General features: G+C 64.5%; 55 protein-coding genes. 9 read left to right on the forward strand and 46 right to left on the reverse strand.

The features are described from left to right. The first annotated feature begins 113 nt into the window (after positions 1-113). The gene (locus tag EO99_RS0122150) at positions 114-491 is read left to right on the forward strand and encodes a hypothetical protein (RefSeq protein WP_029620753.1); all 378 of its coding nucleotides are present in this window, start codon (positions 114-116) and stop codon (positions 489-491) included. 137 nt (positions 492-628) lie between these two features. Here EO99_RS0122150 and EO99_RS0122155 read toward each other — a convergent pair whose 3' ends face one another. The 5 genes from EO99_RS0122155 to cysG all read right to left on the reverse strand — a co-directional run bounded on the left by EO99_RS0122155 (position 629) and on the right by cysG (position 5,568). Continuing rightward, the gene (locus EO99_RS0122155) at positions 629-1,465 is read right to left on the reverse strand and encodes a ferredoxin--NADP reductase (RefSeq protein ID WP_029620754.1); all 837 of its coding nucleotides are present in this window, start codon (positions 1,463-1,465) and stop codon (positions 629-631) included. A 135-nt stretch (positions 1,466-1,600) separates the two neighbouring features. After that, complete coding sequence (locus EO99_RS0122160) at positions 1,601-2,128, reverse strand: DUF934 domain-containing protein (RefSeq protein ID WP_029620755.1); 528 nt, start codon at positions 2,126-2,128, stop codon at positions 1,601-1,603. A 14-nt stretch (positions 2,129-2,142) separates the two neighbouring features. Further along, positions 2,143-3,813 (reverse strand): nitrite/sulfite reductase, encoded by a 1,671-nt coding sequence (locus EO99_RS0122165; protein WP_029620756.1) that lies wholly within the window; start codon positions 3,811-3,813, stop codon positions 2,143-2,145. A 7-nt stretch (positions 3,814-3,820) separates the two neighbouring features. Next, entirely contained in the window at positions 3,821-4,135 is a 315-nt protein-coding gene (locus EO99_RS0122170; protein ID WP_029620757.1) for a DUF2849 domain-containing protein, read from the reverse strand. Further along, positions 4,132-5,568, reverse strand: coding sequence for a siroheme synthase CysG (gene cysG / locus EO99_RS0122175; protein ID WP_029620758.1), 1,437 nt, complete (start codon positions 5,566-5,568; stop codon positions 4,132-4,134). The genes EO99_RS0122170 and cysG overlap by 4 nt, the downstream gene beginning before the upstream one ends. 196 nt (positions 5,569-5,764) lie before the next feature. Between cysG and EO99_RS0122180 the strand changes: the two genes are divergently transcribed. Next, positions 5,765-6,346, forward strand: a complete 582-nt coding sequence (locus EO99_RS0122180) for a deaminase (protein WP_029620759.1) — start codon at positions 5,765-5,767, stop codon at positions 6,344-6,346. A 24-nt stretch (positions 6,347-6,370) separates the two neighbouring features. Further along, on the forward strand, positions 6,371-7,195 hold the full coding sequence (gene mazG, locus EO99_RS0122185; RefSeq protein ID WP_029620760.1) for a nucleoside triphosphate pyrophosphohydrolase: 825 nt from the start codon (positions 6,371-6,373) through the stop codon (positions 7,193-7,195). Between the two features lie 5 nt (positions 7,196-7,200). On the opposite strand, the gene EO99_RS0122190 is transcribed toward mazG, so the two are convergent. Continuing rightward, the gene (locus EO99_RS0122190) at positions 7,201-8,127 is read right to left on the reverse strand and encodes an AraC family transcriptional regulator (protein ID WP_029620761.1); all 927 of its coding nucleotides are present in this window, start codon (positions 8,125-8,127) and stop codon (positions 7,201-7,203) included. Between the two features lie 95 nt (positions 8,128-8,222). On the opposite strand from EO99_RS0122190, the gene EO99_RS0122195 reads away from it, so the two are divergent. After that, positions 8,223-8,972 carry an SDR family oxidoreductase gene (locus EO99_RS0122195; protein WP_029620762.1) on the forward strand — a complete coding sequence of 250 codons (750 nt, stop codon included), beginning with the start codon at positions 8,223-8,225 and terminating at the stop codon, positions 8,970-8,972. 30 nt (positions 8,973-9,002) lie between these two features. On the opposite strand, the gene EO99_RS0122200 is transcribed toward EO99_RS0122195, so the two are convergent. The 9 genes from EO99_RS0122200 to dusB all read right to left on the reverse strand — a co-directional run bounded on the left by EO99_RS0122200 (position 9,003) and on the right by dusB (position 20,308). Continuing rightward, positions 9,003-9,587, reverse strand: a complete 585-nt coding sequence (locus EO99_RS0122200) for a YdeI/OmpD-associated family protein (RefSeq protein WP_029620763.1) — start codon at positions 9,585-9,587, stop codon at positions 9,003-9,005. 91 nt (positions 9,588-9,678) lie between these two features. Further along, on the reverse strand, positions 9,679-11,052 hold the full coding sequence (gene hflX / locus EO99_RS0122205) for a GTPase HflX (protein ID WP_173425158.1): 1,374 nt from the start codon (positions 11,050-11,052) through the stop codon (positions 9,679-9,681). A gap of 44 nt (positions 11,053-11,096) precedes the next feature. Then, a complete protein-coding gene (hfq, locus tag EO99_RS0122210; RefSeq protein ID WP_029620765.1) occupies positions 11,097-11,339 on the reverse strand; it encodes an RNA chaperone Hfq in 243 nt (80 codons plus the stop codon). A 172-nt stretch (positions 11,340-11,511) separates the two neighbouring features. Next, on the reverse strand, positions 11,512-12,888 hold the full coding sequence (trkA, locus tag EO99_RS0122215) for a Trk system potassium transporter TrkA (RefSeq protein ID WP_029620766.1): 1,377 nt from the start codon (positions 12,886-12,888) through the stop codon (positions 11,512-11,514). A 48-nt stretch (positions 12,889-12,936) separates the two neighbouring features. Further along, positions 12,937-14,301: a nitrogen assimilation response regulator NtrX gene (gene ntrX, locus EO99_RS0122220; RefSeq protein WP_029620767.1), complete on the reverse strand. Its 1,365-nt coding sequence runs from the start codon at positions 14,299-14,301 to the stop codon at positions 12,937-12,939. Further along, on the reverse strand, positions 14,291-16,564 hold the full coding sequence (locus EO99_RS0122225) for a sensor histidine kinase NtrY-like (RefSeq protein WP_029620768.1): 2,274 nt from the start codon (positions 16,562-16,564) through the stop codon (positions 14,291-14,293). Before EO99_RS0122225 ends, ntrX begins: the two co-directional genes overlap by 11 nt. Before the next feature lie 155 nt (positions 16,565-16,719). Then, the gene (gene ntrC / locus EO99_RS0122230) at positions 16,720-18,171 is read right to left on the reverse strand and encodes a nitrogen regulation protein NR(I) (RefSeq protein WP_029620769.1); all 1,452 of its coding nucleotides are present in this window, start codon (positions 18,169-18,171) and stop codon (positions 16,720-16,722) included. Next, the gene (locus EO99_RS0122235) at positions 18,168-19,316 is read right to left on the reverse strand and encodes a two-component system sensor histidine kinase NtrB (protein ID WP_029620770.1); all 1,149 of its coding nucleotides are present in this window, start codon (positions 19,314-19,316) and stop codon (positions 18,168-18,170) included. The genes ntrC and EO99_RS0122235 overlap by 4 nt, the downstream gene beginning before the upstream one ends. Continuing rightward, positions 19,313-20,308 (reverse strand): tRNA dihydrouridine synthase DusB, encoded by a 996-nt coding sequence (gene dusB / locus EO99_RS0122240; RefSeq protein WP_029620771.1) that lies wholly within the window; start codon positions 20,306-20,308, stop codon positions 19,313-19,315. Before dusB ends, EO99_RS0122235 begins: the two co-directional genes overlap by 4 nt. 179 nt (positions 20,309-20,487) lie before the next feature. On the opposite strand from dusB, the gene EO99_RS0122245 reads away from it, so the two are divergent. After that, entirely contained in the window at positions 20,488-21,675 is a 1,188-nt protein-coding gene (locus EO99_RS0122245; RefSeq protein WP_029620772.1) for a bifunctional 2-C-methyl-D-erythritol 4-phosphate cytidylyltransferase/2-C-methyl-D-erythritol 2,4-cyclodiphosphate synthase, read from the forward strand. Further along, the gene (locus EO99_RS0122250) at positions 21,672-22,178 is read left to right on the forward strand and encodes a CinA family protein (RefSeq protein ID WP_029620773.1); all 507 of its coding nucleotides are present in this window, start codon (positions 21,672-21,674) and stop codon (positions 22,176-22,178) included. The genes EO99_RS0122245 and EO99_RS0122250 overlap by 4 nt, the downstream gene beginning before the upstream one ends. Here EO99_RS0122250 and EO99_RS0122255 read toward each other — a convergent pair. From EO99_RS0122255 to EO99_RS0122335, 16 genes are all read right to left on the reverse strand, one after another. Continuing rightward, positions 22,163-22,612 (reverse strand): type II toxin-antitoxin system RatA family toxin, encoded by a 450-nt coding sequence (locus tag EO99_RS0122255; RefSeq protein ID WP_029620774.1) that lies wholly within the window; start codon positions 22,610-22,612, stop codon positions 22,163-22,165. The genes EO99_RS0122250 and EO99_RS0122255 overlap by 16 nt on opposite strands. 9 nt (positions 22,613-22,621) lie before the next feature. Further along, on the reverse strand, positions 22,622-23,188 hold the full coding sequence (locus tag EO99_RS0122260) for a P-loop NTPase family protein (RefSeq protein ID WP_029620775.1): 567 nt from the start codon (positions 23,186-23,188) through the stop codon (positions 22,622-22,624). Between the two features lie 64 nt (positions 23,189-23,252). Further along, positions 23,253-24,227, reverse strand: a complete 975-nt coding sequence (lipA, locus tag EO99_RS0122265) for a lipoyl synthase (protein WP_029620776.1) — start codon at positions 24,225-24,227, stop codon at positions 23,253-23,255. A gap of 34 nt (positions 24,228-24,261) precedes the next feature. Further along, a complete protein-coding gene (locus EO99_RS0122270) occupies positions 24,262-24,510 on the reverse strand; it encodes a GlsB/YeaQ/YmgE family stress response membrane protein (protein ID WP_029620777.1) in 249 nt (82 codons plus the stop codon). Positions 24,511-24,585: 75 nt separating this feature from the next. Then, entirely contained in the window at positions 24,586-26,031 is a 1,446-nt protein-coding gene (gene lpdA, locus EO99_RS0122275; RefSeq protein WP_029620778.1) for a dihydrolipoyl dehydrogenase, read from the reverse strand. 79 nt (positions 26,032-26,110) lie between these two features. Beyond that, the gene (locus tag EO99_RS0122280) at positions 26,111-26,350 is read right to left on the reverse strand and encodes a YdcH family protein (protein ID WP_029620779.1); all 240 of its coding nucleotides are present in this window, start codon (positions 26,348-26,350) and stop codon (positions 26,111-26,113) included. A 90-nt stretch (positions 26,351-26,440) separates the two neighbouring features. Then, complete coding sequence (locus EO99_RS0122285; RefSeq protein WP_029620780.1) at positions 26,441-27,079, reverse strand: SGNH/GDSL hydrolase family protein; 639 nt, start codon at positions 27,077-27,079, stop codon at positions 26,441-26,443. A 73-nt stretch (positions 27,080-27,152) separates the two neighbouring features. Beyond that, a complete protein-coding gene (locus EO99_RS0122290) occupies positions 27,153-27,395 on the reverse strand; it encodes a hypothetical protein (RefSeq protein ID WP_029620781.1) in 243 nt (80 codons plus the stop codon). A 129-nt stretch (positions 27,396-27,524) separates the two neighbouring features. Then, positions 27,525-28,880, reverse strand: coding sequence for a pyruvate dehydrogenase complex dihydrolipoamide acetyltransferase (locus tag EO99_RS0122295; RefSeq protein WP_029620782.1), 1,356 nt, complete (start codon positions 28,878-28,880; stop codon positions 27,525-27,527). Position 28,881: 1 nt separating this feature from the next. Continuing rightward, a complete protein-coding gene (locus EO99_RS0122300; protein WP_029620783.1) occupies positions 28,882-29,175 on the reverse strand; it encodes a hypothetical protein in 294 nt (97 codons plus the stop codon). A 12-nt stretch (positions 29,176-29,187) separates the two neighbouring features. Further along, positions 29,188-30,618: a pyruvate dehydrogenase complex E1 component subunit beta gene (locus EO99_RS0122305; protein WP_029620784.1), complete on the reverse strand. Its 1,431-nt coding sequence runs from the start codon at positions 30,616-30,618 to the stop codon at positions 29,188-29,190. Between the two features lie 18 nt (positions 30,619-30,636). Then, positions 30,637-31,683, reverse strand: a complete 1,047-nt coding sequence (gene pdhA / locus EO99_RS0122310) for a pyruvate dehydrogenase (acetyl-transferring) E1 component subunit alpha (protein ID WP_029620785.1) — start codon at positions 31,681-31,683, stop codon at positions 30,637-30,639. 150 nt (positions 31,684-31,833) lie between these two features. After that, on the reverse strand, positions 31,834-32,151 hold the full coding sequence (locus EO99_RS0122315; protein WP_029620786.1) for an FtsB family cell division protein: 318 nt from the start codon (positions 32,149-32,151) through the stop codon (positions 31,834-31,836). Positions 32,152-32,291: 140 nt separating this feature from the next. Next, positions 32,292-33,566, reverse strand: a complete 1,275-nt coding sequence (gene eno, locus EO99_RS0122325; RefSeq protein WP_029620787.1) for a phosphopyruvate hydratase — start codon at positions 33,564-33,566, stop codon at positions 32,292-32,294. Positions 33,567-33,660: 94 nt separating this feature from the next. Next, the gene (gene kdsA, locus EO99_RS0122330) at positions 33,661-34,509 is read right to left on the reverse strand and encodes a 3-deoxy-8-phosphooctulonate synthase (protein ID WP_029620788.1); all 849 of its coding nucleotides are present in this window, start codon (positions 34,507-34,509) and stop codon (positions 33,661-33,663) included. Positions 34,510-34,513: 4 nt separating this feature from the next. Then, positions 34,514-35,383, reverse strand: a complete 870-nt coding sequence (locus tag EO99_RS0122335; RefSeq protein WP_328286612.1) for a VOC family protein — start codon at positions 35,381-35,383, stop codon at positions 34,514-34,516. Positions 35,384-35,538: 155 nt separating this feature from the next. Here EO99_RS0122335 and lexA point away from each other — a divergent pair, with 155 nt between their 5' ends. Next, on the forward strand, positions 35,539-36,255 hold the full coding sequence (gene lexA, locus EO99_RS0122340) for a transcriptional repressor LexA (RefSeq protein ID WP_029620790.1): 717 nt from the start codon (positions 35,539-35,541) through the stop codon (positions 36,253-36,255). Here lexA and EO99_RS0122345 read toward each other — a convergent pair. Next, positions 36,236-38,737, reverse strand: coding sequence for a ComEC/Rec2 family competence protein (locus tag EO99_RS0122345; RefSeq protein ID WP_081852166.1), 2,502 nt, complete (start codon positions 38,735-38,737; stop codon positions 36,236-36,238). The genes lexA and EO99_RS0122345 overlap by 20 nt on opposite strands. A gap of 272 nt (positions 38,738-39,009) precedes the next feature. On the opposite strand from EO99_RS0122345, the gene gltA reads away from it, so the two are divergent. Continuing rightward, positions 39,010-40,299, forward strand: a complete 1,290-nt coding sequence (gltA, locus tag EO99_RS0122350; RefSeq protein WP_029620792.1) for a citrate synthase — start codon at positions 39,010-39,012, stop codon at positions 40,297-40,299. 36 nt (positions 40,300-40,335) lie between these two features. On the opposite strand, the gene lpxB is transcribed toward gltA, so the two are convergent. The 14 genes from lpxB to EO99_RS0122420 all read right to left on the reverse strand — a co-directional run bounded on the left by lpxB (position 40,336) and on the right by EO99_RS0122420 (position 54,155). Continuing rightward, positions 40,336-41,511 (reverse strand): lipid-A-disaccharide synthase, encoded by a 1,176-nt coding sequence (gene lpxB / locus EO99_RS0122355; RefSeq protein WP_029620793.1) that lies wholly within the window; start codon positions 41,509-41,511, stop codon positions 40,336-40,338. Beyond that, a complete protein-coding gene (locus tag EO99_RS0122360) occupies positions 41,508-42,392 on the reverse strand; it encodes an LpxI family protein (protein WP_029620794.1) in 885 nt (294 codons plus the stop codon). The genes lpxB and EO99_RS0122360 overlap by 4 nt, the downstream gene beginning before the upstream one ends. Before the next feature lie 3 nt (positions 42,393-42,395). Then, a complete protein-coding gene (lpxA, locus tag EO99_RS0122365; protein ID WP_029620795.1) occupies positions 42,396-43,211 on the reverse strand; it encodes an acyl-ACP--UDP-N-acetylglucosamine O-acyltransferase in 816 nt (271 codons plus the stop codon). Beyond that, complete coding sequence (gene fabZ / locus EO99_RS0122370) at positions 43,208-43,675, reverse strand: 3-hydroxyacyl-ACP dehydratase FabZ (protein WP_029620796.1); 468 nt, start codon at positions 43,673-43,675, stop codon at positions 43,208-43,210. The genes lpxA and fabZ overlap by 4 nt, the downstream gene beginning before the upstream one ends. Next, positions 43,668-44,732: a UDP-3-O-(3-hydroxymyristoyl)glucosamine N-acyltransferase gene (gene lpxD / locus EO99_RS0122375; protein ID WP_029620797.1), complete on the reverse strand. Its 1,065-nt coding sequence runs from the start codon at positions 44,730-44,732 to the stop codon at positions 43,668-43,670. Before lpxD ends, fabZ begins: the two co-directional genes overlap by 8 nt. Positions 44,733-44,784: 52 nt before the next feature. Beyond that, complete coding sequence (gene bamA / locus EO99_RS0122380; protein ID WP_029620798.1) at positions 44,785-47,121, reverse strand: outer membrane protein assembly factor BamA; 2,337 nt, start codon at positions 47,119-47,121, stop codon at positions 44,785-44,787. Between the two features lie 188 nt (positions 47,122-47,309). Then, positions 47,310-48,434: an RIP metalloprotease RseP gene (rseP, locus tag EO99_RS0122385; protein WP_029620799.1), complete on the reverse strand. Its 1,125-nt coding sequence runs from the start codon at positions 48,432-48,434 to the stop codon at positions 47,310-47,312. A 46-nt stretch (positions 48,435-48,480) separates the two neighbouring features. After that, positions 48,481-49,314: a phosphatidate cytidylyltransferase gene (locus EO99_RS0122390; protein WP_029620800.1), complete on the reverse strand. Its 834-nt coding sequence runs from the start codon at positions 49,312-49,314 to the stop codon at positions 48,481-48,483. Beyond that, positions 49,314-50,057 carry an isoprenyl transferase gene (locus EO99_RS0122395; protein WP_029620801.1) on the reverse strand — a complete coding sequence of 248 codons (744 nt, stop codon included), beginning with the start codon at positions 50,055-50,057 and terminating at the stop codon, positions 49,314-49,316. Before EO99_RS0122395 ends, EO99_RS0122390 begins: the two co-directional genes overlap by 1 nt. Before the next feature lie 46 nt (positions 50,058-50,103). Then, the gene (gene frr / locus EO99_RS0122400) at positions 50,104-50,664 is read right to left on the reverse strand and encodes a ribosome recycling factor (protein WP_029620802.1); all 561 of its coding nucleotides are present in this window, start codon (positions 50,662-50,664) and stop codon (positions 50,104-50,106) included. A 39-nt stretch (positions 50,665-50,703) separates the two neighbouring features. Further along, positions 50,704-51,426, reverse strand: a complete 723-nt coding sequence (gene pyrH / locus EO99_RS0122405; protein WP_029620803.1) for a UMP kinase — start codon at positions 51,424-51,426, stop codon at positions 50,704-50,706. A gap of 95 nt (positions 51,427-51,521) precedes the next feature. Then, complete coding sequence (gene tsf / locus EO99_RS0122410; protein WP_029620804.1) at positions 51,522-52,448, reverse strand: translation elongation factor Ts; 927 nt, start codon at positions 52,446-52,448, stop codon at positions 51,522-51,524. A 167-nt stretch (positions 52,449-52,615) separates the two neighbouring features. Continuing rightward, a complete protein-coding gene (gene rpsB, locus EO99_RS0122415) occupies positions 52,616-53,419 on the reverse strand; it encodes a 30S ribosomal protein S2 (RefSeq protein WP_029620805.1) in 804 nt (267 codons plus the stop codon). Between the two features lie 199 nt (positions 53,420-53,618). Then, positions 53,619-54,155, reverse strand: coding sequence for a hypothetical protein (locus EO99_RS0122420; protein ID WP_029620806.1), 537 nt, complete (start codon positions 54,153-54,155; stop codon positions 53,619-53,621). A gap of 218 nt (positions 54,156-54,373) precedes the next feature. Between EO99_RS0122420 and EO99_RS0122425 the strand changes: the two genes are divergently transcribed. Continuing rightward, a partial coding sequence (locus EO99_RS0122425; protein ID WP_029620807.1) for an isocitrate/isopropylmalate family dehydrogenase occupies positions 54,374-54,707 on the forward strand: 334 nt, incomplete at its 3' end.

A 54,707-nucleotide genomic window follows, 5' to 3' on the forward strand; every position in this document is an offset into this window, starting at 1 on the left:
CAGCTTTCAGCGCCCCGTCCGAATTTTGAAATTTCTGGCCGTCACCAAGGGAGGACTCTGTCCGGTCGGCAGCACCGCCGACCCGCGCCTCCGCCAACCACAGGAGACCCCGCATGCCCGACAGGATCAACACCAGGCTCGCCACCCGCACGGCGGAAATGCTCGCCCTGCCCCACCAGGTCTGCCGGCGGCGCGACTGCCGGCGCAACAATGCCTGCAGCTGGCACCGCAATGCCAATGGCGAGCCCTGCTGCCTGATCAATCTGACCGCCGAACAACGGGCGATCTTCGACGACGTCTATCGCGCGGCGCGGTTCGCGCAGGGTTTTCTCGGCACCAACCCCGAATATTTCCAGGCGCAGGCGGGAGAGCAAAGGGAACTGGACGACCTGGCGATCGCGATTGCCCGCAAGTCACGCGACCGGTTCAACAGGGCGAAATGGGATGAGGCCTGGCGGGCGCGGGAACGACAGGCAGGGACGCGCGGGTGAAGGGGGTCGAGGATGAGGCGGGAAGAGGGTCGAGGATGACGCACCGCCCCCCGGCCCTTCGCTTGGGCTTCGGGCGTTCGTCACTGCCATCGATCCACTGGATCGATGGCTCGGGCGCTCAGGCGCCCGACCGTTCCTCACCCCACAAACGCCCTTTCGATGACGAATTCGGCGGGCTTGTTGTTGGCGCCCTCGGTGAGGCCGGCCTTTTCGAGGAGCGCCTTGGTGTCCTTCAGCATGGCGGTCGAGCCGCAGATCATGCCGCGGTCGACCGCCGGGTCGAGCGGCGGAAGGCCGAGGTCGGTGTAGAGCTTGCCGCTCTCCATCAGGTCGGTGATGCGGCCCTGGAAGGGATATTCCTCGCGCGTCACGGTCGGGTAATGCTTCAGCTTGTCGCCGACCATCTCGCCCAGGAACTCGTGCTCGCGGATCTCCTCCATCAGGTCGAAGCCGTATTTCAGCTCGGCGACCTCGCGGCAGGTGTGGGTGAGGATGACCTCCTCGAACTTCTCGTAGGTCTCCGGGTCCCGGATGAGGCTCGCAAAGGGCGCAATGCCGGTGCCGGTGGAGAACATGTAGAGGCGCTTGCCCGGCGTCAGCGCGTCGAGCACCAGCGTGCCGGTCGGCTTCTTGCGCATCAGCACCGTGTCGCCCGGCTTGATCTTCTGCAGGTGGGAGGTGAGCGGCCCGTCCGGCACCTTGATGGAGAAGAACTCCAGCTCCTCGTCCCAGGCGGGGCTGGCGATCGAATAGGCGCGGTAGATCGGCTTGTCGCCGACCATCAGGCCGATCATCGCAAATTCCCCGGAGCGGAAGCGGAAGCCGGGCGGCCGCGTCATGCGGAAGCGGAACAGATGGTCGGTGTAATGCTCCACCGCCAGCACCGTCTCGGCATAGACGCCGTCCGGAATCGCCGGCTTGCTGGCTGCTGCCTCGGGGGCAACGAATTCGTCCGTCTTGGCTGGAGCGTTCATGCGGCTTCCGTCTCGCTTAAGCTTGTGGTCCTGCCGGAGCGAAATATACCATCCGCCCCGGCTTTTGAAGGCATGCGCGAACATATGCCGCGGGCTGCCCGGAAAATATGTGCGGAGGGCTCCGCTTTAAACCCCTCAGGAGGCGGCGGAGCGGCGGCGCCAGGCGTAGGCGGCACCCTCGCCTTCCCCTTGAGGGCGCTCGGCGGGCCGGGCGGCCGGCTGGTAGTGCTCGGCAATCCCCGGCAGGCGGCGTTCGGCAAGCCGCTTCAGCGCGGTGGCATTGGTCACGGCAAAGCTGTCGATGCCGGTGCGCAGCATCAGCGGCACCTGGTCGATCAGCACATCGCCGACGGCGCGCAGCTCGTTCTTGTAGTTCAGCCGCTCGCGCAGCAGCGTCGCATGGGAGAAGGCGCGGCCGTCGCTGAAGGCGGGGAATTCCACCGCGACGATCTCCAGGCGGTAGAGATAGGGCTCCAGCCGCCGCACGTCGTCACCGGGCTTGACCAGCACGCCGAGCCCGACGTCATTGCTGGCGTCGGCCTTCTCGATCAGCGCGTCGAGCGTCAGGAGCGGCTTCTCGTCGCCCTCCGCCTTGCGCTCCTCGGTCTCGACCACCCAGGGGTCGCCCTCGACGAAGCCCGTCTCTCTCCAGATCTTTGTCACTGCACCCGCCTCCGTCATGCCGCTTCCACCGTCGAGCCGTAGAGCGCATCCTTGAACGGCTGCGGCCCGACGCGGCGATAGGCGGCGAGGAAGGTCTCTTCCTTGCCGAGCCGCAGGCCGAGGTAGGTGTCGACGATCTTCTCCACCGCGTCGGTCACCCGCTCCGGCTCGAAGCCGCGGCCGATGATCTCGCCGATCGAGGTGTGCTCGTCGCCGGAGCCGCCAAGCGTGATCTGATAGAGCTCGGCACCCTTCTTCTCGACGCCGAGCAGGCCGATGTGGCCGACGTGGTGGTGGCCGCAGGCGTTGATGCAGCCGGAGATCTTGATCTTCAGCTCGCCGATCTCCGCCTGCCGGTCGGGATCGCCGAAGCGGGTGGAGATCTCCTGCGCCACCGGGATTGAACGAGCGTTGGCGAGCGCGCAGTAGTCGAGCCCCGGACAGGCGATGATGTCGGTGATCAGCCCGGCGTTCGCCGTCGCCAGCCCCTGGGCGACCAGCGCCCGGTAGACCGGCTCGAGGTCGGCGAGCGCCACATGCGGCAGGATGACGTTCTGCTCGTGGCTGATGCGGATCTCGTCGAAGGCGTATTCCTCGGCGATCTCGGCAATGGCGTCCATCTGGCTGTCGCTGGCGTCGCCCGGAATGCCGCCGATGGGCTTCAGCGATACCGTCACCATGCCGTAGTCGGGATGCTTGTGCGGCTGGACGTTCTGATCCACCCAGCGGGCGAAATTCTCGTCCTGCTTCTTCCAGCCGGCAAGCCCGGCCCAGCCTTCCGGCCGCTGCGGCAGGTCCGGCGGCGCGAAGTAGCGGGTGATCGCCTCGATGTCGGCCGCAGGCAGCGTCAGCTCGGTGCCCTGCAGGTGGGAGAATTCCTCCTCGACCTGGCGGGTCAGCTCCTCGACGCCGGTCTCGTGGACGAGGATCTTGATGCGCGCCTTGTACTTGTTGTCGCGCCGTCCGTGCAGGTTGTAGACCCGCATGATCGCGGTCGTATAGGTCAGCAGGTCCTCTTCCGGCAGGAAGTCGCGGATCTTCTTGGCGACCAGCGGCGTGCGCCCCTGCCCGCCGCCAACGTAGACGGCAAAGCCGATGCGGCCGTCGGCATCCTTCTTCAGGTGCAGGCCGATGTCATGGACCTGGATCGCTGCGCGGTCGCGCTCGGCGCCGGTCACGGCGATCTTGAACTTGCGCGGCAGGAAGGAGAATTCCGGGTGGACCGAGGACCACTGCCGCAGGATTTCCGCATAGGGCCGCGGATCGGCGACCTCGTCGGCGGCGGCACCGGCGAAATGGTCGGCGGTGACATTGCGGATGCAGTTGCCCGAGGTCTGCAGCGCATGCATCTCGACGCTGGCGAGTTCCGAGAGGATCGCCGGCGTGTCCGAGAGCCTCGGCCAGTTGTACTGGATGTTCTGGCGCGTCGTGAAATGCCCGTAGCCGCGGTCGTACTTCCGGGCGATGTGGGCGAGCATGCGCATCTGCCGGCCGTTCAGCGTGCCGTAGGGAATGGCGACGCGCAGCATGTAGGCGTGCAGCTGCAGGTAGACGCCGTTCATCAGCCGCAGCGGCTTGAAGGCATCCTCGGCAAGCTCGCCGGACAGGCGGCGCGCCACCTGGTCGCGGAACTGCTCGACGCGGCTGGAGACAAAGGCGTGGTCGAATTCGTCGTAGCGGTACATGATGTCCTCAGACTGCGATGAAGGCTGCGTCGGCCGGGCTGTAGCCGGCGGCGTATTCCATGGTGGGGCCGGCGGCGCGGATGCGCTCGCGCAGGCGTGTCGGCCAGAGCTTGCCGTCCAGTTCGGCCACGTCGATGACATTGACGTCGACGACCAGGTTTCCGGCAAAGTCGCGCTTGCCGATGGCCGCCAGCGCGGCTTCGGCCTCGGCGTGGCGGGCCACCAGCGCGTCCTGCAGGTTCTCCGTCCACTGGCCGTTGGCATCGAGCCAGACGGCAATGCCGTCGCTCAGCCGGTTGGCGGTCAGCACCTTGTCGGTCATCGTGTCACTCCCACGTCCTGGCGCGCCACGGCGGTCCAACCGGACAGGGGCGCTGACTTTTCAAAATTGGCACCGGCGACGGCCTCGCCGATAATCACCATGACCGGACCGGCGAGATCGTCGCGCGCCTCAAGGTCCGGCAACTGCCGCAGCACGCCATGAAACAGGCGGCGGTCGGCGCGGCTCGCATTTTCCACCACGGCGACCGTGGTGTCGGGCGAAAGCCCCGCGTCCATCAGCCGTCCGGCGACGGAGGCGGCAACCGTGCGGCCCATGTAGACGGCAACGGTCGCGCCGGAGATGGCAAGGCTTGCCCAGTCGGGCAGCACGTCGCCGGTGAGATCGTGGCCGGTGGTGAAGATCAGCGAGGAGGCGACACCGCGCAGCGTCAGCGGCAGATCGAAATCGGCGGCGGCGGCGAAGGCGGAGGTGATGCCGGGGACGATCTCATAGGTGATGCCCGCCTCGCGCAGCGCCGCCATCTCCTCGGCGGCGCGGCCGTAGACGAGCGGATCGCCGGATTTGAGGCGCACCACCCGCTTGCCCTCGCTGCCCAGCCGCACCAGCAGCCGGTTGATCTCGTCCTGGGATTTCGAATGACAGTTCTTGCGCTTGCCGACCGACAGGCGCTCGGCATCGCGGCGCCCCATGTCGACGATCGCCTGCGGCACGAGTGCATCGAAGACGATGACGTCGGCCTCCATCAGCACGCGCTGGGCGCGCAGCGTCAAGAGGTCCTCGGCCCCGGGACCGGCCCCGACCAACCAGACATGGCCCTCGACGCGGCGGGAGCCAGAGAGAAGGTCGTCGGCGGAGTGGCGTGCTGCGGCGAGATCGCCGGCATCGACGCTGTCGGCGACGGTGCCGGTGAAGAAGCGGCGCCAGAAAACGCGGCGCGAGACGCCCTTGGGAATGTGGCGCTCGACGGCATCGCGGTAGTCGACGGCAAGCGACGCCAGCCGGCCGAGCGAGGGCGACAGCATCTGGTCAACGCGGGCGCGGATCATCTGACCCAGCACCGGGCCTGCCCCTTCTGTGCCGATGGCGACGGCGACGGGCGCGCGGTTGACGAGCGCCGGCGTCAGGAAGTCGCAATAGTCCGGCTGGTCGACGGCATTGGCCGGGATTTTGGCCGCACGGGCGGCTCTGACGATCGCCTGATCCTGAAGTTCGTCACCGGTGGCGGCAAAGACAAGCGTTACGCCGGCCAGCTGGCCGAGGCAAAAGCCTGCCCTCACGGTTTCGACACCATGGGCTGTGAGATAGGCATGGTAGTCGGCCTCCGGATCGGCCGCATAGGCGACGATCCGCGCGTCGGTATTGCGCAGCAGCCGGACCTTGGCATAGGCCTCGTCGCCATCGCCGAAAACGGCCACGGTCTTGCCGCTGACGCGGAAGAATGCTGGAAATGTCGTCAAAAGGTTGCTGGACATACGGGCTTCCCAATCTGAGCTGCCACTATCATCCATTGCGCAACAGGACATAAGAAACCGTTGTTCGAGTTGGCGCGGCAGTGAACATTTCTGTTCCCGCTCTCCCCCTTTCTTGAGTAAAAGCCACCGCAGCCCTGTTTCCACAGGGCTGTCATTCCTCCGCCGAAGCCGGCCCGCTGCAACAGGAACCCGCCGCATGACCAGACTTGCCCCTCGCCTGCTCGACGTCATCGAGCACGACATCCTGCCGCTGACGCAGGCCGGGGTGGCGGCGGGCAACAAGGTGTTCGGGGCTGCCATCCTGAAGAAATCCGACCTGTCGCTTGTGATTGCCGAGACCAACAACGAGCTGGAGAACCCGCTCTGGCACGGCGAGGTGCATGCGCTGAAGCGCTTCCACGAGCTTGGCGACAAGCCGGACACGAAGGAGCTGATCTTCCTCTCCACCCACGAACCCTGCACCATGTGCATGTCGGCGATTACCTGGGCCGGTTTTGACAATTTCTATTATTTCTTCAGCCACGAGGACAGCCGCGACGCCTTCGCCATTCCGCACGATCTGAAGATCCTGAAGGAGGTGTTCGGCCTGGAGCCGGGCGGCTATCGCCGGCAGAACGCCTTCTGGCGCTCCTTTGCGCTGAGCGAGCTGGTGGACACGGAGGAAGAGCCGCAGCGGGCGGCGCTGCAGGCGCAGTCGGTCCGCATCCGCGCCGCCTACGACCGGCTGTCCGACGCCTACCAGTCCGGCAAGGCCGACAACGCCATCCCGCTCCGCTGAACTTAAAAACCAGGACGACATCCCATGGACGCTTCCAAAGACATTTCCCGCCTGATCGAGATCATGGTGGCGCTGCGCGATCCCGAGACCGGCTGCCCCTGGGACATCGTCCAGACCTTCGAGACGATCAAGCCCTATACGATCGAGGAGGCCTACGAGGTGGCCGACGCGATCGAGCGCAAGGACCCCGACGATCTCTGCGACGAGCTGGGCGACCTGCTGCTGCAGGTGGTCTACCACGCGCGCATCGCCGAAGAGGCCGGACAGTTCTCTTTCGGCGACGTCGTCGAGGCCGTGACCCGCAAGATGATCCGCCGCCACCCGCATGTCTTTGCCCGCTCCGACGAGCTGACGCCCGAGGCCGTCAAGCTGCAGTGGGACGAGATCAAGGCGGAGGAGAAGCGCGAGCGGGCCGAGCGCCGGGCACGGCGCGGCATCACCGAGGACTTCAAGGCCGGCTTCCTCGGCAGCGTGCAGCGCAGCCAGCCGGCGCTGACGGAGGCGCTGAAGCTGCAGCAGAAGGCCGCCCATGTCGGTTTCGACTGGTCGGAGGCCGAGCCAATCCTCGACAAGATCGAGGAAGAGATCGGCGAGTTGCGCGAGGCGCTGCGCGGCGGGCGCAAGGACAAGGTGGCGGACGAACTCGGCGACCTGATCTTCGCGCTCGCCAATATCGGCCGCCATGTGGATGCCGATCCGGAGGATGCACTGCGCGGCACCAATACGAAGTTCAGGCGCCGGTTCAATCACATCGAGACAGAACTTCAGAAATCAGGTGAAACACTGTACGGCGCAACGCTGGAGCGGATGGAAGCGCTCTGGCAGGCGGCGAAGCTCGGGGAACGATAAGGACCTCAGGCAGCGGCTGGGGTTTGGCTCGCGGCACCCGCCTGCTCTGCGTATCGGGAGGGTGGCAGTCCGACCAGCCTTGTGAAGGCGGTGCTGAAGGCGCTGGCAGAGCCGTAGCCGACGCGTTCGGCAATCTCCTGCAGCCCTGCCTGTCCCGAGCGCAGCAGGTTTCTGGCCAGCGCCATGCGCCAGGATGTCAGATATTCCATCGGCGCCACGCCCGCCTTCTGCCGAAACCGATTGAAGAAGGCAGAGCGTGAGAGGGACGCCACTTCCGCCATCTGCTCCACCGTCCACGGCCTCGCCGGGTCCTGGTGCAGGTGACGAATTGCGAGCGCCAACCGCGGATCGGCAAGTGCCCGCACGATCCCGGTGGGCGCCGCCTCCGCGGCTGTCGAGCGCAGCGCCTCCAGAAGCAGGACCTCCAGCAGCCGGGCGAGGATCATCTCCCGCGCCGGCCGCCGTGCGCGGGCCTCGTCCGTGATCAGCCGAACGATCATCGACAGGCGCGGTTCGCCCCGGATGTGCAGGAGCTGCGGCAGGAGGGAGACGAGCAGGTCGCTGTCGGGCGAACCAAAGACAAAATGGCCGATCAGCAACCGGACGTCGGCGGGACCGAGCGGATCGCCGTGCCGCGTCTCTCCCTCAAGCGTGGTGACGGCCCACTGGCTATCATCTCCGGGGTCGGCCTCGGCCATGCTCGCCATGGTGAAGGCGGAGGCGGCTGGGATCAGAACGAAATCCCCCTCCTGCAAGGCGATGGGCGGGTGCCCCTGCACAGACAGGCGCGCACTCCCTTCCAGGACCACGCAATAGAAGGGCTCGCCGCGTTCAAGGCGATCGACGCGCCAGGCGCCTGCGCCGCTGACCACCTTCGACAGAGGCGCGGCGGGCGCGAGGACGCCGACGATGTCGGCAAGAGGATCCGTCAAAACGATACTCCTGATAACGAATATTCGATTTTCTATTATAGATGATCTCGACACGCTAGTCCATGATCTCCTCATGAACAATGAAGGAGACAGACATGAAAACCATACTCATCACCGGCTGCTCGTCCGGCTTCGGACTGGAAATCGCGAGGTTCTTCCTCGACAAGGGATGGCGGGTGGTGGCGACGATGCGCACGCCGCGCAACGACATCCTCCCCGCCTCCGACAATCTGAAGGTTCTGGCGCTGGACGTGCGCGATGCCGAGAGCATCCGCGCCGCCGTCGAAGCGGCCGGTCCGATCGACGTCCTGGTGAACAATGCCGGCATCGGCTGGATGAACGCTGTGGAAGGGACGCCGATGGAGACCGTGCGGGACCTCTTCGAGACGAACACCTTTGGCACGCTCGCCGTGACGCAGGCGGTGCTGCCGCAGTTCCGCGAGCGCCGGGCGGGCGTCGTCGTCAACGTCACCTCCAGCGTGACGCTGAAGCCGCTGCCGCTTCTGTCCGCCTATACCGCCAGCAAGGCGGCCGTGAACGCCTTCACGGAATCCATGGCGCTGGAACTCGAGCCGTTCAACGTCAGGGTCCGGGTGGTATTGCCGGGACGGGCGCCGCAGACCAGCTTCGGCGACACGGCGCGGGCCCGTCTCCAGGGGCAAGGCGGATTTCCGGCGCCCTATTCCGACTTCGCTGCCGGGATCTTGGCGCCCCGCGCGCAGCCATCGGATGCACCGGTCACCCATTCGGCCGACGTGGTGGAGGCCGTCTGGCAGGCGGCCACCGATGCCGCTTCGCCGATGCGGATCCCTGCAGGCGCGGATGCTGTGGCACTTGCCGGATAAGGCCGGCGTCGGCCAAGGGAGCCGCCGGCCCTAGCGGTCGTGCATCCCCTTCCCCGCCAGGATACGGTCGCGGCTCTTTGCAATGCGCGACTGGCGGGTGGCGGGCTGCTTCGGCTGGGAGAAATGGAGCACATAGCCGCGTCGGCGGCCGGGCGTCAGGGCGTCGAAGGCGGTCTGCAGATCAGGATCGTCCTCGAGCGCCGCGACCAGCTCCTCGGGGTAGGCCAAATCGTCCTTCGGCAGATCGACCCGGGCTCCGGCCGCCTCCAGTTCCATCGCTTTGCGGAGATAGTCGCGGATGGATGCTTCCGTTTCGATGATCTGCGAGAGCGCCGTGAAGCGCAAAACGCGCGACGAGCGCGAGTTCTCGCCGGGCGCCACGAGAAGCCCGGCGGGATCCTTGAGGAGGACGCCCTTGAAGAAGCCGAGTGTGGCGCTGTCCTTGAAGCCCCAGAGGAGCGCGACATTGCCGCCATCGACCGTGTAGCAGGGAGAGCTCCACTTGAACTCTTCCGTCAGGCCACAGTCGAGGAGGATGGACCGAAGCGCGCCGAGCTCAGCCTGCCATCGGTCCTGTTGCGCAAAGAAGGCATCGATTTTCGCGGCGTCGTCCATCGCATCCCCCCTACCGTCCTGCCGCCATTAATACAGCGAAAACAGCCTGTTCTTCAACGGCGGCCGGCGACGGAGGCGGGACCAGGAGCGGTTACCGCTCCCAGTCTTCCTTTTGCGGGGCCTGGCCGATGCCGAGCTTGCGCTCCAGCTCGACGGCCTGGCCGTCCGACAGGCGGACGTCGAGTTCGACCGCGCCGTCCTCGAGGTCTTCGCGGCCGTCGACGATGGCGTTCTCATAGACCCAGGAGACCAGCGCCAGCTTGTCGGCCGGAATGGTGATCGTCGCCTCGGTGAGGACGCCCGAGAGGCGCCTGGAGATCTCTTCCATCAGCGGCTCGACACCCTCGCCGCTGACGGCGGAGACGGCCATGATGTCGTCGCGACCATGGGCGCGCTCGATGAGTGCGTCATGGGCTTCCGGGTCGAGCCGGTCGATCTTGTTCCAGACCTCGATGATGCGCTTCTCGCGCTCCTTCTCGTCGATGCCGAGATCGGTGAGGATGCGCAGCACGTCGCCGGACTGGGCGGCATTGTCGGGGTCCGACATGTCGCGCACATGCAGGATCAGGTCCGCCTCCAGAACCTCTTCCAGCGTGGCGCGGAAGGCGGCCACGAGGTGGGTCGGCAGGTTGGAGATGAAGCCGACGGTATCGGACAGGATGACGGTGCGGCCATGCGGCAGCTTCATGCGCCGCAGGGTCGGATCGAGCGTTGCAAACAGCATGTCCTCGGCCAGCACGCCCGCACCGGTGATGCGGTTGAAGAGCGTCGACTTGCCTGCGTTGGTATAGCCGACCAGCGCGACGATCGGATGCGGTACCTTGCGGCGCTTGGCGCGGTGCAGCTGGCGGGTGCGCACCACCTGCTCGAGCTCGCGCTCCAGCTTGACGATGCGGTCCTGCAGCAGCCGGCGGTCGGCCTCGATCTGGGTTTCACCGGGGCCGCCCATGAAGCCTGCACCGCCGCGCTGGCGTTCCAGGTGGGTCCAGCTGCGCACGAGTCGGCCCTTCTGGTAGTTCAGATGCGCCAGATCGACCTGCAGCGTGCCCTCCTTGGTGGAGGCACGGCGGCCGAAGATCTCGAGGATCAGGCCCGTCCGGTCGATGACCTTGGCGTTCCATTCCTTCTCGAGATTGCGCTGCTGCACGGGGGTCAGCGGGTGGTCGATGATGACGAGGCCGGCGTCGTGCTCGTCGAGCAGCGCCTTGATCTCCTCGATCTTGCCGCTGCCCATCAGGGTTGCCGGCTTCGGCTGGGCGACCGGCACGATCAGGCCCTGCACGATCGTCAGGTCGATCGCCCGGGCAAGGCCGATCGCCTCCTCGAGGCGGGCCTCGTCGGACCGTTGCGGCGAAGGCGTGGAGGAATCGGCCTGTGCCGAGCGGGCGGTCCGGCCCTGCTTCAGCACCGGCACGATGACGATGGCACGCATGTCGTCCCGGTGACGCTCGGTCTCCGGGATCATCGATTCATTGGAAGTATCGCGATTTGAAATCTGTGGTTGTCCTGTTATGCGGCGGTTTCTTCGCTCTCGAACATCTGCATCGGCTGGCCGGGCATGATGGTGGAGATCGCGTGCTTATACACGAGTTGCGAATGGCCGTCACGGCGAAGAAGGACACAGAAGTTGTCGAAGGAGGTTACGACACCTGTGAGCTTCACCCCGTTGATCAGGAAAATAGTCAGGGAAATCTTCTGTTTGCGGACTGTATTGAGAAATAAGTCCTGCAAGTTCTGAGAACGTTCCGCCATAGCGCCGCTTCTTTCTATTTTGCCGGCCGTTGGCCGGATCATGATCTAGCTGTCAAGAGATGACCGGGAAGCGCCCTCGTGCTTCCCTCCCCTAAAACTTCGTTATCAAATCGCCGTGTTTTCCGCAACGTGCAAAAAGGCACTCCTGACGTTCGGCTCCGCCCGGCCTCTCCTAGAAATACTGGATGGAGACGCGGAACATCTGCTCGACGTTCTTGACCGCCTCGGCGGTGGAAAACAGCACAACCCGGTCCTTGGCCTTGATCTTGGTGTCGCCGCTCGGGCGGATCACGGTGCCCTCCCGATAGATGGCGCCGATGCGGATACCGTCGGGCAGCTCGAGGTCGCGGAACGGGCGTCCGACCAGCGGCGAGGTTTCCAGCGCTTCGGCCTCGATCACTTCCGCCGATCCCTGCTGGACCGCGTAGACGGAACGAATGCGGCCCTTGCGGACGTGCTGCAGGACGCGTGAAATGGTGACGGCGCGCGGGTTGATCTGGGCGTCGATACCGAGTGACTTGGTGACATTGTTGAGCGAGGAGCTGTTGATCAGCACGAGGTTCGACTTGCAGCCCAGCGATTTCGCCATGACCGCGCCGAGGATGTTGATCTGGTCGCTGTTGGTCAGCGTCACCATCAGGTCGGCATCCTGGACGTCGGCCTGCAGGAGAATGTTCTGGTCGAGCGCCGAACCGTGCAGGACGACGGTGTTGCGCAGCTGTTCGGAGACGGAAACGGCCTTTTCGCGATCGGTCTCGATGATCTTCAGCCGCGTCTTCGGCTGATGCTCCTCGATGGTGCGGGCGACGAAATGGCCGATATTGCCACCGCCGGCGATGATGATGCGGCGGGCCTCCTGCTCCTCGTGGCCGAAGAGCCCGAGGGTGCGGCGCACGTGTTCGCGCTGGCAGATGACATAGGCGAGATCGCCCGCATGCAGCTGGTCGCCGGAATGGGCGACCGTGAGGTGGCCGTCGCGGAAGATGCCGACGACGGTCGCCATCAGGTCCGGGAAGAGCTGGCTGAGCTGATGCAGCGGCGTGTTGAGGACCGGGCAATCCTCCATGCATTCGATCGCCACCATGGCAATCGAATCCTCGGCGAAGCGGACGATGTCGGTGGCGCCGGGGAAGGAAATGCGGCGCAACACCATCTTGCCCACCTCGATTTCCGGCGAGATCGTCACGTCGATCGACATGTTCTGGCGGCTGAAGAGATCGGCATATTCCGGCTGCAGATAGGCCTGGGCGCGGATGCGGGCGATCTTGGTGGGAACATTGAAGAGGGCGTGGGCAACCTCGCAGGCGACGATGTTGACCTCGTCATAGAGGGTCACGGCGATGATCATGTCCGCCTGCTCGGCGCCGGCCTTGGCCAGCACGTCCGGATGGGCACCGTGGCCGACGTAGCCGCGGACGTCGAGCGTCTCGGTGATCGCGTTGATCAGCGAGGCAGACGTGTCGATGACGGAGACGTCGTTATCCTCCTGCGACAGGCGCTCGGCGATGCCGTAGCCGACCTGGCCTGCTCCGCAAATGATGACTTTCATGCTTGCTCTTTCGTCGACGGCGTGAAGCGGCCATGCCCTGCCGCTGGGCTATACGCCCAGGGACTTCAGTTTGCGGTGCAGCGCCGAGCGCTCCATACCAACGAATTCGGCGGTGCGCGAAATATTGCCACCGAATCGATTGATCTGCGCAATCAGATAATCGCGCTCGAACATTTCGCGAGCCTCGCGCAGCGGCAGCGTCATGATGTGATAGTCGCCCTTGGTGGAGATCTTCGGCAGCATGTCACCGAGATCGGGCGGCAGCATGTCCGCCGAGATCGACGTGTCGGGGCCGTCGGTGCGGGCGAGAATCATCAGCCGCTCGATGTTGTTGCGCAGCTGGCGGATGTTGCCCGGCCAGTCGTGGGCCTGCAGCACGGCCATGGCGTCCTCGCCGATCTTGCGCGGCCGGATGCCGGCCTGCTCGGAGATCTGGCGCATGAACATGTCGACGAGGAAGGGGATGTCCTCACGGCGTTCCGCCAGCGCCGGAACCTTGATCGGCACGACGGCCAGCCGGTGATAGAGGTCTTCCCGGAAGATGCCTTCGGAGATCAGGTTCTCGAGGTTGTAGGCGGTCGAGGAGATGATCCGGACGTCGACCTTGACGCGCTTGGAGCCGCCGACGCGCTCGAACTGCTGGTCGACCAGCACGCGCAGGATCTTGTTCTGCGTCTCGCGCGGCATCTCGCCGACTTCGTCCAGATAGAGAATGCCGCGGTGCGCCTCTTCCAGGGCGCCGATCTTGCGCGCCTGGCCGGGTCCGCCTTCCGTTCCGAAGAGGGCGATCTCCATCCGGTCCGGCGTGATGGTGGCGGCATTCAGCGCCACGAAGGGACCGTTGGCCCGCGACGACTTCTTGTGGACCATGCGGGCCACGAGTTCCTTGCCGCTGCCGGACGGTCCGAGGATCATGATGCGGCTGTTGGTCGGCGCCACCTTGTCGATGGTCTGGCGCAGCTGCGATACCGAGACGGAGGTGCCGACAAGCTCGACCGCGTCGCCGGTCCGCTTCTTCAGCTCGGTGACCTCGCGCTTCAGGTTGGAGTTTTCCAGCGCGCGCTCGGCAATCAGGATCAGCCGGTCCGCCTTGAACGGCTTCTCGATGAAGTCGAAGGCGCCGCGCTTGATGGCGGAGACGGCGGTCTCGACGTTGCCGTGCCCGGAGATCATCACCACGGGGAGATCCGGGTGGCGGCTCTTGAGCTCGTCGAGCAGCGCCAGTCCGTCCAGCTTCGACCCCTGCATCCAGATGTCGAGAAAGACGAGGCGCGGCACGCGATCGGAAATGGCGGCCAGCGCGCTGTCGCTGTCGTGCGCCATCCGGGTTTCGTGTCCCTCGTCGGAGAGGATGCCGGAGACGATCTCGCGGATGTCGGTCTCGTCGTCGACGACCAGAATGTCAGACGCCATATGCGAATTCCTTGTCTGTTTCCGTTCCGGCACCGCCCGTCCGCATCACCTGCGGCAGCAGCACCCTGATCATGGCCCCGCGGCCCTGATCGAATTCGGCAGGCGCATCATGGAGCTCAAGCTGCCCGCCGTGGTCTTCAATGATTTTCTTGACGATAGCGAGACCGAGGCCGGTGCCCTTCTCGCGCATGGTCATGTAGGGCTCGAGGATCCGGTGACGATTCTCGGCCGGCAGACCGCTGCCGTTATCGATGATCTCGACCACGAACAGATCGCGGCTGTGGTCGAAGCGGGCGCGAACCCAGACCTTGCGGTCGTCGCGTTCCTGGTCGCTCGGCACCGATTCGATGGCCTCGACGGCATTCTTGACGAGATTGCCGAAGGCCTGGCCGAGCATGCGCGCATCGAACTGGCCGATCAATGGCTCGTCGCCCAGATCGCGGATGAACTCCACGTGGCTGGTGCCCATCTCTCGCAGGAAGACGGCATCGCGGACGATGTCGCGGAGGTCGGTCTCTTCCTTGGCGGGCTTCGGCATGCGGGCGAAGGAGGAGAACTCGTCGACCATGCGGCCGATATCGCCGACCTGGCGCACGATCGTATCGGTGCACTGGTCGAAGACAGCGCGGTCGTCCTCGGCGATCTGCTTGCCATAGCGGCGCTTCAGCCGTTCGGCCGACAGCTGGATCGGCGTCAGCGGGTTCTTGATCTCGTGGGCGATGCGGCGGGCGACGTCGGCCCAGGCCGTCGAACGCTGGGCGATCACCAGATCGGTGATGTCGTCGAGGGTGATGACATAGGAATCACGCGAGGAGCCCTGTTCCTCGCGCGTCACCTGGACGCTCAGCGTGCGCTCCTTGCCGCCGCGCATCAGGTTCACATGCTTGCGGAAGTCGTTGCGGGCGCGGGCGGCCGCTTCCGACAGCACCGCGTCGATTTCCGGCACGACCTCCGACAGCTTGCGGCCGATCAGCTTGTCCGCCGGCAGCCCGAGGAAGAGTTCTGCCGAGGAGTTGACGATGGTGACGTGCCGGTCGTCCTCGACGCCGATGACGGCCGCCGTGACGCCGGAGAGCACCGCCTCGATGAAGCGGCGACGATCATCCACCTCGTCCTTGGCTTCCAGGATCTCGTCACGCTGGCTGCGGATCTCCGAGATCATCTTGTTGAACGTGCGCGACAGGTTGCCGACGTCGCCATCGGCGGTCCGGACCGGCACCACCACGTTGAGATCACCGGTGGCAACGCTGTCGGCGGCGCTGATCAGCAGCCGGATCGGCCGGACGATACGGTCGGCCACGGCGATTGCCGTCCAGATGGCGGCCAGAAGAACGATGAGCGCAAATCCGAGATAGAGAATGGCGAAAGCCACCTGCAGCGACATGCGACCGGCTTCCATCGCCTGGTATTCGGCGGTGTTGTCCTCCATCAGCCGCATGGCGGCCATGACCTTCGGATCGACGGCCCGAATGGTATAAAGGAAGGAGCCTGGAATGCCCTCGAGCTTGATGATGGCACCGACGAGGTTCGTGACCCCGGGCGGTATGAGGGTGGGCTGGCCGGCTGCCGCCTTCTGCAGCGCATCCTGCGGAATGGCCGGCAGCGGCCGTTCCGTGGTGATGTCGGCCTGCGCGACGGCGGACCCATCCTCCCGAACGAGAAAGGCGCCCAGCAAGCCGCGGCCCCGCGCCTGACGGGTCATCATGTCGACGAAGCCGGTTCGGTCGAGATAAAACATCGCCCGGTTGCGCTCCAGGTCGTTGGCCATCGAGACGGTCTGCCCCTGCACGTAGCTGGCATTCTCGATCATGTAGGCCTGCGCCACATCCGTGGAGGAGCGAACGATCGACTGGGTGCGGATGGAGAACCAGCGGTCGAGGCCGGCGCTGAGCGTGATGCTGGCGAAGATGGCAACCAGGACCGCGGGCGTGATCGCGACGATCGAGAACAGCACCACGACCCGGATATGGAGCCGGGCGGCCGCACGGCCACGGTTGCGGGCCTTGAACAGCCGCGTCACCTCGCGGCCGATCAGATACATCAGCCCGACGACGAAGATCGAATTGAGAACCGCCGACGCAATGACGACGCGGGTCGTCGGCGCGATCGGTGTCAGGCCGACCAGGACGAAGAGCGTGAGGATGGCGCAGACGAGCGCGCCGCCGGCCAGCAGCAGGCCCGGCAGGGCGAAAGACGCACGCCGGTCCTGCACCATGCCATCGGGCTCGGCTTCAGCCGTGGGCGAGACTACGCCCTCGATCATCACATTACTCCTTGCCCGACATTCGCGGTTGTCCGCCTGTCCGTGCCACCTCAGAACGTCTCTGCGAAGCAGGACTCACGACGGGCCTATGCGTTGCCACCAAGCAACGCTTTGTGGCGAAAATGCAACGATGCCGTCGGGAATGTCAAGGACCGTCAGGCGCTCCGCGAGCTGCGATACACAGAGACGCCAAGCTCTCGGATCTTCTTGCGCAGGGTGTTGCGATTCAAGCCGAGGAGATCGGCCGCCTTGATCTGATTGCCGCGGGTGGCGGTCAAAGCCGCGAGGATCAGCGGGTATTCCATCTCGCGCAGCACGCGATCGTAAAGCCCGGAGGGTGGCAGGGCATCACCGAAGCCTGCGAAGTAGCTGCGCATGTTTTCCTCCACCGCCTGGGCGATGGTCAGCGAACCGTTGCGGGCCGTCATCTTGTCGATGGGGCTGTCGGTGGTATCCGAGCGCAGTTCCGCCTCGATGATCTCGCGGGTGATCACCTCCTGCGGGTAAAGCGCCATGAGACGGCGCATCAGGTTCTCGAGCTCGCGCACGTTGCCCGGCCAGGCATAGCCCTTCATCACCTCGAGCGCCTCGCCATCGAAACGCTTGACGTCGAGCCCCTCCTTCTCGCCCATCTGCATGAAGTGGCGGACGAGATCGGGGATATCCTCGGCGCGGTCGCGCAGCGGCGGCAGGCGCAGGGGCACGACGTTGAGGCGGTAGTAGAGGTCTTCGCGGAAGAGGCCCTGGTTGATGGCCTGCTTCAGGTCCTTGTTGGTGGCCGCAACGATGCGCACGTCGGTACGGATCGGCGTGCGACCGCCCACCGTCGTGTACTCGCCCTGCTGGAGCACGCGCAGGAGGCGTGTCTGGGCGTCCATCGGCATATCGCCGATCTCGTCGAGGAAGAGCGTGCCGCCCTCGGCCTGCTCGAAGCGGCCGGTCGAGCGGTTCTGGGCGCCGGTGAAGGCGCCCTTCTCGTGGCCGAAGAGTTCCGACTCGATCAGATCGCGCGGGATGGCGGCCATGTTGATGGCAACGAACGGGCCGTTGCGGCGCTTGCCGTAGTCGTGGAGCGCGCGGGCCACCAGTTCCTTGCCGGTGCCCGACTCGCCGGTGATCATCAGCGTCAGGTCCGTCTGCATCAGCCGGGCGAGGACGCGGTAGATCTCCTGCATCGCCGCGGACCGGCCGACCAGCGGCATGCCGTCCTGGGTGTCGTCATCGAGCCGCGCCGGCTTCTTCTTCGGCTCGGAAAGCGCCCGGCCGATGATGGCGATCAGCTCGGTGAGATCGAAGGGCTTCGGCAGATAGTCGTAGGCGCCCTTTTCCGAGGCCTTGATGGCGGTCATGAAGGTGTTCTGCGCGCTCATCACCAGCACCGGCAGGTCGGGACGGGCCTTCTTGATGCGCGGCAGCAGATCGAAGGCGTTCTCGTCGGGCATGACCACGTCGGTGACCACGAGATCGCCCTCGCCGGCCGAGACCCAGCGCCACAGGGTGGCGGCGTTGGAGGTGATCCGGACATCGTAGCCTGCCCGCGTCAGCGCCTGGTTCAGCACCGTGCGGATGGCCGCGTCGTCGTCGGCGACAAGGATCGTGGCAGTCATTTGGCTTTCCCTGTGATGATGTGGGCCACACCCGGTTCCTCGATGCTGGCTTCCTTGTGCATCGGCATCAGCACCCGGAAGATCGTGCGCCGGTTCTGGCTGTCGCATTCGACGATGCCGCCATGGGCGCCGATGATCTTGGCCACCAGCGCAAGACCGAGGCCGGAGCCGTTCGTCTTGGTGGTGATGAAGGGGTCGAAGAGGTTGGGCACGAGATCGGCCGGCACGCCGGGTCCGTTGTCGATGACGCAGAATTCGAGCGGCAGCGAGATCTTCTCCCGCGAGCCGGCAACCGAGAGGCGGATGCCCGGACGATAGGCGGTGGTCAGCATGATCTCGCCGTCCGGCTGGCCGCCGATCGCCTCGGCGGCGTTCTTGACGAGGTTCAGGAAGACCTGCACCAGCTGGTCGCGGTTGGCGTAGACGGAGGGCAGCGACGGGTCGTAGTTCTCGGTGATCCTGATGTCGCGGCCGAAGCCCGCCTTGGCGATCGCCTTGACGTGGTCGAGCACCGAATGGATGTTGATCGGCAGCCGGTCGATGGGGCGTTCGTCGGAAAAGACCTCCATGCGGTCGACCAGCGACACAATGCGGTCCGTCTCGTCGCAGATCAGGCGGGTCAGCGCCCGGTCCTCGTCCGGAACGGAGGTCTCCAGCAGCTGTGCGGCGCCGCGGATGCCCGACAGCGGGTTCTTGATCTCGTGGGCGAGCATCGAGGCAAGGCCGGTCACGGACCGCGCAGCGGCGCGATGCGTCAGCTGCCGGTCGATCTTGTCGGCCATCGACCGCTCCTGGAAGACGACGACGACGGAGCCCGGTTCGCTGACGACGGGTGCCACATAGAGATCCACGAGCTTGTCCTGGCCGAGCCGCGGCGACGAGAGATCGACCCGGTACTCGTTGACCGGAGCGCGGCGTTCGCGGACCTGGTCGATCAGCGCCAGCAGCGGACTGCCGAAGGGAATGAGCGCTGAAATCTCGTGGCGCGCCAGCTGGGCGGCGCTGACCCCGAAGAAGGATTCCGCTTCCCAGTTGGCGAACATGACATGGCCGGAGGGGTCGACCAGGATGACCGGGTTCTGCACCGAATTGAGGACGGCCAGGGCGAGCGCATTGTCGCCGACCGGAGACGGAGCCTTGGTCATGCTGCCTCCCTTGCGGCCGCTGGGCCGGCGGTCAGCGCCTCCATCATCCGGCGCATCACGTCGTCAGGATCGGTGGACCGGAAGATTGCCGCCTTCGCGTCGCTCTCCACGTCGGGCGCCAACCGGTCGAGGTACCAGCCGAGATGCTTGCGGGCATGCCGCAGGCCGGCCTCGCGGCCGTAGAACTGCAGCATCGCCTCGTAGTGTCCGGCGATGATCTCGCGCTGCGCCCTTTCGGAGGGTGGCGCATGCCCGGCCAGCGTGCCGGCATGCCAGGGCCTGCCCTGGGCGCCGCGGCCGACCATCACGGCATCGGCGCCGGAGCGGGCCAGGATCTCGCGGGCATCGCCAGGCGTGCAGACGTCGCCATTGGCGATCAGCGGCACCGAGACGGCGTCGCGAACGCTGCGGATCGCATCCCAATCCGCCCTGCCCTCGTAGAACTGCATGCGGGTGCGGCCGTGGATGGTGATCAGCTGGACGCCGGCCTCCTGGGCCTGACGGGCGATCTCCGGCGCATTGATGGAATTCTCGTCCCAGCCGAGGCGCATCTTCAAGGTCACCGGCACGTCGACGGCCTGCACCGTCGCCTCGATCAGCGACAGCGCCAGCTCCGGATCGCGCATCAGCGCCGAACCGGAATAGCCGCCCGTCACCTTCTTGGCCGGACAGCCCATGTTGATGTCGATGATATCGGCGCCGTTGTCGGCGGCGATCCGGGCGGCCTGCGCCATCCATTGAGGCTCCCGCCCCGCCAGCTGCACCATGTGCGGCCCGAGCCCCGTGCGCTTCAGGCGGGCCCAGGATTCGCCGCGGCTCATCACGAGCTCGCGGCTGGCGATCATCTCGGTCACCACCAGGCCCGCGCCCCAACTCCAGGCGATTTCCCGGAAAGGGAGATCGGTGACGCCCGACATCGGCGCCAGCACTACTCTGTTACGAATGGCAACCGGCCCGATGCTAAACGGCGTGGCTAGGTGCGGAAGGGACAACTGATGATCTTTCGGGCACGTGGAATTAATGCATTATTTTTAGCCATACTTTCGGCGGACCACAAGAGCAATTGCATAGAAAGAAGATCGCCGGGCGCGGCTGGCAAAACGCCTTGTGATTCTATAGTGCTCCACTGTCAACTCTTTGTGTCAAAACAGCTTTGGATCACAACCTCTTCATGCAGATTGCCATCGTCATCGTTGCGGCCGGCCGCGGAGAGCGGGCAGGATCCGCGGAAGGACCCAAGCAATACCGCAGGATCGGCGGCCGGCCAGTCATTGCGCACACGCTGGAGGCCTTTCTGACCTGGCCGCAGAGCGGGCCGATCGTGACCGTCATCCATCCCGACGACGCGGCTTTGTTCGCCGATGCGACAGCCGGCCTTGCGGGCGCGGAACGGGTGAAGACGACCTTCGGTGGCGCCACGCGCCAGCAGTCGGTGCTTGCGGGGCTGGAGGCGCTGTCCGGCAGTGGCGCGACCCATGTGATGATCCACGACGGCGCGCGGCCGTTCGTCGATCCCGCGATGCTCGACCGGATCGCCGACCGGCTAGCTGCCGGCGACGATGCGGTGCTGCCGGCGCTGGCCGTTACGGACACGCTGAAGCGCGGTGCAGAGGGGCTGGTTGCGGAGACGGTGTCGCGCGACGGGCTGTTTGCCGCGCAGACGCCGCAGAGCTTTCGGCTCTCACGCCTCCTCGACGCGCACCGGCGCGCCGCTGCAGAGGGCCGCGATGGATTTACCGACGACTGTTCGATCGCCGAATGGGCCGGAATGCCGGTGCGGCTGGTCGAGGGGTCGCCTGACAATGTGAAACTGACAGTGAGACGGGACATCACCATGGCTGACGAGCGACTTTCCGGCACCGCCCTCCCCGACGTGCGCACCGGCAACGGCTATGACGTGCACCAGCTGGAGCCGGGCGACGGGGTGACGCTCTGCGGCGTGTTCATCCCGCACGACCAGAAGCTCAAGGGGCATTCGGATGCGGATGTGGCGCTGCACGCGCTGACGGACGCGCTGCTGGCAACCTGCGGCGCCGGCGACATCGGCGACCATTTCCCGCCGTCCGATCCGCAGTGGAAGGGTGCCGCCTCTCGCATCTTCCTGGCACGGGCCGCCGAAATCGTCCGTGACCACGGCGGCACGATCATGAACGCCGACGTCTCGCTGATCGCGGAGGCCCCCAAGGTGGGGCCGCATCGCCTGGAGATGCGCGAGACGATGGCGGAGATCCTGCAGATTGCGCTGGAGCGCTGCTCGGTGAAGGCCACCACGAACGAGACCATCGGCTTCGTCGGCCGCCGCGAGGGCATTGCCGCCATCGCCACCGCGACGGTCGTCTACCAGGGCCGCCCGTCATGAACCTCTTTCCGGCCGAGATCGAGGCACAGGCCGCCGGGCTGATCGCGCATTTCAGAGAGCGGCAGCTGATGCTGGCGACGGCCGAATCCTGCACCGGCGGGCTGATTGCCGGCGCCCTGACGGAGATCTCCGGATCATCCGCCGTCGTCGACCGCGGCTTCGTCACCTACACGAACCAGGCAAAGATGGACCTGCTTGGCGTTTTACCGGCGACGCTCGACCAGTTCGGTGCGGTGTCCCGGGAGACGGCGCTGCAGATGGTGCGCGGCGCGCTCTACCGGTCGAAGGCGGATGTCGCCGTCGCCGTGACGGGGATTGCGGGGCCGACGGGCGGATCGGTGGAGAAGCCGGTCGGGCTCGTGCACCTCGCGGCGGCGTCGCGGTCGGGACGGATGATCCACCGCGAGATGCGCTATGGCGCAATCGGCCGCGGTGCGGTGCGGCATGCGACCGTCGCGACGGCGCTCGAGATGCTGATGGAGGCGGCTCAGGCGTCGGCGTAGATCTTGTCGGCGCGCTTCTCGAAGGCTTCCGCGAAGGTTCGGAAGGCGCGGTCGAACATCGAGCCCATCAGGGCACCGAGGATCCGGCTCTTGAACTCGTAGTCGATGAAGAAATCGACCACCGAGCCATCCGGCGCCGGCTGGAACCGCCAGCGGTTGTCGAGGTATTTGAACGGCCCTTCGACGTATTTAACGTCGATTGCCAGCTCCGCTGGATTGAGCAGCACCTGCGTCGTGAAGGTCTCGCGGATCGCCTTGTAGCCGACGGTCATGTCGGCGACCAGCAGCGTCTTGCCGTCGCGCTCGGTGCGCGAACGAATGTTGAGCGCCTCGCAGAGCGGCAGGAACTGCGGATATTTCTCGATGTCGGCCACCAGATCATACATCTGCTCGGGAGAATGCTTGACGGGGCGGTGAGTCTCAAACTTTGGCATAGGCGAGAGCTAATGGTCCTGTCCGATGATGGCAAGTAGCCGGTTTGTCTCAGCCCGCGATTTCAGCAGCAGAACGGGGACACCGGGTCCGTATGCGGTGAGGTTCTCCTCGATCTCGGGGCTCTCGGTCCTCTCGAAGTTCCAGATGTAGGCCAGAAACTGCCGGTCGATCTTCTCCGGGCACCCTTCTGCCATCTCCGGTCGCGACCGGCCATAATAGCGCAACCATCGGGAGAGGACGCCGAAGAGGGAGACGAGGCGCGCCGGGCGCATCCAGATGACCAGCTGGCTGCGCGGCAAGCGAAGCGGCAGCGTTCCCGGGCTGGTGCCGTCCATGATCCAGCGGGGTTGCGCGACATAACCCTGCAGCCGCTCGACGATCTCCGGGCGCGGACGCAGCTTCCAACCGGGAAGCCAGAAGACATCGCGGTCCATGGAGATGTAGAGGAGGTCCAGGGTCGACGCGAGCCGTTGGGAGAGCCGGCTCTTGCCGCTGCCCGAACAGCCGATGACCAGCACGCGATCGCACTGATGAAGGCGGCTTGCCGCATCCTCCAGCGCGATCAACGTCGTCATGTCTATCCCTCGAACGAAGCCCGCGAGCCATCCGTGAGATCGGGGCCCGGGGACTGAGTGGAGTCTATTCCGCCGCCAGCAGGACCTTGCGTTCGCGGGCTGCCCTCAGGCGGGCGAAATCGTCGCCCGCGTGGTGCGACGAGCGCGTCAGGGGGCTCGAGGAGACCATCAGGAAGCCCTTGGTATAGGCGATCGTCTCGTAGGACTTGAATTCCTCGGGCGTGACGAAGCTCATGACGGCGTGGTGCTTGCGGGTCGGCTGCAGGTACTGGCCGATGGTCAGGAAGTCGACGTCGGCGGTGCGCAGGTCGTCCATCAGCTGCAGGACCTCGTTACGCTCCTCGCCGAGGCCGACCATGATGCCGGACTTGGTGAACATCGTCGGATCGAGTTCCTTGACCCGCTGAAGCAGGCGGATCGAGTGGAAATAGCGAGCGCCCGGGCGGACCGTCAGATAGTTTCCCGGCACCGTTTCCATGTTGTGGTTGAAGACGTCCGGCTTGGCGGCGACGACGCGCTCCAGGGCGCCCGGCTTCTTCAGGAAGTCGGGGGTGAGGATCTCGATCGTCGTCAGAGGCGACGCGGCGCGGATTGCCCAGATGACCTTCTCGAAGTGTTCGGCGCCGCCGTCGTCGAGATCGTCACGGTCGACCGAGGTGATCACGACGTGGGAAAGCCCCATCTGCTTGACGGCCTTGGCGACGTTTTCCGGTTCGTCCATGTCGAGCGCATTGGGACGACCGGTCGTGACGTTGCAGAAGGCGCAGGCGCGGGTGCAGATCTCGCCCATGATCATGAAGGTGGCGTGCTTCTTGTCCCAGCACTCGCCGATGTTGGGGCAGCCGGCCTCCTCGCAGACCGTGACGAGCTTGTGCGAACGCACGAGGTCGCGGGTCTCCATGTATCCCTTGGACACGGGCGCGCGGACGCGGATCCACTCCGGCTTGCGCAGCACCTCGGTATCGGGGCGGTGCGCCTTTTCCGGATGGCGGACGCGCTTTGCATCATCCACTACGGTTCTGTCGAGAATGGTGACCATCAATTACCTGCCTTCGCCGCCAGAGCGGCTGCCGTCAACGACGGGCGAGTTTTGCGAGGAATAACAGAACGCAGGAGCCGATGAAACCTGTTATCAGGAAACCCAGCCATCCGTCCGTCACATGGATGTCGGCGCTCTCGAAGACGGCATTGGCGACGATGGCGCCAACGATGCCGACGAAGATGTTCATGAACAGCCCGTAGCGCATGTCCAGGAACTTGCCGGCCAGCCAGCCGGCGAGGCCGCCGATCACGATCGCTCCAAACCAACCTACGCCTTCCATCCGTCACCTCTTTTCGTCGATTTCACATGTGGGCGATGCCGGGACCTGGAACAAGCCCCGGCATCTCTCGTCAGCTCAGGCGTTCAGCGCGCGCCCGTAGGCGTCGAGGACGCTTTCCTTCATCGTTTCCGAGATGGTCGGATGCGGGAAGATCGTGTGCATCAGGTCTTCCTCGGTCGTCTCCAGGTTCATGGCGACGACGAAGCCCTGGATCAGCTCGGTCACTTCCGCGCCGACCATATGGGCGCCGAGCAGTTCGCCGGTCTTCTTGTCGAAAATGGTCTTGACCAGACCCTGGTCCTCGCCGAGCGCAATCGCCTTGCCGTTGGCGACGAAGGGGAAGCGTCCGACGCGGACCTCCCTGCCCTCGGCCTTCGCCTTGGCTTCGGTGATGCCGACGGAGGCGACCTGCGGATGGCAGTAGGTGCAGCCCGGGATCTTCAGCTTGTCCATCGGATGGACATTCGGCAGGCCGGCGATCTTCTCGATGCAGATGACCGCCTCGTGCTCGGCCTTGTGGGCGAGCAGCGGCGGACCGGCGACGTCGCCGATGGCATAGATGCCGGGGACATTGGTCTTGCCGTAGCCGTCGATGACGATGAAGCCGCGGTCGGTCTTCACGCCGACGGCTTCCAGGCCGATGTTCTCGATGTTGGCCTGCACGCCGACGGCGGAAATCATCCGGTCAGCGGTGATTTCCTGCGTCTTGCCGTCCTTCAGCTCGATGGTGGCGGTGACGGAATTGGCGCCCTTGACCACCTTGGCGACCTTGGCTTCGAGCAGGATCTTCATGCCCTGACGTTCGAACTGCTTCCTGGCAATCGCAGAGATTTCCTCGTCCTCGACCGGCATGACCTGCTTCATGATCTCGACGACTGTAACCTCGACGCCCATGGTGCGGTAGAAGCTGGCAAACTCGATGCCGATGGCGCCCGAGCCCATGACGAGCAGGGATTTCGGCATTTCCTCCGGCTTCATCGCCTCGAAATAGGTCCAGATCAGCTTTCCGTCGGGCTCGATGCCGGGCAGTGCGCGCGGACGGGCGCCGGTGGCGACGATGATGTGCTTGGCGGTATAGGTGCCCTCGCCGAGCGTGTTCTTCGGCACCGGACCCTGGGGCTGGACGATCGGCTTGGAGATCTTGCCGACTACGACTTCGCCGGGCTTGGTGATCTTCGCCTCGCCCCAGATGATGTCGACCTTGTTCTTCTTGAACAGGAAGCCGACGCCGCTGTTCATGCGGTTGGCGATGCCGCGCGAGCGGGCGACGATCGCCTTGACGTCGGGCTTGATGGTGCCTTCGAGCGTCAGGCCGTAATCCTTGGCGTGGCTGGCGGTGTGCATCACGTCGGCGGTGCGCAGGAGCGCCTTCGTCGGGATGCAGCCCCAGTTGGAGCAGATGCCGGCGAGATGCTCGCGCTCGACGACGGCAACCTTCATGCCGAGCTGGGCTGCACGGATGGCGGCGATATAGCCGCCGGGGCCGGAGCCGATGATGATGACGTCATAAGCGTTGGACACGGGCCTTCATCTCCTCTTCTGACGAGGCAGGCCCGGCCGGCGGCCGGGCCCTCACCCCGCGGGATGAAGCACGATGGCCTCAGGCCCGTGTCAGCATCCCGTAAATTTCGTCCTTCAGAACCATCCGCCGCTTGCGCATATCTTCCATATGCGTGTCGGCAACCGGCTCCACTTCAGTCTCTGCCCGATGGATGGCGCGGTTGACGTCGCGGTAATCCTCAAGCAGTTGGGCGAAATGCTCGTCGCTGACCTTCAGCTCGTGCATCTTGCCCACGTATTCCGGAAACTCATCCTGAATTTCGTGGGGTGTGTTCGACATGGTCCGTCTCCTCTTGTCTGTTCGAGGATCAGCCATAGAGGACACGCCCGCCTATTCTTTGATCGTGGTCAACTCCTTGCCAGATTGGCGTTAAATTCCAAGCATCATGCGAACGATGGGCTCAAGCCCCCTGCCGAGCGCGCGCGTGTTCTCGGCATCCAGGTGCACGCCGTCGAGCGGCGTGGTCCGGGCCACCGAGGCCGCGTCGTAGAAACCGCAGCCCATTTCGTCGGCGAGATCACGGTAGAGCGAGGCCAGCATCTGCGACTGCTCGACCCCACCGGCGAAGATCGCGGCAAACACCGGGTTGGCGGTCTCGCAGAGCGGCGGCGGCGAGACGATCAGGATGTCCGGCGTCTCGTAGTCGAAGGACCATTCGTGGTGGCGCACCAGACCGACCAGCCGCTGGATGCCCTGGCGGGCTGCAAACGCCGGACCGGCCACCGCCGGCTTCATGTCGTTGGAGCCGAGCATGATGACCACCAGATCGATGGGCATGTGGCTGTGCAGCACCGTCGGGAGAGACTTGGCGCCATTGCGCTCGCAATCGGCCAGATGATCGTCATAGCCCGTGGTGCGGCCGTTCAGCCCCTCGGGGATGACGTTCACCTCCGGGCCGAGCGCGGCCGACAGAACGCTTGGCCAGCGATCCTCGAACCGGTGACGCCCGAGCGTCTCGGCGTCGTAACCCCAGGTGAGCGAGTCGCCGAAGCAGAGGACGGTCTTCATAGTCTCCATACGCCAGTCATTCCCCGCCGTCCTGCGGCTGGCGACAGTCGGGAACACCCGATTGCCGCGGCTCCTACTTGCCCTTGGTGAGCGCTTCCACCTTGCGCTCCAGTTCGAAGATCCGCTCCTCGAAATCGCCGGTCACGAACTTCGACATCATGGTGTCGGCGGTCAGCGCCTGACGAATGGTCTTCTGGCCGCTCTCCAGCTTATCAAGCTGCTGCTTCATGCCCTGCATTTCACCGCGCATCTCGCGCATCTCGCCGCGCATTTCCCGCAGCATCGGCATGATGATGTCAACAGGTTCATCGGTCATCTGACGCTCCTTGAGGACCTCTGTCTTCACCTCACCCAAGATATGGAGATCATCGCACCAAAAGTCACGATCCGGCACGTCCAATGCCGGAGCGGGACACCCTCCCCCCAAAGGGGAAGGGTCAGTTCATTATACCAGCATGCCCATCGGGTTCTCGACGTGGCGCTTGAAGGCGGCGGCGAGTTCAGCGCCGAGCGCTCCGTCGATGACGCGGTGGTCGAAGGCAAAGGTCGCCGTCATCACCGTGGCGATCGCGATCTCGCCGTTCTTCACCACCGGCTTCTCGACGCCAGCGCCGATCGATACGATCGAGGCATGCGGCGGGTTGATGATGGAGGTGAAGTTCGCAACGCCGAACATCCCGAGGTTGGAGACGGCCGTGGTGCCGCCCTGGTATTCGTCGGGCTTCAGCTTCTTGTCACGGGCACGCCGGGCCAGATCCTTCATCTCGTTGGAGATGATCGACAGCGTCTTCTGCTCCGCCTTCTTGATGATCGGCGTGATCAGGCCATCCGGGATGGAGACGGCGACGCCGACATCCGAATGCTTGTGCATGAGCCGCGCCGTCGAGGTCCAGGAGGCGTTTGCCGCCGGAACGTCGCGCAGCGCCAGCGCCATGGCCTTGATGACGAAGTCGTTGACCGACAGCTTGAAGACCGGGACGTCGCCCTTGTCCGTCTTGCGCATCGGCGCCGACTTGTTGATCTCGGCGCGAAGCTTCAGAAGCGCGTCGATCTCGCAGTCCATCGAGACGAAGTAGGCCGGCACCGTCTGGTGCGATTCCAGCAGGCGCGAGGCAATCGTCTTGCGCATGCCGTCATGTGGCAGAAGTTCGTAGGAGCCTTCCTCGAAGAGCTTCAGGACGGCGTCGTCCGAAGCGCCCTTGGCGGGTGCCGGAGCGGCGGCGGCCTGCGGAGCTGCCGCGGCTGCCTTGCCGGTTCCGGAGGAGACGGCCTTCTCGATATCGGCCTTGACGACGCGACCATGCGGACCGGAGCCGGACACGGCCGATAGGTCGAGACCGGCGTCCTTGGCGAGACGGCGGGCCAGCGGCGAGGCGAAGATGCGTTCGCCGGATGCAGCCTTCGGTGCAGGCGTCGAGGGTGCCGGCGGCGTGTCGGCGACAGGTTGCTCGGCCTGCGGCTTTGCCGGCTCGGATTTCGGTGCGTCCGCCTTGGCTTCGGCCTGCTTCGGCGCTTCCGCCGAGGCACCACCGGAGGCGGCGGCGTCCTTCACGTCCTCGCCTTCGTCGGCGAGGATGGCGATCAGGGCGTTGACCTTGACCCCTTCGGTGCCGGCCGGGACGACGATCTTCGCCACGGTGCCTTCATCCACGGCTTCCACTTCCATGGTCGCCTTGTCTGTCTCGATCTCGGCGATCACGTCGCCGGGGCCAACCTTGTCGCCCTCCTTGACCAGCCATTTGGAGAGGTTGCCCTCTTCCATGGTCGGCGACAGGGCGGGCATGGTGATGTTGATCGGCATATTATTCCTCCGCCCACACGAGTTCGAACTGCGCCAGCTCTTCCGGATGCTGGATCAACCGATCGACATCCTCGGCAGGCACTTCGATATAGCCGGCAACGTCCTCGAGCCAACCGTCAACGGCACCGATCACGCCCAATTCCTGGCGCGGAACGCCGACGATCACGTCCGTCTTTTCAGTGTTCACCAGGGCCCAGAAGACAATCTTTTCCAGAACCGGATTGTCCTTCGTTCCCAGCACCCGGAACCACGAACCCGAAACCGGCAGGATCTGCTTTACGGTCGATTTAGGCATCAGCCAGACCCCTTACTTGTAGCAGACGGTCTTCACCGCCTGCACGACCTCGCCGACGGTCGGCAGAGCCAGCTTCTCGAGGTTGGCGGCATAGGGCATCGGAACGTCCTTGCCGGCAATCGTCAGGATCGGCGCGTCGAGATAGTCGAAGGCCTGCTGCATGACACGGGTGGCGATTTCGGTGCCGACCGAGTTCTGCGGGTAGCCTTCCTCGACGGTGACGAGGCGACCGGTCTTCTTCACCGATTCGATCACCGTCGGCAGATCCATCGGGCGCAGCGTGCGCAGATCGATCAGTTCGACGTCGATGCCGTCCTTCTCCAGTTCGGCCATCGCCTTGGTGGCATAGGTCATGCCGATGCCGAAGGAGACGATGGTGACGTCCTTGCCGGTCTTGTGGATGCGCGCCTTGCCGATCGGCAGGACGAAGTCATCCATCTTCGGCACGTCGAAGGACTGGCCGTAGAGGATTTCGTTTTCCAGGAAGATGACCGGGTTCGGATCGCGGATCGCCGCCTTCAGCAGGCCCTTGGCGTCGGCTGCCGTGTACGGCATGACGACCTTGAGGCCCGGAATGCTGGAGTACCAGGCGGCATAGTCCTGACTGTGCTGGGCGCCGACGCGGGCGGCGGCACCGTTGGGACCGCGGAACACCATGGGGGCGCCCATCTGGCCACCGGACATATAAAGCGTCTTGGCGGCCGAGTTGATGATCTGGTCGATCGCCTGCATGGCGAAGTTGAAGGTCATGAACTCGACGATCGGGCGCAGGCCGGACATGGCCGCACCGACGCCGACGCCGGCAAAGCCGTGCTCGGTGATCGGCGTGTCGACGACGCGGCGGGCGCCGAATTCCTGCAGCAGCCCCTGGGTGACCTTGTAGGCACCCTGATATTCGGCGACTTCCTCGCCCATGACGAAGACGCTCTCGTCGCGGCGCATTTCTTCGGCCATGGCATCGCGCAGTGCTTCGCGCACCGTGGTGGACACCATCTCGGTGCCTTCCGGGATGTCCGGATCGGCAGCGACATCGACCTTGGGCGCGGCAGGCACCTTGCTGTCGGCGGAAGAGGCGGGCTCGTCCTTGGCTTCGCGGGCCTTGCCGCCGGCGGCATCCGAGGTCGCGGCCGGGGTGTCGGCATCGGCCTTCGGCGCTTCCGGCTGGGCCGGCTTTTCCGCAGACATGGCGTCGGCGCTTTCGCCTTCCTGCAGCAGGACGGCGATCGGCGTGTTGACCTTGACGTTCTCGGTGCCGGCCGAGATCAGCAGCTTGCCGATCACGCCTTCATCGACGGCTTCGACTTCCATCGTCGCCTTGTCGGTTTCGATCTCGGCAATGACGTCGCCGGAGGTGACGGTGTCGCCCTCCTTCTTCAGCCATTTGCTGAGGGTGCCTTCTTCCATGGTCGGGGAAAGGGCGGGCATGAGGATATCGATTGGCATTGGGTGTCCCTCCCCTGATCAGAGCAGAATGTCGGTGTAGAGCTCGGAGGTATCCGGCTCCGGATCGGACTGCGCGAAGTCGGCCGAGTCGGAGACGATGTCGCGGACATCCTTGTCCATCGCCTTCAACTGCTCTTCCGTCGCCCAGCCCTTGTCCATCAGGCGGATCTTCACCTGCTCGATCGGGTCGTGTTCCGAACGCATCTTCTGCACTTCGTCCTTGGAGCGGTACTTCGCCGGGTCGGACATGGAATGGCCGCGGTAGCGGTAGGTCAGCATCTCGAGGATGACCGGACCCTTGCCGGACCGGCAGTGCTCGACCGCCTCGTCACCGGCCGCCTTGACGGCGCGGACATCCATGCCGTCGACCTGGAAGCCGGGAATACCGAAGGAGGCGCCGCGCTGCGAGAAATCGGTCTGGGCCGAGGCGCGCGACACGGAGGTACCCATGGCGTAGCGGTTGTTCTCGATCACGTAGACGATCGGCAGCTTCCAGAGCTGCGCCATGTTGAAGCTTTCGTAGACCTGGCCCTGGTTGGCCGCGCCGTCGCCGAAGTAGGCGGTGGAGACGCTGTCATTGCCGCGGTACTTGTTGGCAAAGGCAAGACCGGTGCCGAGCGAGACCTGGGCACCGACGATGCCGTGGCCGCCGTAGAACTGCTTTTCCTTGGAGAACATGTGCATGGAGCCGCCCTTCCCCTTGGAATAGCCGCCCCGACGCCCCGTCAACTCGGCCATGACGCCACGGGCGCTCATGCCGGTTGCCAGCATGTGGCCGTGGTCGCGATAGCCGGTGATCACCTGATCGCCTTCCTTCAGCGACATCTGCATGCCGACGACGACCGCTTCCTGGCCGATGTAGAGGTGACAGAAGCCGCCGATGAAGCCCATGCCATAGAGCTGGCCGGCCTTTTCCTCGAAACGCCGGATGAGCAGCATGTCGCGGTAGGCCTTGACCTCCTGGTCCTTGTCGAATTCGGCGTAGGTGCCACCGTTGAAGTCTTTTCGTGCAGGCTTTGCCGCGGATTTGCGGCCGGATGCAGACGCGGTCTTGTTCGGCGCCATTGATCCCTCCCTCTGTGCTGCATGTGTCATTTCTGAGCGCTACCATAGGGAAGAAACAGCACCCCAGCAATGCCATAAATGCATGGCACACATTCGGCACAACCCGATGATATCATTAATGAAAAATAGATTAACCTAGATCAAGTTAATCTAGAAGTAGTTGTTGAATATGACGATTTCGTTGTCACGCGACACATTCAGCTGGTAGCGGGCGATCTCGTCCAGCATGTCCTTTTCGAGAGAGCCGTCGCTCAGAAGCTGAACCTGGCGCTCCAGCTCGCGGCGCCTCTCCGTCAGCTGACCCAGCTCCGCCACGCGCTCCAGTCGCTGGCGCTCGAACTTCTCCGTCGCCACGAGCCCCAAGTCTCCGTTGAGCGAATGGTAGCCGAAATAGGAGAGGAAGGCGACAGTGATGAGCGGAAGGACGAAACGGCCCAGTTTTCTTTCTTTGTGATGCTTGGTCCACATACCCGAGCGACATCCTGCAACGCATTACGAATGCCTCAAACTGCCAGAACTTGCTTAAGCAATCGTTGACCCTGCGCTGGATGCAGAAAAGCCCGGACAAGCCGGGCTTTTCAAAAACGTGGAGGCCGCGAGGCGGCGTATTATGCCCGGATCATCGAGCGACCGGCGTAGGCCGCCTGGGGACCGAGCATTTCCTCGATGCGGATCAGCTGGTTGTACTTGGCCAGCCGGTCGGAGCGCGACAGCGAGCCGGTCTTGATCTGTCCGCAGTTGGTGGAAACCGCGAGATCGGCGATCGTGGAGTCTTCCGTTTCGCCCGAGCGGTGCGACATGACGCTGGTGTAGCCAGCCTTGTGCGCCGTCTCAACGGCGTCGAGCGTTTCCGTCAGCGTGCCGATCTGGTTGACCTTGACGAGGATGGAGTTGGCGACGCCCATCTTGATGCCGTCGCGCAGGCGGGCGGAGTTGGTGACGAAGAGGTCGTCGCCGACCAGCTGGCACTTGCTGCCGATCTTGTCGGTCAGATACTTCCAGCCGTCCCAGTCGTCCTCGGCCATGCCGTCCTCGATCGAGATGATCGGGTATTTGCCGGCGAGCTCGGCGAGGTAGTCGGCCATGGCTTCCGGCTCCAGCGTGCGGCCTTCACCTTCCATCTCGTATTTGCCGTTCTTGAAGAACTCGGTCGAGGCGCAGTCGAGCGCCAGGCACATGTCGTCGCCCGGCTTGTAGCCGGCCTTCTCGATCGACTTCATGATGAAGTCGAGCGCCTCCGGCGCGCTCTTCAGGCCCGGCGCAAAGCCGCCCTCGTCGCCGACGTTGGTATTGTGACCCTGCGCCGCCAGTTCCTTCTTCAGGATATGGAAGACTTCCGAACCCATGCGCACGGCTTCCCGGATGTTTTCCGCGCCGACCGGCATGATCATGAATTCCTGGAAGTCGATCGGGTTGTCGGCATGGGCACCGCCGTTGATGATGTTCATCATCGGCACCGGCAGGAGATGGGCGCTCGCGCCGCCGACATAGCGGTAGAACGGCAGGCCGGACGAATCGGCGGCAGCCTTGGCGACGGCGAGCGATACGCCGAGGATCGCATTGGCGCCGAGGCGCGACTTGTTGGCGGTGCCATCGAGCGCGATCATCGTCTGGTCGATATGAATCTGGCTTTCGGCATCGAAGCCGCCGATGGCATCGAAGATTTCGGTGTTGACGGCTTCCACCGCCTTCTCGACGCCCTTGCCGTGATAGCGCTTGCCGCCGTCACGCAGTTCGACCGCCTCGTGGGCACCGGTCGAGGCGCCAGAGGGAACCGCGGCGCGGCCCATGCTGCCGTCTTCCAGAAACACATCGACTTCAATGGTCGGGTTGCCGCGGCTGTCGAGGATTTCGCGTGCGACGATGTCGGTAATGGCAGTCATGATCTCTCCCTGAGGTAAGCTTAAGGCCCATCGGTCATCGACAATGTCTCTTAATCGATGACAGGCAAATTACAATCTCGGCGCCAATCCGCGATCAGGCGGATTTGCTGACGGCGTCGAAGGCGAGCAGCTTTTCCAGCAGCCGCGGCATATCCTTCAGATGCACCATGTTCGGCCCGTCCGAGGGGGCATTGTCGGGATCTTCGTGGGTCTCGATGAAGAGGCCGGCGACGCCGACGGCGACGGCCGCCCGCGCCAGCGTCTCGACGAACTCACGCTGGCCGCCGGTCGAGCCGCCCTGGCCGCCCGGCTGCTGCACCGAGTGAGTCGCATCGAAGATGACCGGCGAGCCCATGGCCGCCATGGTCGGCAGCGAGCGCATGTCGGAGACCAGCGTGTTGTAGCCGAAGGAGGCGCCGCGCTCGCACAGAAGCACGTTCGGATTGCCGCTGGCCAGGAACTTCGACTGCACGTTCTTCATGTCCCAGGGGGCGAGAAACTGGCCCTTCTTGACGTTGATGACGCGGCCCGTCTTTGCGGCGGCGATCAGGAGATCGGTCTGGCGGCAGAGGAAGGCGGGGATCTGCAGGATGTCGACCGTCGGCGCCACCAGCGCGCACTGTTCCTCGGTGTGGATGTCGGTGAGGACGGGGAAGCCGAACTCCGTCTTCAGGTCGGCGAAGACTTCCATCGCCTTCTCCAAGCCGATGCCGCGCTTGCCGGAGATGGAGGTGCGGTTCGCCTTGTCGTAGGACGACTTGTAGACGAGCCCGATGCCGAGCTTGCCGCAGAGTTCCTTCAGCACGCCGGCGACCATGAAGGCATGGTCGCGGCTCTCCATCTGGCAGGGGCCGGCAATCAGGGAAAAGCGTGCCGTCTGCGAGAAGAGCACACGGCCGGCGCCCTCGCCCGCATAGACCTCAGAATTCGGGCTCACGTCCATCGCATTACTCCTCGAAGGCAAATACCACTTTCTGCCCGGTGGCCTCCGCCACGATCAGGCGGTTGTCCCGGCGCAGGAACGGCACGTCATTAGCAGCAAGGACCGCCTCTGTCACGGCGAGATCGGCGACGGCAAAGACCACCGAATGCCCGCGCAGGCCGGGTATCGCGCCCCGGTCGGACGAGGAAGCGTCGGGCGGCGTTTGATCCTCGATGACCCGCAGAATGCCGTTGCGGGTTTGGAACACGATGGAATCACCCTGGCGCATGCCCTGCGCCGCCAGCACCGTCTCCAGGAGGTGACACTCCTCCGCCGGTCGAGCCGCAGCCAGCACGATTTCCCGCAGGCCCGAGACGCCGTTGGCATGGCGCGCCAGGGCGCCGATGTCGCGGGGGAGCGCGTTGATCCGCTGGCAGGAAAACAGGAAGAAAGCCGGCGAACGCTCGTCGGCGGCAAAGGCCAGTCGAAAGCTCGCGGTAACCTCTCCACCCTCGGGCAGCGACAGCTTGCGGGAAAACTCCAGGATCTCTCCGGCAGATACGCCCTCCGAACGATAGCCGGCATCTTCCGCGACGGCATCAGCGGTTGCCAGCACGACGGCGGACAATCCGGCATCGGGCAAGATGCGGCGCACCTGCCGGTCGCGGGCGGTGAAGACATTGCCGGTGTCGGACGACCGGTCGTAGGTCGCGCGGTCGGCGACGGCGAGCGGCTCCAGATAGGCGCCGTCCTCCAGGAACACGCAGGCGTTTTCGGTCCCGAACGGATGGCGGGCATCCGGGGCGACCGTGAAGCCCAGGCGCTGGAGCGCTGCGCGCGCCTGCGGCAGCCCGGACACGGGCAGGACCAGGTGATCGATGCTGCGGATGTTCATCATGGTTCCTCTCGGGATACGGACCTCATGAGAGCGTGCTATGCCCTCTTCCGGAAGGGGCGTCTGCGCAATTCGACGGAAATTTTGACCCTTGCGGAACACATGTGGAACAGATACAGTCTGTTCCGTATTTGTTTCACACCGAAGGGGCCACGATGCTCACGCGCAAACAGCAGGAACTGCTTCTCTTCATTCACGAACGGATGAAGGAATCGGGCGTACCGCCCTCCTTCGACGAGATGAAGGATGCGTTGGACCTGGCCTCGAAGTCGGGCATCCACCGGCTGATCACGGCGCTCGAGGAGCGCGGCTTCATCCGCCGCCTGCCCAACCGGGCCCGGGCGCTGGAAGTGATCAAGCTGCCGGAGGCCTACAGCAGCAGCCTGCAACCGCGTCGCGGCTTCTCGCCGAGCGTCATCGAGGGCAGCCTCGGCAAGACGAAGCCGGTACCCGCCCCTGCGGCGCGGGCCGCCAACGACGAGGGCGGCAGCGCGACCGTTCCGGTGATGGGCCGCATCGCCGCCGGCGTGCCGATCTCGGCCATCCAGAACAATACCCACGATATTTCCGTTCCGATCGAGATGCTGGGACCAGGCGAACATTACGCGCTGGAGGTGAAGGGCGATTCGATGATCGAGGCCGGCATCCTCGACGGCGACACGGTCATCATCCGCAACGGCCAGACGGCCGGACCCGGCGACATCGTCGTTGCCCTGGTGGACGACGAGGAAGCCACGCTGAAGCGCTTCCGTCGCCGCGGCGCCTCGATCGCGCTGGAAGCCGCCAACCCGGCTTACGAAACCCGCATCCTGCCGGCGGACCGCGTCAAGGTTCAGGGCAAGCTCGTCGGCCTCATCCGCCGCTACCACTGAGCAGCATCGAGAGCGACTCGGAAAGACTTGGGTCAAAGCTGTCGCTGCGCCATTCGTAGTGGCGATGGCGGGTCCAGGGGCGGTCTATACCGCGCATCGCCGCAGTCGCCTGCCAGCGCCGCATGTCTTCGCTGCCGCTGAAGCGGATCTCCAGAGCGCCGGTCTTTCGCAGCGCCTTGCCGCTGATCAGTAGCGCACCGGAGTAGCAGTGGTCGAAGCGGGCGCGGGGTGCAACGACGACCGCCGCCAGATCACAGCCGATGCCGGTGAGCCGGCCGTCCTCCATCACCGCAACCAACGCTCCCTCGGTCGTGACGGCCAGACACCAGGCTTTCGGCATGCAATGGAAGAGCCCCCTGCTCTCCTCCGCCACCCGGGCCATCTCGCGCATCGCTGTGCGGACCTGTGCCAGCTGATCCGGATCCAGGGGCAGCCGGTCGGGAGGGTCACTGACCAAAATCGCCGCGATATCTCCGGATGGTGACACCTTCGGCGCTAGCGGCTGTTCCAGCCGCAGCGCCCGCTGCCATTGATCGAAGATGAAGTCCGGCGGGCGGGCACGGTTGGTGGCAACAGCCGGCCCGAGAAGCGCCACGAGGGCACCGTCCTCCGCCACCAGAAGATCGCCCGAGGGATGTCGCTGCGCGTGCCAGCTCAGCAGGAAGGCCAGCACCAGAAGCGGCAGGCCAACGAGCCGCAAACGCGTGCGCAGCAGCGCCAGCAGCAGGAAACCGGCCGATGCGATTGCCAGGAACCAGGGGTGCTGGCGGCCGACGGGGACGTCGCCGCCCCAGGCGGCCACGTGGTTTGCCACGGCAATCACCGCGGAAAGACCGTGGCCCATCAGCGTCAGAAAGGGAGCGTCCAGCCCGAAGGGCATCAGCAGCATGCCGACGAGACCGGCCGGCATGACGATGAAGGAGATGATCGGCATCACGGCGAGGTTTGCCGCCAGGCCGTAGCCCGCAAGGCGGTGGAAGTGCTCCATGGAGTAGATGGCCGTGGACAGTCCGCCGATCAGGGAGGTGACGAAGATGCCGACCATGAAATGCCAGCCGGTCGTGGCGACGGCCCATCGGCCCTTGAGCGGCGGAAAGAACGTCGCCTCGGCGTCGGCCGCTCGCCGGCTCCAGACCGCATAGCCGGCAACCAGCGCGACCGTTGCGGCAAAGGACATCTGGAAACTCGGCCCCAGGATTTCCGAGGGCGACATGGCGAGGATGACGAGCGCGGAGATCGCGACATTGCGCAGGCTGATCGCCATCCGGTCGAAGAAGACGGCGATCAGCATCACCGACATCATCAGATAGGCGCGTTCCGCCGAGATGGCGAAACCCGAGATCAGGTAATAGGCGGTCGCCATCAGCAGCGCGCCGAAAGCGGCGATCTTCTTGACCGGCCAGGCCTGCGCGAAGCCGGTAAACCAGCCCAGGATCGTCCTCAGCCCGACGAAGAAGATGCCGGCGGCGAGCGCCATATTGAGGCCGGAGATGGCGACGATATGGGCAAGGCCGGAAATGCGCAGCGCCTCCGTCGTCTCCTGCGAGATCGCGCGTCTCTCATCGGTGACAATGGCGGCCGCGAAGGCGCCGGCGTCACCCGGCACGGTCGCCCGGATCCGCTCGGCGATCGCGCCGCGAAGGGCAAAGATGCGCCGCTCCAGCCCGCCTGACGCTGCGCCTGCAGGACGCCGCGGCTCCGCGGAACGAAGGGGTGCGCCATAGAAGAAGCCGACGGCGCCGATGCCGTCGAAATAGGCGCTGAAGGCGAAATCATTGAGGCCCGGCAGCGCCGGACCCGAGGGCGGCGAGAGGCGCGCCCGGCCGCTGATCCATTCTCCTGCCTCGAACGGGACGTGCCGGGAGCGCGCCAGCAGCACGACCTGCTCGGGCGGGCGGCGGATCACCGGGTCGGCCGTGGCGGCGAGCCGGATGATGTAGCGCCACCGTCCCGGTCCTGCGGCCTCCCGCCGTTCTACCTCGCCCGTCACCAGGGTCGTCACGGGCGAGTCGAGAAGAAGGGTCGACCGGCGCCAGGTCTCCACCTGCGCCAGCCCGGCCCCCGCCAGAAGCAGGGCCAGCGTCAGCGGGACGAGCGGGAGGATACCCGATCGCGCCCTGGCGACGATGACGACGAGCGTGAACACCCCGAGGCACGCCAGGATGGCGACGGCGGGCGGATCGACGGGAGAGGAGAACCAGGCCATCGCGCCGATGCCGATCAGCACCGGGCAGAAGAGGAACATGTGCCCATGGGCTCTCTCCTCCTCGACCATGGCTGTGAGGCGCAGGACGAACCGGTCGCGGGCGAGATCCACACGCCAGCGCTTGCGAGTGGCTGCCCATCGGTCGACGCCATCCAGCTGCGTATCCGCCAGGTCCGTGGCGGGTGCCTGAGGAACCGGAAGCAAGCCGTTTGCCTCGCGGAGCGAGGGCGCCTCGTCCGCCTCCCACTTCTCGAGAAGCACCCTTTCCTGCGGCATCGGCGGCCCGTCCCGGCGACAGCTTCGAAGCATGCAACCGCCAGCGAAAAAATGCAACCCGCGCATGTGTCGGGCTGCCCGAAGCACTCTGGCGGACCGCATAATGACTGTTTCTTAACCCCATTCCAGCATGGGAGGCAGAAGTGATTTCGGCAGTGCACAATTAGACATCAGCAGTGCTTGGCAGCAGCCGCCGGATCATATAGCTACACGATACGCTTATTTCTTGTGGCGTTTTGGGACGCCACGCCGCCAACAGGTTGGAGGATCACATGACGGATAGAAGCGCAAATCTGGTGTTGGGTGACAAGCACGTCGATCTCACCGTCAAGTCGGGCACGCTGGGGCCGGACGTTGTCGACATCGGCAGTCTTTACAAGCAGACCGGAGCTTTCACCTACGACCCCGGCTTCACGTCGACGGCCTCCTGCGAATCGAAGATCACCTTCATCGATGGCGATGAAGGCATCCTTCTGCACCGCGGCTACCCGATCGAGCAGCTGGCCGAACACGGCGACTTCCTGGAAACCTGCTACCTGCTTCTCTACGGCGAACTGCCGACGGCAGCACAGAAGAAGGACTTCGACCATCGCGTGACGCACCACACCATGGTGCATGAGCAGATGAGCCGCTTCTTCACCGGCTTCCGCCGCGACGCCCACCCGATGGCCGTCATGTGCGGCTGCGTCGGAGCGCTCTCGGCCTTCTACCACGACTCCACAGACATCACTGATCCGCACCAGCGCATGGTCGCTTCGCTGCGCATGATCGCCAAGATGCCGACGATCGCTGCGATGGCCTACAAGTACCACATCGGCCAGCCGTTCGTGTATCCGCAGAACGATCTCGACTATGCGTCGAACTTCCTGCGCATGTGCTTTGCCGTGCCATGTGAAGAGTACAAGGTGAACCCGGTTCTGGCGCGTGCCATGGACCGGATCTTCATCCTGCACGCCGACCACGAGCAGAACGCCTCCACCTCGACGGTCCGTCTTGCCGGTTCGTCCGGCGCCAATCCGTTCGCCTGCATCGCGGCCGGCATCGCCTGCCTCTGGGGCCCTGCCCACGGCGGCGCCAACGAAGCCGCGCTCAACATGCTGTCGGAAATCGGCAGCGTCGACCGCATCCCGGAATACATCGCCCGCGCCAAGGACAAGAACGATCCGTTCCGTCTGATGGGCTTCGGCCACCGGGTCTACAAGAACTACGATCCGCGCGCCAAGATCATGCAGAAGACCACGCATGAGGTTCTGAACGAGCTCGGCCACAAGGACGATCCGCTGCTGCAGGTCGCCATGGAGCTGGAGCGCATCGCGCTGACCGACGAGTACTTCATCGAGAAGAAGCTCTACCCGAACATCGACTTCTACTCGGGCATCACGCTGAAGGCGATGGGCTTCCCGACCACCATGTTCACGGTGCTCTTCGCGCTCGCCCGGACCGTCGGCTGGATCGCCCAGTGGGCGGAAATGATCGAAGACCCGCAGCAGCGCATCGGCCGTCCGCGCCAGCTCTACACGGGCGAGGCACAGCGCGACTACCTTCCGGTTTCGAAGCGCTAAGCGACGAGCCAACTGCCAAGAAAAAAGGCCCGGTGATCAACCGGGCCTTTTTTTGTCCACCATCTCGAGAACGATGCCGGCCGCCGCCTCGCCGGGCGGCACCCCGGTCTGCAGGCGCTGCCAGGTGAGGTCGAAGCCGTCCATCATCGCGCGGCGCTGCGGCGTGTCGGACGACAGCCGCTCGGCCCAGCGGCACAGGCTGCCGGGGCGCACCATTTCATTGATGTATTCCGGGATCAGCGGGTAATCGGCAATCAGGTTCGGCAGTGCGGCGGACCAGATCTTGATGCGCTTCGACATCATCGTGATCAGCCAGTCGGCCCTGTAGGCGGAGACGACGGGGACGCCCGCCAGCGCCAGCTCGAGGATCACCGTGCCGGAGGCGGCAATCGCCGCATCGGCTTCGGCGAAGGCGGCCCATTTGTCCTCGGCCGCGACGCTGATCTCCGAAGAGATCGGCAGGGAGGCAGATATTTCGCGAACCAGTGCCTCCTGGCGCGGGACCGTCGGCAGCACGAACCGCGTCGGGCCATTGCGGTTGACAAATTCCGCGGCCGCCGCGCCGAAGATCGGCAACAGTTCGCGGATCTCGGCGGAACGCGACCCGGGGAGCAGCATGATGGTCGTCTGGTCGTCGGCTTGCTTCAGCGGCCGCTCCAAACGGGCTGCACGCACCCTGGCGATTTTCGGGTCGCTGGTGAGCCGGTGACCGACGAAGGTCGTCGGCGGCCCGCCCAGACGCTCCATCGCCGCAGGCTCGAACGGCAGCACGGCCAGGACGTGATCGATATAGGGCACCATGGCCCTGGCCCGGTATTCCTTCCAGGCCCAGACGCTTGGGCAGACATAATCGACGATCGGCAGATCCGGCAGGGCCGCCCTCACCCGCTTGGCCACCCGATGGGTGAAGTCGGGGCTGTCGATGATGACGAGCACATCCGGTCGGGCCGCGATGACGGCATCCGCGGTCTGGCGGATGCGGCGCATCAGCTGCGGCAGGCGCTGCAGGACCTGCGTCAGCCCCATGATGGAGAGTTCAGAGAAGTCGAACAGGGAGCGGAGGCCTTCGGCCTGCAGGGCGTCGCCGCCAACGCCCGTCAGTTCGACCGGACCGCCATGGGCAGCCTTCAGGGCGGCGACGAGATCGCCCCCCAACAGGTCGCCGGAGACTTCCCCCGCGACCACAGCGACCTTGAGAACAGTATCGGTCATTCCAGCCCTCCTCTCGGAAGCTTCGTATCGATGCCGCAGACGAACAGTCCCGCATCCTCGGCCGCGGCGATCACCGCCTTTTCGTCGAGCACCAGCGCACGACCGGCTTCGACGGCAATGCCGGCCAGACCGGCCCTGGCGGCATTGGTGACCGTGGACATGCCGATGGCCGGCAGATCGGCCCGGACATCCTGCTGCGGCTTGCAGAGCTTGACAAGAACGCCCCTGCGCCGCCGCGAGATCCGTCCCTCGTCGCGCAGCAGGGCAACGCGCTCGAGCATCCGGTCGGTTCCCTCTGCGCCTTCCAGCGCGACCACGCGTCCTCCGACACTGACCGCACCCTGGCCGACATCGAGTTCGCCGAGCGCCAGGGCGGCCTTGATGGCTTCCTCGACGTCACGCAGGTCATCGGCGGAGGGTGTCGCGGTGGTCAGGACGCCGGTTCGGGCCAGAAGCCCGGGAGCAATCTCGTGGGCGCCGATGACACGGCATCCCATGCCTTCGAAGAGCCGGATCACCATCTGCAGCAGGGCGTCGTCGCCCCCCGACAGCAGGGTGCGCGCGACGGCCGGCACCTTGACCAGCGTTCTGAAGGTGGGGCGGATATCACGCCAGTCGGGGCGACGCCTGACGGCTCCCGACATGACGACGCGGTCGACACCCTTCTGACGCATGAACCGCTCGATGCCAGCGAGATCGCCGACATTCGCGGTGACCATGTCGTATCCGGAAAAGGTCTGGTTCGCCTCGTTGGCCAGAGCGATGATGACCGGGTCTTCCCCGGCTGCCCGCGCGGCTTCGGCAAGGTAGAGCGGCAGATGTCCCCAGCCGGCGACAATGGCAAGCCGCCCGTGTCTCTCGGGCCGCGCGGGGGCTGCCATGCGTCAGGCTTTGCCGCGGTGGGGCGAAGAGAGGGCGCGATCGCTGTCGGCGGCGATGAAATCGAGGATTTCCATCACTTCCTTGCAATCGGCGTAGTCGTCGCGAATGGCGGCGGCATTGCTGCGGATATTGCCTTCGCCTTCGAAGATCTGCTTGAAGGCCCGGCGCACGATGTGGATCGTCGCCCGCTCGATGCCCGAACGGCTCATGCCGACGACATTGAGGCCGGCGAGCACGCCCGGATTGCCGTTCAGCATGCCATAGGGAATGACGTCATAGCTGACCGCAGACAGCCCGCCGATGAAGGCGTGACGGCCGATGCGTCCGAACTGGTGCACGGCGCAGCCGCCGCCGAGGATGGCGCGGTCATCGACCCGGACGTGGCCGGCCAGCATGACATTGTTGGACATGATGATGCCGTCGCCGAGAATGCAGTCATGGGCAACGTGCGAATTGGCCAGGAGCAGGCAGTTGTTGCCGACCACGGTCTTGCCGCCGCCGCCGACCGTGCCGGTGTTGATGGTCACACCCTCGCGCATGGTGCAGCCTTCACCCACCGTCAGCGTCGAACCCTCGCCGGCCTCGTGGAGGCTCTGGGAGGTGCCGCCGATCACGGCCATCGGAAAGATCTTGCTGCCGCGACCGATCTCAGTCCTGCCGGTGACAACGGCATGGGAGATCACCTGCACATCATCCTTCAGCACCACATGGGCGCCGATGGTGCAGAACGGCCCGACGGACACGTTTTCACCAATCACGGCGCCGTCCTCGATCACCGCCATCGGATGGATGCGGGCGGTGGCGGCGACCGTGCTCATGCTCCCTCCTTGCGGCGGATCATGGCGCCGATGTCTGCCTCGGCAACCAGCGTGCCATCGACGATCGCGTCGCAGTGGAACTTCCAGATATTGCCGCGCTGCTTCTGCTTCTTGACGTGAAACTCGACGCGATCGCCGGGCACCACGGGACGCCGGAAGCGGGCGTTGTCGATGGTCATGAAGTAGACCAGATTGCCACCCTCGCCTTCCTTGCGCGCGCAGATGGCGCCGGCCGTCTGCGCCATGCCTTCAACGAGAAGGACGCCCGGCATGATCGGCTGGTCCGGGAAATGGCCCGTGAAATGGGGCTCGTTCGCCGTGACGTTCTTGATGCCGATGGCCGAATCGTCGCCATCGATTTCGATGATCCGGTCCACAAGCAGAAACGGATACCGATGCGGCAGCAGTTTCATGACCTCGAGAATATCGGCGGTTCCGAGCGTCGCGCCGGATTCTTCACTCATTCCTGTCTCCTCTACGCTTCGCCCGCTCGTCCGACCGCGTCATCGACTCGGCAACATCGCGCAGGAAATCCTTGAGCGGCCTTGCCGGCACGCCACCGTAGCGCGCACCTGCGGGGACGTCGGCCATGACGCCGCTCATCGCCGCGATCTGCACGCCGTCGCCGATGGTGATGTGACCGTTGACGCCGGAGGCGCCGCCAATCATCACGCCGTTGCCGATGGTGGTCGAACCGGCGATACCGACACCGCTGACGATCCCGCAATGGCGACCGATGCGAACGTTGTGGGCGATCTGAACCAGATTGTCGATCTTCGTGCCTTCGCCGATGACGGTATCGTCCATGGTGCCGCGGTCGATCGTCGTGTTGGCGCCGATCTCGACGTCATCCTGGATGATGACCCGCCCGACCTGGACGATCTTGATCATGCCCCGGGGTCCCGGCGCGTAGCCGAACCCATCCTGACCGATGCGCACGCCGTTGTGGACGATGACATTGTTGCCGATGAGGGCCGCGATGATGCTCGCGCCAGCAGCGACCGTGCAGTTGCGGCCGATCTTGACGTCGGCGCCGATGACGGCGCCTGCGCCAACGCGCGTTCCGGCGCCGATTTCGGCACGGGCACCGATGACGGCCATGGGCTCGATCTCGACGCCCTCCTCGAGACGCGCGGTCGGATCGACGAAAGCAGCCGGGTGAACGCCGGCAGCATCGGACAGGATCCGCGGAGGACGCAGGGCAATCGGGTGGAGAAGGCCACCTGCCACCGCGAATGCCGCGTGGGGCTTCGGCGTCAGGAGAACCGGTATGTGATCGGGAATGATCGGGCGGAGCGCTTCGTCGCAAAGAATGGCAGACGCGTTGCAGCTTTCCAGGTCGCCGCGCGCCTTGCGCGACAGGATATAGCAGATATCTCCCTCGCCTGCCCTTGCGACGGGCGCGACAGAGCGGATACGGCGGTTGCCCGCCGTATCATCAAGAAGTTCAGCCCCCAGATGGGAGGCCAGCTCACGCAGGCCTATCCCATCGTGGGGCGGAAAAAAGTCGTTGGATTCCATCAGGTCGATCAGCTCCAGAACAGATTTTGACCGCAGTTCTGGTCGGCGGAGATCAGAACTGGTTCGCCATGCTGAACCGGAACTGCTGCTCCTCGTCGAAGTCTTCCTTGACGACCGGCATTGCGTAGTCGACGCGGATCGTCCCGAACGGCGATGCCCACTGGATGCCTGCACCGACCGACGCGCGCCAGGACATGTCGGTACCGACGGCGCCTGCACTGTTGGCAACGTCGTTACCGTAGAGGGTGCCAGCATCCGCGAAGAGCGCGGCACGAAGACCGAAGTCCTCAGGGAAGGCCGGCATCGGGGCCGTCACCTCAGCCGAAGCCGTGAAATAGGTGGTGCCGCCGAGCGCGTCGCCATTGGCCATGCGCGGACCGATGCCGTTGTTCTCGAAGCCGCGAACCTGACGGCCGCCGACCATGAACTGATCGAAGACGTTGAGCGAGTCGCCGGTGCCCATAACATGCCCAGCGCCCACGGCCACCGAGCCGATGATGTCGGCTTCGTCGGACAGGAGGTGGTAGTAGCGGGCGCGTCCGTAGATCTTGTAGAACTCCGAGTCGCCGCCGAGGCCGGCATACTCGTGGGTCACCGTCGCATAGATGCCTTCGCGCGCCAGCGTCGTGCTGTCGAGCGTGTTGTAGGTCAGCGTCTGGGAAACGGAGGACTGAACGAAATCGCCCTGGCGGATCAGATCCCGGTATGGTTCCGACAGATTGGTGCCCACGTCCCAGGCACCGTCGCCGGTGTATTCGATTTCCTTGTAGGTGTAGCGGAACGTCGTCGCCAGATCTTCGGTGATCGGCGCCGTGACACGCAGCGTTACGCCCTGCTCGTCATAGTCGTAGTAGTCTTCCGACGAGGTCTGGCTCTTGAAGAGATCGAAGCCGGCCGCCAGGCGGTAGCCGAGGAAGTAGGGCTCGGTGAACGACAGCGAGTAGCTGCGCGCATCATCAAGACCGCCACCGACGGCAACGCGGATGAACTGGCCGCGACCGAGGAAGTTCTTCTCTTCGATCGACGCTTCGAGGATCAGGCCATCGCCGCCCGCCGAATAGCCGGCGCCGATACCGAAGGAGCCGGTCGGCTGGTCCACGACATCCACGACGACCACGACGCGGTCGGATGCAGAGCCGGGAGCCGTCGAGATGTTGACGGTGGTGAAGTAGCCGAGAGCCTCAAGCCGGCGCTTTGCCCGCGTGACCATCTGCTGGTTGAAGGCATCGCCTTCGCTGAAATCGAACTCGCGACGGATGACATAGTCGCGCGTGCGGGTGTTGCCGCGGATGTCGATCCGCTCGACGTAGGCGCGCTCGCCCTGGTCGACGAGATAGGAGACGCCGACCGTCTGGTTGTTGAAGTCGCGATTGCCGCGCGGGGTTACCCGGGCAAACGGATAGCCGGCGGAAGCGACGCGCTGCGAAATGGCTTCCATCGACTTCTGGACATCGGCTGCATCGTAGGTGTCGCCGGCGCGGGTCCGCACCAGACCCTGAAGATCTTCCGAGTTCACGCCATCGACCGTCGATTCGACGACGATCTCGCCGAACTGGTAGCGCGGGCCTTCTTCGACCGTAAAGGTGATCGTGTACTGGTTCGACGCCTCATCAAGCACCGCGTCGGACGAGATGATGCGGAAATCCGGATAGCCGTGGTTGTAGTAGAACTGGCGAAGCGCATCCTCGTCGGCGCGCATCTTGTCCTGGTTGTAGACATCCTTGCGGGTCAGGAACGACAGCGGGCCCGACTCCTTCGTCAGGATCACCGACTGGAGACGTCCGTCGCCATAGGCCTGGTTGCCGACGAAATTGATGGTCGAAATCTTGGTGCGATCGCCTTCGTTGACAACGAAGGCAAGGTTGACGCGGCCCTGACCGACCGGAACGACCTGGGTCGTGACCTCGATGTCGCTGCGGCCGATAGCGGAATAGGCCTCCTTCAGGCGCTCGATGTCGGAGTTGACCAGTTCCTGGTTGTAGGGGCCAAGCGGCTGGGTCTGCACGACGGCAGCCAGCTTGTCGTCCTTGATCTTGCGGTTGCCGTTGAAGACGACCTGGTTGACGAGCTGATTTTCACTGACGCTGACGACGAGCGTGCTGCCGGAAACCGCGATGCGGACGTCGGAGAAATAACCCGTCGAATACAGCCGCTTCACCGACTCGTCGATATCGACGTTGGTAAAGCTGACACCTGGTTGAATGGTGAGATTGGCGCGAACAGCCTCTTCGCCGGCCCGCTCGGCTCCGCGAACCTGAACGCTGCGGATGACGGCCGCTTCTGCGACGGATGCCGAAGCAAGCACCGATACCCCGGCGCCGGATGCAACAACACTAGCAGACAGCGCAAACGCCGACACTGCGTTCAAAAACTTCGAACCAGCCTTCATTTTCAATTCTTACCTTTTTCCGTTGTCCCGCAGCGGGTGGAGCCCGACTCCGGCCACACGTGTGTCGTTTTACCTTCTTTTGCCTTACAAGCAAGGCATGGCGTTAAATTCTGTTTACTTCACACGAAGGCGTGGCTGCCATGCCACGCAGAGTTCAAAAGACGGTAAACAAACAGTTTTAATCAAAATCAGCCCATCCAGCGGCCGAAGGTGTCGTTCCAGGTCGCAAACACCATCAGCGTCAGAATCATGGCAAGCCCGAAGCGGAAAACGACCTCCTGCACACGCGGGCTCAGCGGCCGTCCCCGGACCGCTTCAAGAGCGTACATGAGCAGGTGGCCACCGTCGAGCACGGGGATGGGAAACAGGTTCATCAGCCCGAGCGAGACGGAGATGACGGCGGCGAAGTTGAGCACCGCGGCAAAGCCGAGGCTTGCCATCTGGCCCGTCGTCTCGGCGATGCGGATCGGACCGCCGATCTGGTCGGCACTCATCCTACCCGTGAAGATATTGCCGAGATAGTTGAAGGTGCCGGTGATGATGTGGCCGGTTTCGCGCACGCCCTCGCCCACCGCGGCAAGCGGCGAGAAGGTCTGCTGGCGGAAATTGCCCCTTTCGGCATTGGTGACGATGCCGATCTGGCCGAGCTCGATCTTGTTGCCGAACTGATCGGTGATCTCCGTTCGCATCGGCGTCATCGGCAGGTCGATCTGCCGGCCGTTCCGTTCGACGGTGACGATGATCTGCGTCTCCGGGCGGACGGCGACATAGCGACGGACATCGTCGAAGGTGACGATCTCCTGGCCGTCGAGCGCCACGAGCAGGTCGCCCGGCTCGACGCCGGCAGCAGCAGCAGCGCTTTCGGCGCGCACTTCCGCGACAACCGGATCGGAGATCATCTTGCCGTAGGTCGAAAACAGCACGGCGAAGATGGCGATCGCCAGCAGGAAGTTGGCGATCGGGCCCGCGGCGACGGTTGCGGCGCGCTTCCAGAGCTTGGCGCCGGCCAGCGTCTGGCTGCGCTCTGCCTCACTGAGGCCAGCAAGACTGGCCGAATCGGGCATGCTTGCCGCGTCGTCGTCGCCGAAGAATTTGACATAGCCACCCAGCGGAATGGCCGACAGCTTCCAGCGGGTGCCGTGGCCATCGGTGAAACCGACCAGTTCCGGGCCGAAACCGACCGAGAAGGCCGTGACCCGAACGCCGCACCAGCGGCCGATCAGGTAGTGGCCCATCTCGTGAACGAAGACCAGCACCGACAGGACGATGATGAAGGGGATGATATAGCCCGTGAGCAGTCCGATGATCGCCATTGCAGATTCCGTTCAGTCATTCTTGTTCCGGCAGAGCCGGCTGCCGTTACTGACCGAACAGGAATTCGGCCACCGACACATCAACATGGCCCCTCAGGGGACCCGACACAAGCGCCAGCAGGAAGATGACGGATCCGGCAAAAACAAGGCCATCGACCCGGTCCATGACCCCGCCGTGGCCGGGAATCATCTGGCTGGAATCCTTGACGCCGAATCGCCGCTTCATGAAGGACTCGAAGAGGTCCCCGATCTGGCTCGCCACGGAGAGAATCAACGACAGGGCCACGATCCAGACCGACAGGCGACCGAAGAACGCGAAGGTCAAAAGCGAGCCCGCGATTACGGCCGAGACCGCGCCGCCAATCGCGCCCGACCAGGTCTTGCCGGGCGAGATGCGTGGTGCAAGCTTGGGGCCCCTCAGGGCCCGGCCGATGAAATAGGCGAGTATGTCAGTTGCCCAGACGACCGCGAAGATAAACAGGATCGCCGCCAGACCGGCCGCGCCGCCGTCGCGGATCGCCGCCAGCGAGACGCCGCTCAGACCCGCATAGAGCAGCCCGCCAGGCAACCACCACGTCCCGCCCCCGATCATCACGATCAGCACCACCGTGATCACGAATCCGCTCAGCAGCGGCATGCTCATGGCCGGATCGCCAAAGGCGATGTTGGCTGCCAGCAGAATCAGGGCGACCCAGGCGACGAGATTGCCGGTGAAATTGCGCTCGGTCAGCCGCGCGATCGTCGACCACTCGAAATACACGAGGAGACTGATGGCAGCCGCCAGGATCTGGAATGGCATGCCACCTGCCCAGGTCGCGGCAAGCACGACGGCGGCCATGATGATTGCGGAGATGATGCGGCGCTTGAGCTCCAGGCTCATCATCCAACCACCGCGGTGGTGGCGGGCGACAGCCCGCCGAAGCGCCGGTCGCGTGACGCGAAGATCCGCAGCGCCTCTTCGAACTGCTGGCGGTCGAAGTCCGGCCAGTAGCAGGGCAGGAAGACCAGTTCGGAATAGGCGGCCTGCCAGAGCAGGAAGTTGGACAGCCGCTCCTCGCCGCTGGTGCGGATGATCAGGTCCGGATCCGGAATGTCGGCCGTATCCAGACGGCGGCTGATCATCTCGGCATCGACGGCATCGGGGGCGATGAAGCCCGCGGCGACATCTGCGGCGATCTTGGCCACGGCGCGGGCGATCTCATTGCGGGAGCCGTAGTTGAAGGCAATCACCAGCGTCATCGCCGTGTTATTGCGGGTCGTTTCTTCGGCTTCGAGCAGCAGGGGCAGGATGTCGCCTCGCAGATTGTCGCGCTCGCCGATGATGCGGATGCGCACGTTCTCCCGATGCAGATCGGCGAGATCGCGGCGAATGAACCTTCGCAACAGGCCGAGCAGCGCGTCGATCTCGCTTTCCGGCCGGCTCCAGTTTTCCGAGGAGAAGGCAAACAGCGTCAGGAACTTGACGCCCGCTTCGCCGGCAGCCTTCACCGTTTCGCGGACAGCCTCCACGCCCTTGTTGTGGCCGATCGTGCGCGGAAGACCGCGCTGCTTTGCCCAACGGCCGTTGCCATCCATGATGATGGCAACATGCTCAGGAATGACTGAAAGATCGAGACTAGCCATCGCAATTCCGATTGTCGGGCGTAAGGAGCGCCGGCGCAGGTTAAACCTACACCTGCATGATTTCTTTTTCTTTCTCGCCAAGCAAGCGGTCGACTTCAGAAATTGTCTCGTCCGTCATCTTCTGAACCCTGTCGGAGAGCGAGCGGCTCTCGTCCTGGCCGATGACGCCATCCTTTTCCGACTTCTTCAGATCATCCATGCCGTCGCGGCGGACGTGACGAATCGCGACCTTCGCCTTCTCGGCGTAGTCATGGGCGACCTTCACCAGAGACTTGCGACGCTCCTCGTTGAGCTCCGGCAGCGGAATGCGCAGGTTCTGGCCGTCCATGATCGGGTTCAGACCCAGGTTGGATTCGCGGATGGCGCGATCGACAGCGTTCACCATGGACTTGTCCCAGATGGACACGCCGAGCATGCGAGGCTCCGGCACCGTGATGTTGGCGACCTGGTTCAGCGGCACGCGCGAACCGTAGGCCTCCACCGTGACCGGATCGAGAATGCTGGGCGAAGCACGCCCCGTGCGCAGCGAATTGAGGTCGCTCTTGAAGGCATTGATGGCGCCGTCCATCCGGCGCTTGATGTCGTTGAGATCGATAGATCCGCTCATCCGTCCACTCCAGTCTTATCTCAGGTTCCTTAACCCGCTTCAGTTGTCGGAGACGATGGTCTTGCGACCGCCACCGTTCAATATCTGGGCGAAACCGCCCTTTTCGTGAATCGAGAATACAATGATCGGGATGGAGTTCTCTCGCGCCAGCGCAACGGCTGCGACGTCCATCACCGCAAGGCCCTTGTCGAGCACTTCGCCATGCGTCAGCTGCTCGAAGCGGGTTGCCGTCGGGACCTTCTTCGGATCGGCGGAATAGATGCCGTCGACCTGGGTGCCCTTGAAGATGGCTTCTGCGCCGATTTCGGCGGCACGCAGGGCGGCGGCCGAATCCGTCGTGAAGAAGGGGTTTCCGGTGCCGCCGGCGAAGATCACCACCCTGCCCTGCTCCAGATGGTGCAGGGTGCGCAGCTGGGTGAAGCTTTCGCAGATCTCCGGCATGGCGATCGCCGACAGGACGACGGTGTCGATGTCGAGCTTGCGCAGCGAGGTGGCGAGCGCCAGCGCGTTGATGACGGTCGCCAGCATTCCCATGTGATCGCCGGTCACGCGGTCGCCCCCCTTGGAGGCGACGGCCACGCCGCGGAAGATATTGCCGCCGCCGACCACGACGCCGACCTCGACGCCCATGGCACGGGCTTCCGATATGTCGGAGGCAATACGATCCACCACGGCGACATCGATCCCGAAGCCCTGGCTGCCCATCAGAGCTTCACCAGAGGCCTTGAGGAGAACACGCTTGTAGATGGGCTTGGGGGACATGGGTACTCCTGACAATGAACCGGCTTGCCGATACACGAAGGGCACCGCGTTGTCACGCGGTGCCCTTGTCGTTTTACCGGGATAGTTGCGCCGGGTCAGCCTTTGGCGGCGGCAGCCACTTCGGCCGCAAAGTCGGATTCTTCCTTTTCGACGCCTTCGCCGAGCAGAAGACGGACCATGCCGGTGACTTCGATCGGTGCGCCGACTTCCTTCTCGGCTTCCTTGACGGCCGCGCCGACAGTGAGGTCCGGGTTGATGACGAAGGCCTGCGACAGCAGAGCGACTTCCTCGAAGAACTTGCGCATGCGGCCTTCGACCATCTTCTCGATGATGTTCTCCGGCTTTCCCGATTCGCGCGACTGCTCGATGAAGACGTTGCGCTCGCGCTCGGCGACGGCCGCGTCGACTTCGTCGGCCCGGATGGCGAGCGGCGCAGTCGCTGCGATGTGCATGGCGACCTGGCGGCCGATGACAGCCAGCGCGTCCTTGTTGCCGGTCGACTTCAGGGCGACGAGAACGCCCAGCTTGCCGAGGTTGTCGGCAACGGCATTGTGGACGTAGGTGGCAACGACACCATCATCGACGGACAGCAGTGCCGAACGACGAAGGCTAATGTTTTCGCCGATGGTCGCGATGGAGTCCTTGATGGTGTCCGTGACGGACTTGCCCGATGCCGGGTAGGTCGCCGCGCTGACCGCATCGACCGAACCGTCGGTGGACAGGGCAACCTGGGCGATGCCGCGGACCAGATCCTGGAAGGCATCGTTGCGGGCCACGAAATCGGTTTCCGAGTTGACCTCGACGACGACAGCCGTCGTGCCGGTGCTGGCGATGCCGATCAGACCTTCGGCTGCGGTGCGGCCGGACTTCTTGTCGGCCTTGGCGATGCCCTTGGCGCGCAGCCAGTCGATCGCAGCTTCCATGTCGCCATTGTTTTCGGCAAGCGCCTTCTTGCAGTCCATCATGCCTGCGCCAGACTTCTCGCGCAGTTCCTTCACCATTGCGGCTGTGATTTCGGTCATTATGTGCCTCTTGTTTTCAAGATCGCCTCGGCCGGAAGATCATCGGCGAAGGCAGCGTTGGGGACGAATGTACCCGGAAATATGACAGGGTAATGAAGACCCTTCGCGGGGAGGCTTGCCTCGACCCGGAGGACGAGAGGCGGCGCGGACGCCGCCCCTCGAAAGGATCAGGCCTGAGCCTGAGGCTCGGCCACGGCTTCGGCTTCAGCCACGGCTTCGCCTTCGAGCGCCGGCTCGACCAGAGCTTCGGAAGACGCGCCGAGATCACGGCCGGATGCGCCCTGCTGGCGTGCGATGCCGTCGATGGCAGCGCGAGCGATCAGGTCGCAGTACAGAGCGATGGCGCGCGAGGCGTCGTCGTTGCCCGGGATCGGGTAGTCGATGAGGTCCGGATCGCAGTTGGAATCGATGATGGCGACGACCGGGATGCCCAGGCGCTTGGCTTCGTCGATAGCGATCTTTTCCTTGTTGGTGTCGATGATGAACATCAGGTCCGGAGTGCCGCCCATGTCGCGGATACCGCCGAGAGCCTTGTCAAGCTTCTCGCGTTCGCGCTCCAGGTTGAGGCGTTCCTTCTTGGTGAAGCCCGATGCGTCAGACGCGAGGATCTCATCCAGCTTGCGCAGGCGCTGGATCGAGTTCGAGATGGTCTTCCAGTTGGTCATCATGCCGCCGAGCCAGCGGGAGTTGACGTAGTACTGGGCCGAACGCTTCGCCGAATCGGCGATCAGTTCGGATGCCTGGCGCTTGGTGCCGACGAACAGAACACGGCCGCCACGGGCAACGGTGTCCGAGATGGCCTGCAGGGCGCGCGACAGCATCGGCACGGTCTGTGCCAGATCGATGATGTGGATGTTGCTGCGATCGCCGAAGATGTAGGGCTTCATCTTCGGGTTCCAGCGGTGGGTCTGGTGACCGAAGTGAACGCCGGCTTCCAGAAGCTGGCGCATGCTAAAATCAGGCAGTGACATGCCTTTTTCTCCTTTTCCGGTTGAACCTCCGCAAGGCGAACAGCACCCTCTTCGAGAATGCCACCGGCGGAACAGTCCGGATTTCTCCCGGAACATCCCATGCCTTACGTGTGGAATGGTGGTGCGCATACAGGCGATCCCTCGCAAACGCAAGGGTATTGCGGAAAATAACCCGAGATCAGGCGGACCCGTGGGTCGCTCAATCGGTTCCGAGGGCGAGTTGCTTCATCTCCTCCACGACGGAATCGCGGTTGTCCGAAGAGACCCGGTGGATGTCGTCGATGACATAACCGCCATTTTCCGCCACCACGTCAAAATGCACCTCGTCGGTGCTGTCCTTCAGTTCCGCCTGGTCGAGGCAGCGCCAGAGCTTGAAGCGCACCTTGACGGTCGTGACACCGTTTTCCTCGCCGCCTGCGGCGTCGATCGCGACATCCTCAAGCGGGCAACCATCCTGGGAGGCGGTAACGACATCATAGCCGAAGGGATCGCCGGGACCGCCGTCATCGGTCTCATAGGCGGGCTTCTTGGAGGCCTCGACGTAGGCGGCCCGGAAGCGCTGGCTGAACAGGCGCTGCAGCGGCTCCTCGTCGAAGATGTAACGCCACTCGCTCTCGGCACTGCCCCAGTTGCTTACCGTGATCTCCATCACCTCGCGCACCGGGTCGACGGGTTCGGCGGCCGATGCAAGGCCGGCGACAAGGCTGAGGGCAGCGGCGAGGATGACGTTCCGCATGGTGGAGGTCCGATCGGGTTGCGTGTGGCGGCAGATTATCCGAGCGCGCCGGATTGGCAATATCCAAATGGAACGGCCGGATCAGACGTCGGGGGCGCGGTTAAATGCCACTCGGATCCTGCGTATGGCTTTGCGTTCCGGGCCGTGGATGCTATAGCGCAGCCGATCCATGTCCAATCCGGGGATAGCCATCCCTGCCCGTATTCGAAGAGGAATCCATGCAAAAGATCAAGGTAGCCAATCCGGTCGTCGATCTCGACGGCGACGAGATGACCCGCATCATCTGGCAGTTCATCAAGGACAAGCTGATCCTGCCCTACCTCGATCTGGACATCGAATACTACGATCTGTCCGTCGAGAACCGCGATGCGACGAACGACCAGGTGACGGTCGATGCCGCGCACGCCATTAAGAAGCATGGCGTCGGCATCAAGTGTGCGACGATCACGCCCGACGAGCAGCGCGTCGAGGAATTCGGCCTGAAGCAGATGTGGAAGAGCCCGAACGGCACGATCCGCAACATCCTGGGCGGCGTCATCTTCCGCGAGCCGA

It is taken from the genome of Pseudorhizobium marinum (assembly GCF_000705355.1).
Lineage (GTDB): Bacteria > Pseudomonadota > Alphaproteobacteria > Rhizobiales > Rhizobiaceae > Neorhizobium > Neorhizobium pelagicum.

What these genes read in the sequence shown, in the direction of transcription:
- EO99_RS0122150 (WP_029620753.1), top strand. Translation starts at nt 114, where the DNA reads ATGCCCGACAGGATCAACACCAGGCTCGCCACCCGCACGGCGGAAATG.
- EO99_RS0122155 (WP_029620754.1), bottom strand. Translation starts at nt 1,465, where the DNA reads ATGAACGCTCCAGCCAAGACGGACGAATTCGTTGCCCCCGAGGCAGCA.
- EO99_RS0122165 (WP_029620756.1), bottom strand. Translation starts at nt 3,813, where the DNA reads ATGTACCGCTACGACGAATTCGACCACGCCTTTGTCTCCAGCCGCGTC.
- EO99_RS0122170 (WP_029620757.1), bottom strand. Translation starts at nt 4,135, where the DNA reads ATGACCGACAAGGTGCTGACCGCCAACCGGCTGAGCGACGGCATTGCC.
- cysG (WP_029620758.1), bottom strand. Translation starts at nt 5,568, where the DNA reads ATGTCCAGCAACCTTTTGACGACATTTCCAGCATTCTTCCGCGTCAGC.
- EO99_RS0122180 (WP_029620759.1), top strand. Translation starts at nt 5,765, where the DNA reads ATGACCAGACTTGCCCCTCGCCTGCTCGACGTCATCGAGCACGACATC.
- mazG (WP_029620760.1), top strand. Translation starts at nt 6,371, where the DNA reads ATGGACGCTTCCAAAGACATTTCCCGCCTGATCGAGATCATGGTGGCG.
- EO99_RS0122195 (WP_029620762.1), top strand. Translation starts at nt 8,223, where the DNA reads ATGAAAACCATACTCATCACCGGCTGCTCGTCCGGCTTCGGACTGGAA.
- EO99_RS0122200 (WP_029620763.1), bottom strand. Translation starts at nt 9,587, where the DNA reads ATGGACGACGCCGCGAAAATCGATGCCTTCTTTGCGCAACAGGACCGA.
- hflX (WP_173425158.1), bottom strand. Translation starts at nt 11,052, where the DNA reads ATGATCCCGGAGACCGAGCGTCACCGGGACGACATGCGTGCCATCGTC.
- hfq (WP_029620765.1), bottom strand. Translation starts at nt 11,339, where the DNA reads ATGGCGGAACGTTCTCAGAACTTGCAGGACTTATTTCTCAATACAGTC.
- trkA (WP_029620766.1), bottom strand. Translation starts at nt 12,888, where the DNA reads ATGAAAGTCATCATTTGCGGAGCAGGCCAGGTCGGCTACGGCATCGCC.
- ntrX (WP_029620767.1), bottom strand. Translation starts at nt 14,301, where the DNA reads ATGGCGTCTGACATTCTGGTCGTCGACGACGAGACCGACATCCGCGAG.
- EO99_RS0122225 (WP_029620768.1), bottom strand. Translation starts at nt 16,564, where the DNA reads ATGATCGAGGGCGTAGTCTCGCCCACGGCTGAAGCCGAGCCCGATGGC.
- ntrC (WP_029620769.1), bottom strand. Translation starts at nt 18,171, where the DNA reads ATGACTGCCACGATCCTTGTCGCCGACGACGACGCGGCCATCCGCACG.
- EO99_RS0122235 (WP_029620770.1), bottom strand. Translation starts at nt 19,316, where the DNA reads ATGACCAAGGCTCCGTCTCCGGTCGGCGACAATGCGCTCGCCCTGGCC.
- EO99_RS0122245 (WP_029620772.1), top strand. Translation starts at nt 20,488, where the DNA reads ATGCAGATTGCCATCGTCATCGTTGCGGCCGGCCGCGGAGAGCGGGCA.
- EO99_RS0122250 (WP_029620773.1), top strand. Translation starts at nt 21,672, where the DNA reads ATGAACCTCTTTCCGGCCGAGATCGAGGCACAGGCCGCCGGGCTGATC.
- EO99_RS0122255 (WP_029620774.1), bottom strand. Translation starts at nt 22,612, where the DNA reads ATGCCAAAGTTTGAGACTCACCGCCCCGTCAAGCATTCTCCCGAGCAG.
- EO99_RS0122260 (WP_029620775.1), bottom strand. Translation starts at nt 23,188, where the DNA reads ATGACGACGTTGATCGCGCTGGAGGATGCGGCAAGCCGCCTTCATCAG.
- lipA (WP_029620776.1), bottom strand. Translation starts at nt 24,227, where the DNA reads ATGGTCACCATTCTCGACAGAACCGTAGTGGATGATGCAAAGCGCGTC.
- EO99_RS0122270 (WP_029620777.1), bottom strand. Translation starts at nt 24,510, where the DNA reads ATGGAAGGCGTAGGTTGGTTTGGAGCGATCGTGATCGGCGGCCTCGCC.
- EO99_RS0122280 (WP_029620779.1), bottom strand. Translation starts at nt 26,350, where the DNA reads ATGTCGAACACACCCCACGAAATTCAGGATGAGTTTCCGGAATACGTG.
- EO99_RS0122285 (WP_029620780.1), bottom strand. Translation starts at nt 27,079, where the DNA reads ATGAAGACCGTCCTCTGCTTCGGCGACTCGCTCACCTGGGGTTACGAC.
- EO99_RS0122290 (WP_029620781.1), bottom strand. Translation starts at nt 27,395, where the DNA reads ATGACCGATGAACCTGTTGACATCATCATGCCGATGCTGCGGGAAATG.
- EO99_RS0122295 (WP_029620782.1), bottom strand. Translation starts at nt 28,880, where the DNA reads ATGCCGATCAACATCACCATGCCCGCCCTGTCGCCGACCATGGAAGAG.
- EO99_RS0122300 (WP_029620783.1), bottom strand. Translation starts at nt 29,175, where the DNA reads ATGCCTAAATCGACCGTAAAGCAGATCCTGCCGGTTTCGGGTTCGTGG.
- EO99_RS0122305 (WP_029620784.1), bottom strand. Translation starts at nt 30,618, where the DNA reads ATGCCAATCGATATCCTCATGCCCGCCCTTTCCCCGACCATGGAAGAA.
- pdhA (WP_029620785.1), bottom strand. Translation starts at nt 31,683, where the DNA reads ATGGCGCCGAACAAGACCGCGTCTGCATCCGGCCGCAAATCCGCGGCA.
- EO99_RS0122315 (WP_029620786.1), bottom strand. Translation starts at nt 32,151, where the DNA reads ATGTGGACCAAGCATCACAAAGAAAGAAAACTGGGCCGTTTCGTCCTT.
- eno (WP_029620787.1), bottom strand. Translation starts at nt 33,566, where the DNA reads ATGACTGCCATTACCGACATCGTCGCACGCGAAATCCTCGACAGCCGC.
- kdsA (WP_029620788.1), bottom strand. Translation starts at nt 34,509, where the DNA reads ATGGACGTGAGCCCGAATTCTGAGGTCTATGCGGGCGAGGGCGCCGGC.
- EO99_RS0122335 (WP_328286612.1), bottom strand. Translation starts at nt 35,383, where the DNA reads ATGAACATCCGCAGCATCGATCACCTGGTCCTGCCCGTGTCCGGGCTG.
- lexA (WP_029620790.1), top strand. Translation starts at nt 35,539, where the DNA reads ATGCTCACGCGCAAACAGCAGGAACTGCTTCTCTTCATTCACGAACGG.
- EO99_RS0122345 (WP_081852166.1), bottom strand. Translation starts at nt 38,737, where the DNA reads ATGCCGCAGGAAAGGGTGCTTCTCGAGAAGTGGGAGGCGGACGAGGCG.
- gltA (WP_029620792.1), top strand. Translation starts at nt 39,010, where the DNA reads ATGACGGATAGAAGCGCAAATCTGGTGTTGGGTGACAAGCACGTCGAT.
- lpxB (WP_029620793.1), bottom strand. Translation starts at nt 41,511, where the DNA reads ATGACCGATACTGTTCTCAAGGTCGCTGTGGTCGCGGGGGAAGTCTCC.
- EO99_RS0122360 (WP_029620794.1), bottom strand. Translation starts at nt 42,392, where the DNA reads ATGGCAGCCCCCGCGCGGCCCGAGAGACACGGGCGGCTTGCCATTGTC.
- lpxA (WP_029620795.1), bottom strand. Translation starts at nt 43,211, where the DNA reads ATGAGCACGGTCGCCGCCACCGCCCGCATCCATCCGATGGCGGTGATC.
- fabZ (WP_029620796.1), bottom strand. Translation starts at nt 43,675, where the DNA reads ATGAGTGAAGAATCCGGCGCGACGCTCGGAACCGCCGATATTCTCGAG.
- lpxD (WP_029620797.1), bottom strand. Translation starts at nt 44,732, where the DNA reads ATGGAATCCAACGACTTTTTTCCGCCCCACGATGGGATAGGCCTGCGT.
- bamA (WP_029620798.1), bottom strand. Translation starts at nt 47,121, where the DNA reads ATGAAGGCTGGTTCGAAGTTTTTGAACGCAGTGTCGGCGTTTGCGCTG.
- rseP (WP_029620799.1), bottom strand. Translation starts at nt 48,434, where the DNA reads ATGGCGATCATCGGACTGCTCACGGGCTATATCATCCCCTTCATCATC.
- EO99_RS0122390 (WP_029620800.1), bottom strand. Translation starts at nt 49,314, where the DNA reads ATGAGCCTGGAGCTCAAGCGCCGCATCATCTCCGCAATCATCATGGCC.
- EO99_RS0122395 (WP_029620801.1), bottom strand. Translation starts at nt 50,057, where the DNA reads ATGGCTAGTCTCGATCTTTCAGTCATTCCTGAGCATGTTGCCATCATC.
- frr (WP_029620802.1), bottom strand. Translation starts at nt 50,664, where the DNA reads ATGAGCGGATCTATCGATCTCAACGACATCAAGCGCCGGATGGACGGC.
- pyrH (WP_029620803.1), bottom strand. Translation starts at nt 51,426, where the DNA reads ATGTCCCCCAAGCCCATCTACAAGCGTGTTCTCCTCAAGGCCTCTGGT.
- tsf (WP_029620804.1), bottom strand. Translation starts at nt 52,448, where the DNA reads ATGACCGAAATCACAGCCGCAATGGTGAAGGAACTGCGCGAGAAGTCT.
- rpsB (WP_029620805.1), bottom strand. Translation starts at nt 53,419, where the DNA reads ATGTCACTGCCTGATTTTAGCATGCGCCAGCTTCTGGAAGCCGGCGTT.
- EO99_RS0122420 (WP_029620806.1), bottom strand. Translation starts at nt 54,155, where the DNA reads ATGCGGAACGTCATCCTCGCCGCTGCCCTCAGCCTTGTCGCCGGCCTT.